Annotated in this window: 57 protein-coding genes, 2 tRNA genes and 1 pseudogene (1 of these 60 only partly in view); 26 read left to right on the top strand and 34 right to left on the bottom strand. The window is 51.9% G+C overall.

Translation table 11 applies throughout. The features are described from left to right. Positions 1-305: 305 nt before the first annotated feature. From DS739_RS12985 to DS739_RS12940, 10 genes are all read right to left on the bottom strand, one after another. Positions 306-875, bottom strand: coding sequence for a recombinase family protein (locus tag DS739_RS12985; RefSeq protein ID WP_006115699.1), 570 nt, complete (start codon positions 873-875; stop codon positions 306-308). A 227-nt stretch (positions 876-1,102) separates the two neighbouring features. Then, positions 1,103-3,013, bottom strand: a complete 1,911-nt coding sequence (locus tag DS739_RS12980; protein WP_006115697.1) for a DUF927 domain-containing protein — start codon at positions 3,011-3,013, stop codon at positions 1,103-1,105. Continuing rightward, positions 2,982-4,049 (bottom strand): toprim domain-containing protein, encoded by a 1,068-nt coding sequence (locus DS739_RS12975; protein ID WP_035352976.1) that lies wholly within the window; start codon positions 4,047-4,049, stop codon positions 2,982-2,984. Before DS739_RS12975 ends, DS739_RS12980 begins: the two co-directional genes overlap by 32 nt. Further along, complete coding sequence (locus tag DS739_RS12970; protein WP_035352979.1) at positions 4,036-4,647, bottom strand: hypothetical protein; 612 nt, start codon at positions 4,645-4,647, stop codon at positions 4,036-4,038. The genes DS739_RS12975 and DS739_RS12970 overlap by 14 nt, the downstream gene beginning before the upstream one ends. Continuing rightward, entirely contained in the window at positions 4,644-5,354 is a 711-nt protein-coding gene (locus tag DS739_RS12965; RefSeq protein WP_006115695.1) for a phage antirepressor Ant, read from the bottom strand. Before DS739_RS12965 ends, DS739_RS12970 begins: the two co-directional genes overlap by 4 nt. Continuing rightward, positions 5,351-5,602 (bottom strand): AlpA family transcriptional regulator, encoded by a 252-nt coding sequence (locus tag DS739_RS12960; RefSeq protein ID WP_050793105.1) that lies wholly within the window; start codon positions 5,600-5,602, stop codon positions 5,351-5,353. Before DS739_RS12960 ends, DS739_RS12965 begins: the two co-directional genes overlap by 4 nt. A 37-nt stretch (positions 5,603-5,639) precedes the next feature. Continuing rightward, positions 5,640-6,272, bottom strand: a complete 633-nt coding sequence (locus DS739_RS12955) for a hypothetical protein (RefSeq protein WP_035352982.1) — start codon at positions 6,270-6,272, stop codon at positions 5,640-5,642. A 96-nt stretch (positions 6,273-6,368) separates the two neighbouring features. Further along, positions 6,369-6,797, bottom strand: a complete 429-nt coding sequence (locus DS739_RS12950) for a twin-arginine translocation signal domain-containing protein (RefSeq protein WP_006115693.1) — start codon at positions 6,795-6,797, stop codon at positions 6,369-6,371. Then, positions 6,794-7,234, bottom strand: coding sequence for a hypothetical protein (locus tag DS739_RS12945; RefSeq protein WP_139018856.1), 441 nt, complete (start codon positions 7,232-7,234; stop codon positions 6,794-6,796). The genes DS739_RS12950 and DS739_RS12945 overlap by 4 nt, the downstream gene beginning before the upstream one ends. Positions 7,235-7,358: 124 nt before the next feature. Further along, a complete protein-coding gene (locus DS739_RS12940) occupies positions 7,359-7,604 on the bottom strand; it encodes a hypothetical protein (protein WP_006115691.1) in 246 nt (81 codons plus the stop codon). Positions 7,605-7,769: 165 nt separating this feature from the next. On the opposite strand from DS739_RS12940, the gene DS739_RS12935 reads away from it, so the two are divergent. The 3 genes from DS739_RS12935 to DS739_RS12930 all read left to right on the top strand — a co-directional run bounded on the left by DS739_RS12935 (position 7,770) and on the right by DS739_RS12930 (position 9,534). After that, a complete protein-coding gene (locus tag DS739_RS12935) occupies positions 7,770-7,970 on the top strand; it encodes a helix-turn-helix transcriptional regulator (RefSeq protein WP_035352988.1) in 201 nt (66 codons plus the stop codon). A 16-nt stretch (positions 7,971-7,986) separates the two neighbouring features. Further along, positions 7,987-8,292, top strand: coding sequence for a hypothetical protein (locus DS739_RS14215; protein WP_139018855.1), 306 nt, complete (start codon positions 7,987-7,989; stop codon positions 8,290-8,292). Positions 8,293-8,589: 297 nt separating this feature from the next. After that, positions 8,590-9,534: a hypothetical protein gene (locus DS739_RS12930; RefSeq protein WP_006115690.1), complete on the top strand. Its 945-nt coding sequence runs from the start codon at positions 8,590-8,592 to the stop codon at positions 9,532-9,534. An 80-nt stretch (positions 9,535-9,614) separates the two neighbouring features. Here DS739_RS12930 and DS739_RS12925 read toward each other — a convergent pair whose 3' ends face one another. Beyond that, positions 9,615-10,940: a site-specific integrase gene (locus tag DS739_RS12925; protein WP_035352991.1), complete on the bottom strand. Its 1,326-nt coding sequence runs from the start codon at positions 10,938-10,940 to the stop codon at positions 9,615-9,617. Positions 10,941-11,693: 753 nt separating this feature from the next. Between DS739_RS12925 and DS739_RS12915 the strand changes: the two genes are divergently transcribed. From DS739_RS12915 to DS739_RS12905, 3 genes are all read left to right on the top strand, one after another. Continuing rightward, on the top strand, positions 11,694-12,389 hold the full coding sequence (locus tag DS739_RS12915) for a glutathione S-transferase (RefSeq protein WP_006115688.1): 696 nt from the start codon (positions 11,694-11,696) through the stop codon (positions 12,387-12,389). 207 nt (positions 12,390-12,596) lie between these two features. Next, on the top strand, positions 12,597-13,151 hold the full coding sequence (locus DS739_RS12910) for a phosphate-starvation-inducible PsiE family protein (RefSeq protein ID WP_006115687.1): 555 nt from the start codon (positions 12,597-12,599) through the stop codon (positions 13,149-13,151). 47 nt (positions 13,152-13,198) lie between these two features. Further along, positions 13,199-13,615 (top strand): DUF4186 domain-containing protein, encoded by a 417-nt coding sequence (locus tag DS739_RS12905; protein ID WP_035352998.1) that lies wholly within the window; start codon positions 13,199-13,201, stop codon positions 13,613-13,615. A gap of 19 nt (positions 13,616-13,634) precedes the next feature. On the opposite strand, the gene ubiM is transcribed toward DS739_RS12905, so the two are convergent. From ubiM to DS739_RS12860, 9 genes are all read right to left on the bottom strand, one after another. Next, positions 13,635-14,819: a 5-demethoxyubiquinol-8 5-hydroxylase UbiM gene (ubiM, locus tag DS739_RS12900; protein ID WP_006115685.1), complete on the bottom strand. Its 1,185-nt coding sequence runs from the start codon at positions 14,817-14,819 to the stop codon at positions 13,635-13,637. Next, complete coding sequence (locus DS739_RS12895) at positions 14,816-15,412, bottom strand: nitroreductase (protein ID WP_006115684.1); 597 nt, start codon at positions 15,410-15,412, stop codon at positions 14,816-14,818. The genes ubiM and DS739_RS12895 overlap by 4 nt, the downstream gene beginning before the upstream one ends. A gap of 33 nt (positions 15,413-15,445) precedes the next feature. Then, the gene (locus DS739_RS12890; RefSeq protein WP_006115683.1) at positions 15,446-15,820 is read right to left on the bottom strand and encodes a histidine triad nucleotide-binding protein; all 375 of its coding nucleotides are present in this window, start codon (positions 15,818-15,820) and stop codon (positions 15,446-15,448) included. Positions 15,821-15,826: 6 nt separating this feature from the next. Further along, a complete protein-coding gene (locus DS739_RS12885) occupies positions 15,827-16,261 on the bottom strand; it encodes a phosphoribosyl-ATP diphosphatase (RefSeq protein WP_006115681.1) in 435 nt (144 codons plus the stop codon). Positions 16,262-16,269: 8 nt separating this feature from the next. Then, the gene (gene hisF / locus DS739_RS12880) at positions 16,270-17,046 is read right to left on the bottom strand and encodes an imidazole glycerol phosphate synthase subunit HisF (protein ID WP_006115680.1); all 777 of its coding nucleotides are present in this window, start codon (positions 17,044-17,046) and stop codon (positions 16,270-16,272) included. Next, positions 17,046-18,371, bottom strand: a complete 1,326-nt coding sequence (hisA, locus tag DS739_RS12875) for a 1-(5-phosphoribosyl)-5-[(5-phosphoribosylamino)methylideneamino]imidazole-4-carboxamide isomerase (protein ID WP_035353000.1) — start codon at positions 18,369-18,371, stop codon at positions 17,046-17,048. Before hisA ends, hisF begins: the two co-directional genes overlap by 1 nt. Next, positions 18,371-19,027, bottom strand: a complete 657-nt coding sequence (gene hisH / locus DS739_RS12870) for an imidazole glycerol phosphate synthase subunit HisH (protein ID WP_006115678.1) — start codon at positions 19,025-19,027, stop codon at positions 18,371-18,373. The genes hisA and hisH overlap by 1 nt, the downstream gene beginning before the upstream one ends. A gap of 154 nt (positions 19,028-19,181) precedes the next feature. Beyond that, positions 19,182-19,778, bottom strand: coding sequence for an imidazoleglycerol-phosphate dehydratase HisB (gene hisB / locus DS739_RS12865; RefSeq protein WP_006115677.1), 597 nt, complete (start codon positions 19,776-19,778; stop codon positions 19,182-19,184). Positions 19,779-19,853: 75 nt separating this feature from the next. Then, positions 19,854-21,881: an NAD(+) synthase gene (locus DS739_RS12860; protein WP_035353003.1), complete on the bottom strand. Its 2,028-nt coding sequence runs from the start codon at positions 21,879-21,881 to the stop codon at positions 19,854-19,856. A gap of 196 nt (positions 21,882-22,077) precedes the next feature. Between DS739_RS12860 and DS739_RS12855 the strand changes: the two genes are divergently transcribed. Then, positions 22,078-22,152, top strand: a tRNA-Gly gene (locus DS739_RS12855). Positions 22,153-22,291: 139 nt separating this feature from the next. On the opposite strand, the gene DS739_RS12850 is transcribed toward DS739_RS12855, so the two are convergent. Beyond that, a complete protein-coding gene (locus tag DS739_RS12850; RefSeq protein ID WP_035353006.1) occupies positions 22,292-25,489 on the bottom strand; it encodes a glycosyltransferase in 3,198 nt (1,065 codons plus the stop codon). Between the two features lie 318 nt (positions 25,490-25,807). Here DS739_RS12850 and DS739_RS12845 point away from each other — a divergent pair, with 318 nt between their 5' ends. Together DS739_RS12845 and DS739_RS12840 are read left to right on the top strand one after the other, a co-directional pair. Continuing rightward, positions 25,808-27,229, top strand: a complete 1,422-nt coding sequence (locus DS739_RS12845) for a hypothetical protein (protein ID WP_006115674.1) — start codon at positions 25,808-25,810, stop codon at positions 27,227-27,229. Positions 27,230-27,359: 130 nt separating this feature from the next. Then, positions 27,360-30,179 (top strand): glycosyltransferase, encoded by a 2,820-nt coding sequence (locus DS739_RS12840; RefSeq protein WP_035353009.1) that lies wholly within the window; start codon positions 27,360-27,362, stop codon positions 30,177-30,179. On the opposite strand, the gene DS739_RS12835 is transcribed toward DS739_RS12840, so the two are convergent. Continuing rightward, the gene (locus DS739_RS12835) at positions 30,176-31,135 is read right to left on the bottom strand and encodes a rhamnan synthesis F family protein (protein ID WP_006115672.1); all 960 of its coding nucleotides are present in this window, start codon (positions 31,133-31,135) and stop codon (positions 30,176-30,178) included. The two genes, DS739_RS12840 and DS739_RS12835, sit on opposite strands and share 4 nt — an antisense overlap. Before the next feature lie 111 nt (positions 31,136-31,246). On the opposite strand from DS739_RS12835, the gene DS739_RS12830 reads away from it, so the two are divergent. Continuing rightward, positions 31,247-31,516: an HU family DNA-binding protein gene (locus DS739_RS12830; protein ID WP_003623313.1), complete on the top strand. Its 270-nt coding sequence runs from the start codon at positions 31,247-31,249 to the stop codon at positions 31,514-31,516. A gap of 72 nt (positions 31,517-31,588) precedes the next feature. Here the strand turns inward: DS739_RS12830 and DS739_RS12825 are convergent, their stop codons facing one another. The 6 genes from DS739_RS12825 to DS739_RS12800 all read right to left on the bottom strand — a co-directional run bounded on the left by DS739_RS12825 (position 31,589) and on the right by DS739_RS12800 (position 35,677). Further along, the gene (locus tag DS739_RS12825) at positions 31,589-32,869 is read right to left on the bottom strand and encodes an MFS transporter (protein ID WP_006115671.1); all 1,281 of its coding nucleotides are present in this window, start codon (positions 32,867-32,869) and stop codon (positions 31,589-31,591) included. Positions 32,870-33,133: 264 nt separating this feature from the next. Continuing rightward, positions 33,134-33,208, bottom strand: a tRNA-Gln gene (locus tag DS739_RS12820). A gap of 88 nt (positions 33,209-33,296) precedes the next feature. Next, positions 33,297-33,938, bottom strand: a complete 642-nt coding sequence (locus DS739_RS12815; RefSeq protein ID WP_006115669.1) for a hypothetical protein — start codon at positions 33,936-33,938, stop codon at positions 33,297-33,299. A 57-nt stretch (positions 33,939-33,995) separates the two neighbouring features. Then, entirely contained in the window at positions 33,996-34,817 is an 822-nt protein-coding gene (proC, locus tag DS739_RS12810; RefSeq protein ID WP_035353012.1) for a pyrroline-5-carboxylate reductase, read from the bottom strand. Further along, the gene (locus DS739_RS12805) at positions 34,817-35,317 is read right to left on the bottom strand and encodes a YbjN domain-containing protein (protein ID WP_035353015.1); all 501 of its coding nucleotides are present in this window, start codon (positions 35,315-35,317) and stop codon (positions 34,817-34,819) included. Before DS739_RS12805 ends, proC begins: the two co-directional genes overlap by 1 nt. 57 nt (positions 35,318-35,374) lie before the next feature. After that, positions 35,375-35,677: an accessory factor UbiK family protein gene (locus DS739_RS12800; RefSeq protein ID WP_035353127.1), complete on the bottom strand. Its 303-nt coding sequence runs from the start codon at positions 35,675-35,677 to the stop codon at positions 35,375-35,377. A gap of 279 nt (positions 35,678-35,956) precedes the next feature. Between DS739_RS12800 and DS739_RS14355 the strand changes: the two genes are divergently transcribed. Continuing rightward, positions 35,957-36,127 (top strand): hypothetical protein, encoded by a 171-nt coding sequence (locus tag DS739_RS14355; RefSeq protein ID WP_162853384.1) that lies wholly within the window; start codon positions 35,957-35,959, stop codon positions 36,125-36,127. Continuing rightward, positions 36,124-36,888, top strand: coding sequence for a DnaJ C-terminal domain-containing protein (locus DS739_RS12795; protein WP_006115659.1), 765 nt, complete (start codon positions 36,124-36,126; stop codon positions 36,886-36,888). The genes DS739_RS14355 and DS739_RS12795 overlap by 4 nt, the downstream gene beginning before the upstream one ends. A gap of 66 nt (positions 36,889-36,954) precedes the next feature. Here DS739_RS12795 and DS739_RS12790 read toward each other — a convergent pair whose 3' ends face one another. After that, entirely contained in the window at positions 36,955-37,368 is a 414-nt protein-coding gene (locus DS739_RS12790; protein ID WP_035353019.1) for a hypothetical protein, read from the bottom strand. Between the two features lie 167 nt (positions 37,369-37,535). Here DS739_RS12790 and DS739_RS14350 point away from each other — a divergent pair, with 167 nt between their 5' ends. Next, on the top strand, positions 37,536-37,700 hold the full coding sequence (locus DS739_RS14350) for a hypothetical protein (RefSeq protein WP_006115656.1): 165 nt from the start codon (positions 37,536-37,538) through the stop codon (positions 37,698-37,700). Positions 37,701-37,730: 30 nt separating this feature from the next. On the opposite strand, the gene DS739_RS12785 is transcribed toward DS739_RS14350, so the two are convergent. The 5 genes from DS739_RS12785 to DS739_RS12765 form a co-directional block, all read right to left on the bottom strand. Then, positions 37,731-38,381 carry a 2OG-Fe dioxygenase family protein gene (locus DS739_RS12785; RefSeq protein WP_114012466.1) on the bottom strand — a complete coding sequence of 217 codons (651 nt, stop codon included), beginning with the start codon at positions 38,379-38,381 and terminating at the stop codon, positions 37,731-37,733. A 93-nt stretch (positions 38,382-38,474) separates the two neighbouring features. After that, positions 38,475-40,997: a mechanosensitive ion channel family protein gene (locus DS739_RS12780; RefSeq protein ID WP_039891599.1), complete on the bottom strand. Its 2,523-nt coding sequence runs from the start codon at positions 40,995-40,997 to the stop codon at positions 38,475-38,477. A gap of 150 nt (positions 40,998-41,147) precedes the next feature. Continuing rightward, the gene (locus DS739_RS12775) at positions 41,148-41,777 is read right to left on the bottom strand and encodes an RDD family protein (protein ID WP_006115654.1); all 630 of its coding nucleotides are present in this window, start codon (positions 41,775-41,777) and stop codon (positions 41,148-41,150) included. A 57-nt stretch (positions 41,778-41,834) separates the two neighbouring features. Further along, a complete protein-coding gene (argJ, locus tag DS739_RS12770; RefSeq protein WP_035353026.1) occupies positions 41,835-43,082 on the bottom strand; it encodes a bifunctional glutamate N-acetyltransferase/amino-acid acetyltransferase ArgJ in 1,248 nt (415 codons plus the stop codon). Positions 43,083-43,160: 78 nt separating this feature from the next. Then, on the bottom strand, positions 43,161-44,081 hold the full coding sequence (locus DS739_RS12765) for a peptidylprolyl isomerase (protein WP_035353130.1): 921 nt from the start codon (positions 44,079-44,081) through the stop codon (positions 43,161-43,163). 226 nt (positions 44,082-44,307) lie between these two features. Between DS739_RS12765 and secA the strand changes: the two genes are divergently transcribed. From secA to tilS, 13 genes and pseudogenes are all read left to right on the top strand, one after another. Continuing rightward, on the top strand, positions 44,308-47,034 hold the full coding sequence (gene secA, locus DS739_RS12760) for a preprotein translocase subunit SecA (RefSeq protein WP_035353030.1): 2,727 nt from the start codon (positions 44,308-44,310) through the stop codon (positions 47,032-47,034). A 39-nt stretch (positions 47,035-47,073) separates the two neighbouring features. Then, positions 47,074-47,823, top strand: a complete 750-nt coding sequence (locus DS739_RS12755) for a YebC/PmpR family DNA-binding transcriptional regulator (RefSeq protein ID WP_006115649.1) — start codon at positions 47,074-47,076, stop codon at positions 47,821-47,823. A 6-nt stretch (positions 47,824-47,829) separates the two neighbouring features. Beyond that, the gene (gene ruvC / locus DS739_RS12750; RefSeq protein ID WP_006115648.1) at positions 47,830-48,336 is read left to right on the top strand and encodes a crossover junction endodeoxyribonuclease RuvC; all 507 of its coding nucleotides are present in this window, start codon (positions 47,830-47,832) and stop codon (positions 48,334-48,336) included. Beyond that, positions 48,333-48,944: a Holliday junction branch migration protein RuvA gene (gene ruvA / locus DS739_RS12745; protein ID WP_006115647.1), complete on the top strand. Its 612-nt coding sequence runs from the start codon at positions 48,333-48,335 to the stop codon at positions 48,942-48,944. Before ruvC ends, ruvA begins: the two co-directional genes overlap by 4 nt. Continuing rightward, positions 48,941-50,017: a Holliday junction branch migration DNA helicase RuvB gene (ruvB, locus tag DS739_RS12740; protein WP_006115646.1), complete on the top strand. Its 1,077-nt coding sequence runs from the start codon at positions 48,941-48,943 to the stop codon at positions 50,015-50,017. Before ruvA ends, ruvB begins: the two co-directional genes overlap by 4 nt. Beyond that, entirely contained in the window at positions 50,014-50,427 is a 414-nt protein-coding gene (gene ybgC, locus DS739_RS12735) for a tol-pal system-associated acyl-CoA thioesterase (protein ID WP_006115645.1), read from the top strand. The genes ruvB and ybgC overlap by 4 nt, the downstream gene beginning before the upstream one ends. A 98-nt stretch (positions 50,428-50,525) precedes the next feature. Then, positions 50,526-51,266 carry a protein TolQ gene (gene tolQ, locus DS739_RS12730; protein ID WP_006115644.1) on the top strand — a complete coding sequence of 247 codons (741 nt, stop codon included), beginning with the start codon at positions 50,526-50,528 and terminating at the stop codon, positions 51,264-51,266. A gap of 3 nt (positions 51,267-51,269) precedes the next feature. Next, positions 51,270-51,701, top strand: coding sequence for a protein TolR (tolR, locus tag DS739_RS12725; RefSeq protein WP_006115643.1), 432 nt, complete (start codon positions 51,270-51,272; stop codon positions 51,699-51,701). A 30-nt stretch (positions 51,702-51,731) separates the two neighbouring features. Next, a pseudogene (locus DS739_RS12720) lies at positions 51,732-52,738 on the top strand (energy transducer TonB). Between the two features lie 23 nt (positions 52,739-52,761). After that, the gene (tolB, locus tag DS739_RS12715; protein WP_006115641.1) at positions 52,762-54,126 is read left to right on the top strand and encodes a Tol-Pal system beta propeller repeat protein TolB; all 1,365 of its coding nucleotides are present in this window, start codon (positions 52,762-52,764) and stop codon (positions 54,124-54,126) included. 323 nt (positions 54,127-54,449) lie between these two features. Beyond that, positions 54,450-54,932: a peptidoglycan-associated lipoprotein Pal gene (gene pal / locus DS739_RS12710; protein ID WP_006115640.1), complete on the top strand. Its 483-nt coding sequence runs from the start codon at positions 54,450-54,452 to the stop codon at positions 54,930-54,932. Positions 54,933-55,050: 118 nt separating this feature from the next. After that, on the top strand, positions 55,051-55,815 hold the full coding sequence (locus tag DS739_RS12705; RefSeq protein WP_039891593.1) for a tol-pal system YbgF family protein: 765 nt from the start codon (positions 55,051-55,053) through the stop codon (positions 55,813-55,815). 8 nt (positions 55,816-55,823) lie between these two features. After that, on the top strand, positions 55,824-56,325 hold the 5' portion of the coding sequence (gene tilS / locus DS739_RS12700; protein ID WP_006115638.1) for a tRNA lysidine(34) synthetase TilS. Its footprint extends 806 nt past the window's final position; 502 of the gene's 1,308 nt are visible here — the first part of the coding sequence; its start codon is at positions 55,824-55,826; its stop codon lies beyond the right edge, outside the window.

Here is a 56,325-nt window from a genome sequence, read left to right as displayed (position 1 = left end):
CCCCGTAACTATCTGTTTTATAATAGAAAATCTGCTACACCTTTTCGGTGTCAGCCGTTACACCCAGCCCAAAAAGGTGTAACAGTCTGAATATAGAAATGGCGGTTTTCTGCCATTTATGAGCAAATCCCCAAGAAAATGCCTTGTCAGTCTCTCTTTTTGAGACAGGAAAAATGACAGTTTCCAGCCTGTTTTGTCATGACCTGAGCGCATAACAAGCGACCTTATTCGTTCCAAAAGCTAAAAAACGCGGGAAAGAAACCCGCGCGCTGCCCGCGCACACCCGGCCACGGCACAATGCCCCATCAGGACGCAGCAGAAGCCGCCAGACAGCGATAAACAGAGGTCCGGCCCATACCTAGCTGCTTGGCTATCTCCGTGGCACTCACACCCTTAGCCGCTAATGCCTGCACCTGCTCAGCCTGACTTCGTGCTGTAGGCTTGCGCCCCTTATAGCGGCCCTCCGCTTTTGCCTTGGCTATGCCCTCACGTTGGCGCTCTTTCATAATATCGCGCTCAAACTCTGCTACAGCGGCCAGCATGGTCAGCATCATCTTGCTGGTGGGGCTGGTGGTATCCAGTGTCATGCCGTTCATGGACAGCACGATCAGGCCACAACCCTTTGCCTTGACTTCTTCCACAAGCCGCAGCAGGTCCGCAGTGGAACGGGCCAGCCTATCTGGCTTGGTCACTACCAGCACATCCCCGGCCCGCATGTGATCAAACGCCGCGCTTAACTGAGGCCGGTCTGTGCTGCTGCCACTAATCTGTTCACGGAAGACACGCTCGCACCCGCTGGCTGACAGGTCACGGGCTTGCGCTTCAAGTCCTGCCACCTGATCGGTGGTGCTGGTCCGTGCGTATCCGATTTTCATCCGAGGGTGTCCCTAAAACTGTTCCAAAAGGTCTAGACCCTAGACCTTTATCGTCCCAAAATTCTAAAAACAACCCTATTGGAACAAAAAACAGGTAGGAAAGTGTTCCACATTGTTTGTCCCAATAGGCCTTGCCCTAATGGAACACGACAAGCCATTCCCAAAACGCATGGCGAGCGTGGAACGGAAAGCACGGAGGGCAGTGATGACCCTCCGGCCTGTCCGGCTCATCTGTCGCCCGTGGCAACTGCCAGAATATCGTGATGCACTTGGTAGAGTCTGACTTGCCCCTGACCCGGAGGGCGTAAGAGCTCTGAGAACTTGCCATCCTTGGCCTTAATTAACAGGCCACGATCAACAAGCATTTGCTTGGCGTCCCGTGCGGACACGCCATTCAGGGCTTCATTCATGCCATCAGAGGTCAGCAGGTAAAGCCACACGTATCGGCCATCCGGAGCTTTGACCCAACGCCGCCAGCCAGCCCGGTTCATTGTGCGGTAGCGTTCTTTTGGTGGCTCGCCATTCTCTCCGCTCTGAGGTTGTTCCTCGGCTGACTTATCTATCCAGTCCTCAAATCGGGCAGACGCATTGCGGGAAATGAAGTCCCGTAGCTTCTGGATGGCCTGTTCGTCCTCCCTCCGGCCTGCTGTGCCGCGTAGCCGTAGCCAGTCGGCAAAGCACAGGCCGACCAGCACTTCCGGCGTGTCACGGTCCCAGCCGGTCAGGTCAAACTCTGTGGCCAGTTCTCCGGCCAGAGCAATCATGGCAAAGCGCCGTGCTACAGAGCGCACCTGCCCGGAAGCCTTTGGCCAGTTTTGCAGATAGGCGGTTGCTATGGTGTCCATCCGTGCCAGCAGGGTTTCACGGAATCCTCTCACGCCCTCTGCTGCCATGCGGTCTGCCAGACGCTCCATAAAGGTCCGGAAGGGCGCGCCATAGAATTGCCCGCAGGCATTTGCCAGATAGTCCGCAAATTCTCCGGGGGTGTCGCAATGGTGTGTCTCTTCAAATAACCCCATACCGGCTCCAGCATCGGCTGGCACATCCACAAACCGCACTTCCTGCCCGGCTTTGGTGCTTTTGCCAGATTCCTTATTCAGATCATCCAGTGTTTTTTCACCAGTTGAGAGAAACAGTATCCGAAAGAGGGAGGTAGACCGTGAACCACCCGTCCGACTGGCCCGCATCTTGCCCTGTCCGTTGGCGAGCATATAGGCCACGTCACCAATTTCTTTCGGGTCTAGCTGGCCGATTTCATCCATTACCAGCAGGGCATCACAGCTTGCCGAGGCCACACTTTCCATACCGTTACCAGTAGAACGCCATGACCGGGCATACCCCTTGGCTCCGCCTTCTGGTGTCCCTCCGCACACACTGCATGCAACCACAAGGGCTGTGGATTTCCCTGCACGGGATGCACCCACAAATGAGACGCCACCGCCATCCAGCCCCAGCACTCCCAGCAACGGGGCGGCAAAAGCGGTGGATACTGCCAGGACAAGGCGTGAGTTTCCTTTGCAGAACTGGCCGATATTGCTTTTCCAGTCTTCCGCAGAGCCAGATACGCCAAAAAGGTTTGTTTCCTGTTCGGAGGTTTGCAGAACAACCCGCTCTTTCAGGTTTCCGTAGGTTGCATCTGGCAGCACGTAAACCTTGCCACCGTTCAGAGTGTGCCAGCCTATCCGGTTGACGGAAAACGCGCGTTCTTCTGTGGCGATGGAAGCCAGCCAGTCTGCAAAAGCGGCTTTCGCGGCTGAACCTGCCTGAAGGGTAAGGCCTCCGTCTGCTAACTGGCTCCGCAGTTCCGCACAGTCACCCGCGAACATGGCGCGAGGAAAGGCCTGTTCATGCTGCTGGCCGTCCCGGTCTGTCCAGCCGAGCAAAATGCCCCAGCCTTTACCGTCTGCCCCGCGTGTTTCAGCTATGATCCAGACAGGCCCGGAAAGCTTCATGTCTGTTTTGCTGTTGTCCGCTGCCTTCCGGAACAGCCCGTGAGCGTCACAGAAAAACCGGCCGCACTGAGACTCTATCCGTTTGCCGGATGCTTTGCTTTTCGCGCCGGGCAGAGAAACAATTTTGGCGGAGGTCAGGCCTGCCCGCACACCGTCACGACCGTTCTGGCCCTGTGTCTTTGTCATGATGTGTCAGGACATTATTCCAGTCCTGCCCCTGTATTTCAGGCATAGCGAGCCGAACAGTGCGGCCCTGCTTTGCGAATTGTGAGAGTGCAGCATCCAGCGCCTTCCGTGCGGAGGCATTGCCGGTATCGTTATCTGCTGCGACGATAATTTCCGTGAGTGTGTCGGGAAGTTTCATGGCGGCCATGTTGCTGAGGCTGACAGCAGAAAGAACCCTATGTTCCGGGCAGGCGATGGCACAGGACAAAGCGGTTTCTATGCCCTCGGCAACAATCGCTACATCCCCTGCCGGTGCTAAATCCAGCGCCTTGCCGGAAGCCCCACGCCAGAGGCGGATGCAACCACCCGAAAAACCACCAAGAACTTTCTTTGCGTTTTGAAGATCAGCCTTGGCCCATGTGCCGGAGGGCGATTGCGCCAGCCATGTGCGATGCACGGCCACCAGCTTTCCTGTAGGTCCGCAGATTGCGGCCAGCATGGCGGGGAGGGGTTTACGCACCTCCGCACACCAGACGGCAGGATGAAACCGCAAGGCACCCGGAGCGCGGCCCAATGCCCGGAGGCCTATGCCACGCCCTGCCAGATAGGCTTCAACAGGTGTGCCAGCTATTCCGGCTGGGGTGTCCATCCATAACCGGCGAGCCTTGGCCCTCCGCTGCTGTGCTTCTTTGTCCAGTTCCTGAGAGTTATTCAGTTTTTCTTGAACGGCACGGCGTTGGATAGGGGCAGCGTTTGTAGTTTCACTCAGCCCCAGCCAGTGAGAGGCCCATGCCATAGCCTGCTTACGGTCACCACCAAACAGGCTGGCCGCCACAAGGTCCAGAGCATCGCCACGCTCACCGCTGGAGAAATCCGCCCATACGCCCCGCCGTGCGCCGGAGAGACGCACGGCAAGGGATTGCCCCGGTTCTCCGGCCAGACTGCCCACGCGCCACTCTACGCCGTCCTTTTTGCCATGTGGCAGCAGTTCCGGCGCAAGGCGGCTGATATGGTCAGCCAGAAGGCGGGCCAATTCGGAGGCGCTAGGCCGCCGCATGGTCTGCGATTCCTGACGAAATGACACGAGGTTCCAGACGCGGCGGAGGGGTTGTCAGAAGCAGGATTGCCCCCAGAGAGCGCACGGCTTTCCATGCTTCAGCAGCATCTTTCCAGATTGGAAGGACCTGAAAATCCTGATTGCCGTTCAGGAAATCTTGCTCAGCCTCATAGAGAGAATGGTCACAAGCCCCCCGAAAGCCTTCCAGCAAATCCCGAGCATCCAGTTCCGTGCCGTTGCGGTCTGGGGGGAGCTTCGGTAAATCTGCATGGTTCAGATTTTGACGTAGCCACAGCGCACCCATGCTGGCAGGTGCGGCGAGGCATATTTCCTGCCTACGTGGAGCGTGCCCCATGACAGGCTTTGCAAACCCGACCTGCCAGAACCAGAATTCCCGCTTGTTTACGATACTGGCGGCATCATGCAGAGCCGGGTGTGTATCAGCATACAGGGCACTTTCTGTGGAAAGCATCAGTTCATCAGCCGCAGCCCGAAAAGCCACACGTTCCACCGTATTGAGGCCTAAGCCTTCCGGAGGGTTCAGCAGGCCAAGAATGGCGAAGGTTTTAACCCCTCCGCAGAACAGAGCCGCAATCATGCCGCGTCTCCTTCAAGCATGGCGTTTTCAAGACGAGTGAGGACAATCCGCAACCTAGCTACGCCCCGGTCAGTCACGACAACCTGAGAGCGTTCCTTCAAGTGTCCATCATGGTCTCTGGTTTCGTGATACTTGTGCGTCAGGAAACCTGCTTTGATCTTGTCAGCTTTGCCTTGCAAGCGACCAGACCCACCGGGGCGGTATATCCATCCGACGGCTTCCAGCGTGCTTATAAAACGGTCACGAGGCATCCCACATAGCTTTGCAGCGTCTGTCAGAGTGTGCAGGCCATCCATGCAGGCCAACTGGTGATACGCTTGCGCTTTAGGCGTAAGAACCTTTACCGCGTTCTGACTGGCAAGAATGGCTGCCTCAACACTAAACGAGCCTGTCCTCCGGAGGGAAGGCAGCACCACCGCCGTAACCCATTTCTTGAACCGTTTGGCAGCGGGTTTACGACTAGTGAGAATAAGGGAAAAAAGGCCGGACTCGTTAATGACGGTCATTTCTTGTGGACCGCCAAGGGTCGGAATAATAGTCCGCCCCTTTTCATCATCGTCCAGACGATCTGCTGCTTTGTGAGGAGAACCAAGTTCCAGCACGGCACACAGATCCACCAAAACCCACCAAGGCTCACCATCACGATTAATGGTGCGGACTGCATGACCTTCAAAATCAAAAGCCAGAGGCATTAGAGCGGTATTCATGCTGCTCCTCCAAAGCGGACGGTTGCATCAGCAGTCGAGCGCACAGAGCGGGAAGAAACCCATGTTCGGAGGGCTGACAGGGTATAGCCGACACGCCGTTCAGAGATTTTAACAAAAGCAGGACCGCCGCCATCCCGGCGCATGTTTTGCAAAGTCCTTCGCGACATACAAAGAAATTCCGCAGCCTGCTTTTCAGAGTAGATACGGATTTCATCGGTTGAATTGATAAGAGGATGAGGCTGTTTCATATTGACCATCAAATTTGTTGATGTTTATGGGAAATGATCACTTAGGGCGACCACGTTTCGGGATTGGGGCAGACTTCAAGTTATGAAGTAAAAGGGAAGACATTTTTGCAATCTCTATTATTTCTGCGTGGCACTGCCTTCCACGTTGTATGTAAAATTTAAGAGATTCTCTTATTCCTTCCATGCCGGTGGCATAGCGAGGATTGAGGACTATGGGAGGATAGGATGATCCTCGCCACCCTTCGACTTTTCTCTTTGTGATATTAGGATAGAACTCTTTTAAGTCCCGATATTGGAACATGAGATAAACCATTTTCTCATCAGGATCTTTTTCAGCAATATGAGATGGTGGATTTCGTCTAATTTCAGCATATTTGTTCAGCAGGCTATCATGAGTATGATGAATAAAGAAAGCAGCAGCCCATAGACCTTGGCCCATATCCATAAGGATTAAAGCCAATGTGATTAGGAAAACTTGTTCTTCTGTAAAACCATTATCTTTACCCGGTCCACCACCTCTTTCTGCATCAGGTAACAGCCCTGCTGACAGAAGTTTATCAATCCGGTTGCCAAGCTTTTTATCTGGTTTTTGCAGATCGATACCACACGTGGCATTGCCGAACGTGTTCCAGATTGCATAGACGACTTGACCTTTTTTATAGGTATTCACGACCGTTCCCTTCTGCTGTTTTCAGCTTAAAAACCAGACTGGCCGAAAACACCAACAATTTTTCATCAATTAATTATCCTTTTCTATGACGGTATTTTATACATTCACATCCCGCGCCAGAGACAAGGCCAGCCGGATTTCAGGAGTATCCAAACCGCCATCACCCCAGCGCACACTGGACGGCAGGCAGCGTTCAACTATCTGAGCTTTGCTGCGTCTGTCCTCCGGCGTCATGGCGCGTATATCCGCCATCTGGCCTATTGCCTGCGCACGGCTGGCTATCAGGGCGTCAAACTTAGATTCCCATGCGGGATACTCCGGAGCCGTTAAAGAGGGTTCAGGCACGGCCTCCATAGCGAGGATGGCGCGTTCTGCCTGCCAGTATCGGGCCAGCACATCCATAAGCAGGGCGTCCGGCCCCGGCCCCGGAGCAGGGCAGGAAGAAGCCACAGCAGGAACAGCAGCAGCCGTGGCAGCGAGAGACGCCCCCAGAACGCCACGGCGGGAAACGGAGGGCCTGTTCATATCTGAGCCCCTCCGGTCAGATCATCCAGAAGGCTCATGACAAGCAGGAACTCTCCGGAGTCATCGGACAAGTAGCAATCGCGCATTATGTCTGGCAGCAGGCTTTGCAGGATAGCAGCCTTGGCTTTCAGGCCGGGCTGAGTGCGGGCAGGGACTTGGGCAAGCTGCTTCACAAGCAGACCTTCCTGCTGGCAAAGCTGCTCTAGCTTGGCCTCTAACCTCTTCTGTTCGGGAGAGCCATATTCGTGTTCTGCCAGATAATCAGCAGACCATATTTCATTGTGGACCCGCCAGAATGCGTCAGAAAGCGCAAATAGAGCAGAATCCTTGTCGGTTGTGGCTGACAATTTGAGGGCGGCAAAGCCAACAGTAGCCTCAGCCGCCAAGGCACAGACAGAAGTTAAGGCGACCCGGCGCGTGAAGGTGGCTCGGTTCATTAAGATAGCCCCCAAATAGCGGAATAAGTGAACCGACACGATGGCTTAGGCGTAAGCGGCCATGGGAAAGGCGGTAAAGGTCTTTCTTTGTCACCGAGCCTTACCGGGATTTTATGCGAAGTTATCATCGTGCTGGTTCCGCCCCATAAGTCGCAGAAGCCACCAGAACAGTGTGAGGGCTGCTGAGGTGGTGTGTGTGGCTTGCGCCCCCTCCGGAGGGACGGCGCAGGTGTTCAGGGTGCAGGAAGCCAGCCAGAGCCAGCAGAGAAAGGCCAGCCGCTGCAAAGGCGGCCAGAGCATCGCCATGCAGGCGAGCAGGTGTAAGCACTGCCCAGCGTGTGCCGGGCATGGTATAGGCGCGTTCAGCCATTACCGTCTCCTAGTGCGAGCGGTTGCGGTTAGGCCAAGTGTGGGAGGGTCCAAGCTCCCCATTTGGCCGCAAATTGCATTGCCCTATTATCCGAACATAGTTACGATAAATCTGCAATTAAAAAATCGTATCAGGGTTCGGATTTTGTTAGCTGTTCAATGTAAAATGGCCCGTGCTGCTATTGGCTGGGGAGTCCGTGATCTAGCAAAAGAGGCTGGCGTTTCACCTGATACTATCGCCCGACTTGAAAGAGGCGAGGAACTGAAACCGAGCACGATAGAAGCTATCTGTTCTGCCTTAGAAGCCGCAGGGGTTGAGTTTATCCCTGAGAATGGTGGAGGGGCTGGGGTTAGATTGAAACCATAATTGTTGAGGTAATATTATGACTGGATGTCCTGGAAAAAAACGAGCGACTAATGCTAATCGCGTCGTTAATGGTCGCAAATATTGTATGTGGTTGGATAAAAAACCTAATAATGCAATTCCGGTTGAAATTATAACTTGGGAAGATAACGGAAAACCATGTACCCCTCCGATTAAAATGAAGCATATGAATAGAATGGGAAATAATTATACTATTTCAGTCCGTATAATTTCAAGCAATTCTATTGCTACCATTACAAATGATCCTGCCGATTTAGGTGCAGTATTTTATGGTTCTTTGAGAGCCACATTTCATGAAAGTTAATCAGTCAGTCGATTAAGGAAAAATCCCGGAAATTCGCACATCGCCCAATGCAGGAATTTCTGCATCCCTAAAGACTCACCAAACTGGTAAAGATACCCCGTTCCTCACATCTGAGGAACGCCGGTTATGGGGCCTCCTTAGATGTGAGGAGGGGGCAAGCTTACCGGAGGGCATCCCTCAAAAAGTTATTCAGTTTTTCTTGGTTAGACAGCGCGCGTAGGCCATGCTTAAAGGCCGTCAAATTTTTAATTGGTAAAATCCAGTCTGTTGTGCGCTGATCATATGTAAGGGAAAGCCGTGAGCGAAGAAATGAGCGGAAAGACCATCTGCATCAATTATGATGGACCGGCTCTAGAAGCTGGCGAGATGGCTGTAGCTGATCTGGCACCGGCTCTCCTTGCTTTTGGTAAGCTGTTTGAAGAAGCAAACCGCGTCATCAATGGTGAAAAATCTCAGGTGTCCGTGAGGGTTAAAGCCTTTAACGAAGGTTCCTTTGAGGTTTACTTGCATCTTGTGCAAGGGTTTTTCGCCCATGCTTGCGACCTGCTTTCTGGCAATGGGGCTTCTGCTCTCTCCAACCTCTGGACCTTTTTAGGCGCAACTGGGAGCATCGGTGGTGGCCTGTTTGGTTTGCTTCAGTTTGCACGAGGGCGGAAGGTTAAAAAGGCTGTTGTTCTGCGTGATGGCAATGTTTCATTGGAGTTTCCGCCTGACTCTCTTTCTACGGAAGGAGATACCATTGTGGTTCCTGTGCAGCTTGCCGAACTATACAGGGATGTGAGGGTCCGAAAGGCCATAGCTGATACAGTGAAACCGTTGGGAAGAAATGGGATCACAAACCTATCTCTCCGCCCAGCTGGTACAGCCAAAGACACGGCCCCGGTTCATATCACCAAACCTGATTTGCCTTCTTTTTCTGTCCCTGAAACGGACGATAACAAGATTATCGACATGGAAAGCACGGCTGCTTTTTCCATTGTAAGTCTTTCTTTTAACGAAGATGGAAAATGGAAGCTTAATGACGGACAGAATGTAGTCTGGGCTTCAATAGAAGATCAGGAGTTTCTGGACGAGGTTGACCGCAACGAAATCTCCTTTGCTAAGGGAGATATTCTGGTTTGTAAGGTGCTGGTGCAGCAATGGCAGACAGATGGCGGACTGAGAAGCGAAACCAAGATTTTGAAGGTAATGCAGCACCGTAGCGCGGCACGACAAATAAACCTGCCTTTTGAAGAAAATTAAGGGAGGTGTGCTGTTTTCTAGCCTGATAGGCTGATCAGTATTTGTAAGGGCCTCTGTAAAATTGCAGAGGCCCTTTTTCTTTACCTCCGCAGAAGCACGACATTCCCTGCCGTGGGTTCGATTCCCGTCGCGGAAGCCACACTCAGCACATGCCCGGCCCAAGCATCCAAAGCCGCCGCCCGTTCCTTCAGGAACTCATGCCGCTGATATACGGCGGCTACGCCGCTTATGGCTCCCTCCGTATGGTTCAGCACCTTATCAGCCACATGGGGGCCAATGGCTAAACGGGCCATTGTGGTCACACCCGTGCGCCGCAGGTCATGAAGCCGCCAGCCGCTTGCGGGCAGGGCGGAGTGTTTCTTTCCCGCGTTTTTTCGCCCTCCGGTGGCATTAGTAGCCTGTTCCATCAGGGCTTCCAGCCGTTCTTTGCCATCAGAAAAGCCAGATATGGGCGTCCGGCCCGTATTGGTGAACACAAACGGAGAGACGGCCCCGGTTTTGCTGTCAGTCTGCCGGTGCAGGGAGGCCAGAACCTGCCGGGCAGGCTCGGACAGGTGGACGATATGCTCTTTGCCATTCTTGGTGCGGCTGGCCGGAATGGTCCATGTGGTCAGATCTGGCGTTATCTCTTCCCATCGCATCCCGGCAACCTCACTCCGGCGCTGGAGCGTGAGAACCAGCAGCCGGAAGAACGGGCCAAAGGCATAGGGCATCTGGCAGGCGGCCTGCCATGCTGCGCCTAGTTCGGCGTTAGTCAGCACCCGGTCACGGGATACCTCACGGCCTTCTACCACCACATGCGCAAAGGGGTTTTCCTCTACCAGTTGGCGCTTTGTCGCCCAGCTATACAGAGCGCGGCCATAGGACAGCAGGCGGCGGGCAGTGGTCGGGTGCTTTTCCGCCACGTCATCCAACCGGGTCTGCACTTCTGCCACGGTCAGGGCATGGGCTGGCCGGTTCAGCATGTCCGCAAAATTAAGCCGCAGGCGGCGCGGCGCTTCCGTGCGGTGGCTCGCGCTACTGTCCCGCAGAGCGTTGCTGGTCCAGCGGTCTATGAGGGCTTCAAACGTGAGGGCATTGGCCGCAGCCTGTCTGGCATCCTCTATGGCCTGCTGCTGGAAGGCCTGAGCAACGGCTTTCTTCTCTTCGGCAGGGTGACCACCCGCCAGAACCTTACCCCGTGCGGCTTCTGCCAGTTTGCGGGCATGTGCGAGGGTCAATTCCCCATACTGGCCAAGCACCAGCCTCCGGGCCTTACCACCAAAGCGGTAGTTGAACAGAAAGGTCTTGCTGCCGGTTGCGTTCACCCGGATGGCAAAGCCCTTCACCTCGTCATCCGTAAACATCACGTCCCGCTTTCCCGGCGGGCAGGTGAGGGCGTCTATTCCCGATTTTGTAAACTTCATGCCGAACCTTCTGCTACACCTTATACACCTCACCAAACCGTGAGGTGTAGCAGTCTGAGAAGGGAAAAACTGAGGGAAAACAGTATATTATCTATGAGTGTTACACCTATACACCTTGTACACCTGCTTTTGGTGTAGCGCCGCCCTCCGTTTTTCCCCTCTCACCCGCTGATAGACTTTTCCGGAGTCGCTCCGGAGTCATTTGAAAAGGTAACCCGTGCAGCTTGCTGCGTCACGTTGCGTCATAGCCGTTCGGTAATGTGAGGGAAAACAAGGGTTTTTGTGGCTCTTTGCATCTGCCTGCGTCTTAACGGTATCTCACCGCCACTGACTCTTAATCAGCGGGTCCAAGGTTCGAGCCCTTGTGCGCCCACCAATCTTTTCTAAAATTTTTGGTGGTTTTTAAGTGTAAGGCTGGTAAGCAACCCAGCCTTCCGAGTTCAATCCGCAGTTATTTGAAACAGATAGTGCCATTGCTGGCAGGGCTGGAGGTTTTTTGCCTGTAGCGGCTTGCGCGGTTTGTTCCTCTATTACCAAAAGCTTCCACGTGTTTTTATAGCAAAGGGGAAAGCAAGGAATGGATGTTGCCATTATTCTTGCTGTACTCGGTTGGCACATGGGAACTAAAGTTCAAAAATTCTTCTTTTAGCTGATAATCAGTTCTGCCCCGGGGCTTATACGCCATAACCAGTCTATCAGGACGGATAAGGCCGGGCGGGAGATTTATCTCAGTTAAAAGAAGGGCCGCATGTAATGATAACCGTGCATCATCTGGATAATTCCCGTTCACAACGGGTACTGTGGCTGCTGGAAGAACTGGACCTTCCCTACGATATCCAGTTTTACAAACGCGATCCTAAAACCATGATGGCCCCCAAATCCCTGCAAGCCATTCATCCATTGGGCAAGGCTCCGGTCATAACAGATACGGATGGAAACGTAACGTTGGCAGAAAGCGGAGCGATTATCGAATACGTTATCAATAAATACGGTCATGGCCGACTGGCACCGGCGTGTGACACACCCGAATATATCCGCTTCATATACTGGCTTCATTATGCGGAAGGGTCTGCCATGCCACCGCTTTTACTCAAATTGATATTTGGTATGCTGCCCAAACAGGCACCTTTACCTTTCCGCCCGTTTGCTTTTCTGATTTCAAAAGGAGCGCAGGCACAGTTTATAAATCCGCAGCTCAAATTGCATATGGATTATTGGGAACACAGCCTGTCTGAAAATGAATGGTTTGCTGGGAATAACTTTACCGCAGCGGATATCCAGATGAGTTTTCCTCTGGAGGCAGCAACCGCACGTGCTGGAGCAACAGACAATCGGCCTCATGTAGGAGGCTTCTTGCATCGTATTCATAACCGTCCTGCTTATCAGCGCGCCCTATATCGTGGCGGCATATACACTTACGCTCATAATGCCAGCGAGTCTGTGCCCTGATATCGATCATTTATTTGACCACAACAGAAAGCGTATCTGGCTTATCATAGGATGAATGTGTTTTACCGAAGGGAGGATTTCACGCTCCTCGCCTTATGGAAGCCTCTGGGATTAAGTTAAAAAAGGGAATAATCATCATAACTGAAACTTCTTCAGAATATTCTGATAGGAAGTGCAAATCCTTTTTTACCAAACGTATAGAGAAACATGAGCAGTCCAGATCATAATCAGATATCCCAAGATCCTTTTTCTCGTGAAGCATCGCGGTTGCGGAAAAGCTTTTTCGAGATGAATCTTTATGAAGGATTTGAACTTCTGATCATGCTGGTTCTTACTGGCCTGATCATGGTTATTACAACCATTGCAACATGGCACCTTACCAAGGAAGTTTGGTATCTGGTGATGTCATCGCAAATAGATGCTTCAAACATGCCGGCTTTTCAGGAAGTGTTTGGCAATATTTTTACGGTGATTATTGCTCTGGAGTTTAAAAGTTCGCTGCGTATCAGTTTGTCGCATAGTCGGGATGTGGTGCGTGTACGTACAATTGTGCTCATCGCGCTTCTGGCTGTTTCTCGTAAGTTTATTATTCTGGATCTGCACGAAGTAAGGCCTGCTGAGATGCTGGCGTTTTCTGCGGCTGTTTTGGCCTTGGGTGTTGTTTACTGGTTGATCCGTGAACAAGATATTCGTGTTGCAACTGGTAAGGGGGAGCTCATTGCGCAGGCACCTGTTCCCCCTGTAAAAACAGATGAGCAATAGCCACATTGTTGTAATGTTGTATTTTGCTTTTCAGGAACACCATAATAGTGCAGCAGGGTGAGCTTTTTCCGCAGGAGCAAAGGCTTCCTGCGGTATCAGACGCTTTGTGGGAGCGGCTTGCAAGGTCATCTTTTCGGAGTAGGTTTCACTTAAACTGTCAGGATATGACATATCTGACAGACAAAGGCTTGCCTGTGGTGGCTGAACATGGACGAGACTTTATTGCTCGGCGCCTTGCTCCGGCAAATCCGAAAAAAGATGGCAAACAAACCCCATGGAAGGGTCATCCTGTTTTTGTAGCGCAACATGCTACGGGCACGTGTTGTAGATCATGCTTGGAAAAATGGCACGGTTTCGTAAAACATCAGCCTCTTTCTCCAATACAGCAGACCTATGTGCTTGCTGTTATTATGGGGTGGCTGGAACGTGAATTAGAACGTGAAAATAAAAAAGGCAGCCTCTAATTAGGCTGCCTTTTTACAATCAAGCCGTTGTTTTTTTATCCATCAGAAGCGTAGTGACTGCCTGTTTAAAGGGCGTAAACCTGTCTGCCAGCCGGATACACGCTTGCCTAATGGGTTTAAATGGCAACGCATCATGCGTGTAAAGGGAGGCTATGCCATTCGTGCCGGCAAATAGCAAAGCAGTTGCACGCCTATGTTGCCGTTCATACTGCTGCAAGGCGCGTGCATTCCCGGCATCTGCCTGAGCGTTAAAGGCTGCGCCAATGCATTGTGCCAGCGTTTCTTGCCCCTTCAACCCCAGGTTGAAACCGTGTGCTGTGATGGGATGCATCCCCACGGCGGCATCTCCAACCAAAGCTAAACGCCGACCTACAAAGCGATGCGCATATACACCCTTAAGTGGATAAGCATGGCGTGTGCTGACAAGGCGCATTTGTCCTAATCTAGCTCCAACACGTTGGGTAATTTCCGCATTGAATTCATCGCGCGGTGTTGCGAGCAGGCGCTGTATTTCGTTTGCAGGAAGCGTAAGAACCAAAGAGGACGCCATGCCATTCACTGGCAGCAAAGCTATCGTCTGTCCTTCATCAAACCATTGCAGGGCGATGTTGTGATGGGGAGATTCATGCGCCATGCGGCAAACCAGCATGGATTTGTGGAAATCATGCACAATAGCGCCAATACCTGCGCGCCTGCGCGTAGGAGAAAAGCGACCATCAGCCCCAACGACAAGGCGTGCCTTGATTTGTCCGCCTGAGTGATGGACGGCGGCATAATCTTGGCCTTGCCTTACTGTTTCTACGCTGGTGTGTGGCTGTAGGTGAATACGTTCTTTCTCGCTTGCTGCGGCAAAGAGGGCACGCCGAATGTGGTTGTTGGAAACGAGCCAGCCGAGAGCTTCTTCTCCACGCCCATTTGTATCAAATGTAAGCGGATGGCGAAAACGTCCTGTTTCCACATGCGCTTCTCGTAAGGGGCAGATAACGCTTTGCGGGATATGATCCCATGCTTCGCATTCTTTAAGAATACGCATAGAATAATGTGTAAGGGCTATTTCCCGACCATCAAAGGAAGGTTCTTCCCATACAGGAAGTGGAGAACGTTCTAGTAAGGTTACAGAAAGGCCGATTTTTTCCAATGAAAGGGCTGTTGCCAACCCAACCGGACCACCACCAATAACAACGGCGTCTGTTATATGTGTCATGGTGTTTTTCCATCAGCTGCAAAATTTACCGGCTGACCTTGCCATGTAGCGGTAAACTCAGCCGGGTCTGGGCGCTTGGGTGTGGGAAGCGGTGTATCTGGCGTGCCGATAAACAAAAAACCTGCTAATTTATGGGGTGCAGGAAAGCCGAGTTCTTCAGCAAGAACAGGGTCATTCACAACATCACCAGAAACCCAAACTGCACCAAATCCTAATGCATGCAGTGCGTTCAGGATGTTCATGGCGCCTGCGGCTACAGTCATTTCCTGTTCCCATAAAGGAATTTTATGTTCTGGGCGTAGATGCATGCCTAAAACGAGTGTCATGGGAATTGTGGAAAATCTTTTAAGGCGCTTTTCTTTTTTAAATTCGGGTACGTCCGGGTCAAGTCGAACCATACTGGTAACAATACGCTCAGCCAGTAGCGAACGTGCATCATCTTTTACAATAACATAGCGCCATGGACGTAGCTTTCCGTGATCTGGAGCCCGCATAGCGGTAGCTAAAACCTCGGCCATTTGCGCTTCAGATGGTGCCGGAGCCTGAAGATGATCCGTTGATGCACGGGATAAAAGCATGTCCATGGGTGTCATAGGGATATGTCCGTCTGGATAAGAAACAAAAGATCAGGCCGGAAAGGCTGGCAATGCTTTTCCACCAAGAAGATGTATGTGGAAGTGAGGCACTTCCTGCCCACTATGGAGGCCCGCATTCGTAATCAACCGATAGCCGTTTTCTTCCAATCCAAGATCAAGCGCAATCTGGCCTGTAGCACGCATAACACCTGCAATTTCTTCTGCGGGTGCTGTTTGGCTGAAATCCATAAAGGAAACATAAGGGTTTTTGGGAATAATCAAAACATGAACAGGTGCCTTGGGCGCGATATCATAAAATGCCAGAACCCATTCGTTCTCAAAAATAGCCTTGCAGGGGATTTCACCGCGAAGGATTTTTGCAAAAACATTTTGCGGGTCATATGGCCCTCTACCTGTTACAGCCATTTCTGATTATTCCTTTACAGATTTTGTTGTTTTGGAACGTGCGGCTTTTTCTGCAATACCGCTTGTGCCTTCACGGCGCTGAAGTTCTGTCCAAACCTGATCTGGGGTAATGCCAGCATCTACCCATAAAACAATAAGATGGTAGAGTACATCAGCACTTTCACCAATCAGCAGATCCTTACGCCTGGCTACGGCTTCAATCAGGCATTCTACAGCCTCTTCCCCAAACTTTTGGGCAATTTTGTAAGTGCCGCGGGAAAGCAGGCGGGCTGAGTGGCTTACGGAAGGATCTGTGCCTTTGCGGTTTTGCACAACATCGTAAAGGCGGTTTAGAACGGAAATATCTGCTTCTGAAATTACTGGAAGAGAAAGAACCTCTTTATTCTTTTTGGATTTTGTGTCTGTTTTTGCTTCTGTTTTAGAAGGTGCTTTTTTTGTCATGATACGGGTTAACCTGCAAAAGGGGCGGGGGAAGGACGAACCGGCAAGCCTGCTTCTGACAATGCGGCTTTAACCTGGGGAATAGTGAACTGGCCAAAATGGAAAACACTTGCTGCCAGAAGGCCTGTTGCTCCGGCTTTGGCGCCTTCTACAAAGTGTTCCAGCTTACCCACACCGCCAGATGCAACAATGGGAAGCCTTACGGCCTGTGTTGCAGCTTTAAGAAGTTCCAGATCGAAGCCTGTTCCTGTACCATCCCGATCCATGGAGGTGAGTAGGATTTCCCCAGCGCCACGTTCTGCAACCTCACGGCACCAGTCTATGGCATCTCGCCCGGTAGAAGTGCGGCCACCGTGGGTAAATACTTCCCATTTCCCCGGTGCTGTCTGGCGGGCATCTATGGCAACAACAACGCATTGGCTACCAAATTTGTTGGCTGCTTCATTGACCAGTTCAGGACGGTTGACCGCGGCGGAGTTCATGGCGCATTTGTCTGCGCCTGCCAGCAGAAGGCGGCGCATATCATCCGTTGTGCGCACCCCCCCTCCGACTGTAAGGGGCAGAAAGATTTTTTCGGCTGTTTTGCTAACAACTTCTAGAATCGTATCACGGTTTTCATGGCTGGCAGTGATATCCAGAAAGGTCAGTTCATCAGCCCCAGCGGCATCGTAAACAGCGGCTTGTTCAACAGGGTCTCCCGCATCGCGCAGGGAAACGAAGTTAACGCCTTTGACCACTCTGCCGTTTTTAACATCCAGGCATGGAATAACGCGTAGTTTCAGCATCAGCTTAATACCTTCAGGGCTTCTGCTGGGGTTACGCGGCCATCATACAACGCGCGGCCCACAATCACGCCTTCAATGCCCGGAGCGTCCTGCGTGGCTTCCCGCAGAGCAATCAGATGCTCAATGCTGCCAACGCCACCGCTGGCAATAATGGGAATGGAAACCGTATTGGCCAATGTAACGGTCTGTTCCACATCCAGTCCCTCCAGCATGCCATCACGGCTGATTTCCGTGAAGATGATGGATGCAACGCCAGCTTCCTGCATACGGAGGGCCAATTCAGTTGCCTGCATGTCAGAAACTTCGGCCCAACCTTCGGTTGCAACGCGGCCAGATCGGGCATCAATGCCCGCAACAATGCGGCCTGGGAAAGCACGGCAGGCTTCACGCACAAGGGCGGGGTTTTTTACGGCAACAGAGCCCAAAATAACGCGGCTGATACCGGTTTCCAACCATGCTTCAATAGCCTTCATGTCCCGCAGGCCACCACCAAGCTGGACGGGAATATCTGTTGATTCCACAATGGAACGTACGGCATCTGCGTTTTCAGATTGTCCAGCAAAGGCACCGTTCAGATCTACAACATGCAGCCATTTAAAGCCTGCGGCCTCCCATGCAAGAGCCTGCGCACCGGGGTTGTCTGAATACACAGTGGCATCATCCATTTCTCCACGGCGTAAGCGCACGCAGGCTCCATCCTTGAGATCAATGGCTGGGTAAAGGGTAAGGGGATGCATGGAGGGTGCTGTTGTCATGGTTTCAGGCCGCGTTTGCTGAAAGGAAGAGGAAAGGGGGAGATGGTCTGTATCTAATGATTTGGTGAAGTACAGACCGCGCTGGTAGGTGTCGCCCAAACGGGTATAGAGGGGGTGTGTGCCCCAATGCAGAAAACCTGCCTTACGGAAGAGGGCAATGGCGCCATCCTGTGTTTCAGGCACTTCGGTATTCATAATCCGAAAGCCCATGCTGCGGGCTGCATTTTCCACTTCGTGCAACAAGGCTGTGCCGAGGCCCTGACGCTGCGCGTATGGCGCAATAAACAAATGTGCCAGAGTAACGCACATGGCTTGCAGCTCATTATTACGGGCGCTGCGTACAAGCTGTGCACATCCTACAATCACGCCGTTATGCCGAATAACAAACAGCATACGTTCTGGCACAAGCAGCAGGCCTTTGAAGTAGCGCTCCAGCACTTGCCGCCCTTGTGGCTGAAGCCAGCCAAAGCCGCCACCATCCAGAATGGAAGCATCTACGGCTTCACATAAGGCCTGAAGGTCATCTTCTTCTAGGTTCAGAATGCGTTGAACGCGTTTGTTCCGGGTCATTATACGGGAGCTTTCGGATCCCATCTCAGAAAATTGGCGAGAATCTTGAGGCCAACTGTCTGGCTTTTTTCAACATGGAACTGTGTACCCGCAACATTCCCCTTACACACTATGGCAGGCACGTTGCCACCATAATCTGTGGTGGCAAGCAGAACATCTGCCGCAGTATTTTGGAGTGCGTAGGAATGCACAAAGTATCCATGCGGCGCCTTACCCAAGCCGTGGGTAAGAGGGTGTTGTGTATGAAGCTCCAGCTCGTTCCAGCCCATTTGGGGAAGGCGCAGGCCAGTGGCTTCCATGAGGGTAATTTCCCCCGGAATCCACCCAAACCCTTCTGTTACACCATGTTCCCGCCCGCGTTCAGCCATAAGCTGCATACCAACGCAAATACCTAAAAAGGGTGTACCATTGGCCGTGGCGTTCAGAATAGAATCTTTCAAGCCGGGGATAGCTTCCAGCCCACGGGCGCAATCTGCAAACGCGCCTTGCCCGGGTAGGATGATACGGTCTGCTTGCAGGACAGCCGCAGGTTCGTTGGTGATAACAACATCGGCTGCAATTCCCGAAAGCTCAGCAGCCCGCAGGGCTGCACGGGCAGCGGACGCCAGATTGCCGCCTTCATAATCAACAACGGCGATGGAAAGAGGCTGGGTCATGGAACCCTCTTGTTGCTGGTGACCCTGTCTGATTTCTGCTGACCAATATAATAAGGTGCATGCAGCCCAGACAGGTTTGCGTTTTTCTCGGTTGTGCCCAGCGCTGCAAAACAGGTGTATCGGGCAGGGCTGGGTTATTAACCCGTATAAAAAATTATAGCACGCCTTTGGTGGAAGGAATGCTGCCTTGCGCCCGTGGGTCTGGTTCCACAGCCATACGCAATGCACGTGCAAGTGCCTTGAACGCGGCCTCGGCAATATGGTGGCAATTTTTACCAGCTTTTTCTGTCAGGTGCAGTGTGAGCATGGCGGACATGGCAAAGGCTCGGAAAAATTCTTCCACCAGTTCGGTGTCCAGATCCCCAATGCGGTCACGCGTAAACGTGGCATCAAATGCCAGAAAGGGCCGACCGGAAAGGTCAACCACAGCTTCGCACAAAGCTTCATCCAACGGTACAAGGGCATGGCCAAAACGGCGCACGCCACGCTTGTCCCCCAAAGCTTGTTTTAGGGCCATGCCAATGGCAATGCCTGTATCTTCAACGCTATGATGACCATCAATATAGAGGTCACCTTTTACGGTTACTTTCAGATCGAACAGGGCATGTTTGGCTAATGCCGTGAGCATATGATCGAAAAAACCGAGTCCGGTCTGAATATCGGCCTGCCCGGATCCATCCAGATCAAGGGTGATGGCGATATCGGTTTCGCTTGTAACGCGATGGATGGTGGCTTGGCGCGATGCTTTCATAATAGAAAACAGTATAGCCCAAGATGGGGCATAATACCATGAGGGCAGCAGTGGGCTAAACCCCTCTTTTGTGGTTCAGGCTTCGGGCACATTGTGTTTTAGATCATCCAGCCAGAGGCGGGCGTTGCCATCGGAGGGTGCGCGCCAGTCTCCTCGGGGGGAAAGGCTGCCGCCGGGCATAACTTTGGGGCCATTTGGCATGGCAGAACGTTTGAACTGGCTGGTTGCAAAAAAGCGGCGCACAAATATTTCTAACCAGTGGCGAATGGTAGGAAGATCATAAGCTTTTTGCTCGGATGCGGGAAAACCCGGAGGCCATTGGCCTGTTGAGGCATCCTGCCAAGCCTGTTCCGCTAGAAAGGCCACGCGGGACGGCCTGAAACCGTAGCGCAGAATATAAAACAGTGCGAAATCATGCAGAGCATAAGGGCCTATGATGCTTTCCGTGCTTTGAGGGCCATCTTTACCGACAGGAATAAGCTCGGGAGAAATTTCTGTAGCCAGAACGTCTGTCAGCACCTTGCCAACAGCAGGAGCAAAATGGCCCGAAGCAATGCACCAGCGGATAAGGTGCTGGATAAGGGTTTTAGGAAGACCCGCATTCACATTGTAATGCGCCATTTGGTCGCCCACACCATAGGTGCACCACCCTAATGCTAGCTCGGAAAGGTCTCCTGTGCCGATGACAATGCCATGATGTTGGTTGGCCAGCCTGAACAGGAAATCTGTGCGTAGGCCAGCCTGAACGTTCTCAAAAGTAATGTCATGCACGGGTTGCCCATCTGCATAAGGGTGCCGAATGGTGCGTAGCAGCAGCTCCGCAGCCGGGCGGATATCCAGCGTTTCGTGCGTGATATTCAACTGGCTCATCAGTGCGTTGGCGCTGGCAAGGGTTTTGTCCGTTGTGCCAAAGCCGGGCATTGTATAACCCCGCACAGCACTGCGTGGCCAACCCAGCTCATCCGCTGCACGCACGGCCACCAGTAGGGCGTGCGTAGAATCCAAGCCACCGGAAATACCGATAACCATTGTTTTAACGCCACTTGTTTTAAGGCGCTGCTTGAGTGCGGATACCTGAATGGTAAAGGCCTCAAAACAATCTTGTGCCAAGCGTTCTGGAGCGGCAGGTACAAAAGGAAAGCGGGCAAGGGGGCGTTTGAGCCCAAGGTTTGCAGAAGGAGGCGTGAGGGTGAAGCTAATGTGCCGCCATGTATCTGCTTGGCGCGCTGCATCAGCAAAGCTTCCCATACGCAGGCGTTCTTGCCGCAAAAGCGTAAGATCCACATCGGCAATTACAGCGGTTGCGCCGGAGGGAAAGCGCTCGCTGTCTGCCAGCAGGATGCCATTTTCAAAAATAGCGGTTTGGCCATCCCACGCCAGATCTGTGGTGGATTCACCTTCTCCGGCTGCCGCATAAAGGTAAGCGACAATATTGCGGGCAGAGAGGGATTGGCAGAGCATGTTCCGGGTTTCTGCTTTGCCAACCGTAATGTCACTTGCTGAAAGGTTGGCGATAATTGTAGCGCCAGCCAGTGCAGCGTGTGCTGAGGGTGGGATAGGTACCCACATATCCTCACAAATTTCTACGCTGAGGCTGAATGAGGGCACATCCTGCGCTTCAAACAGTAGATCCACGCCAAATGGTACGGTGTGCCCATTGATCTTGATTGTCTGCCCGCGAATATCTGCGCCGGAGCGGAAATGGCGTGCCTCATAGAACTCTCGATAATTTGGGATGTAGCTTTTAGGAACCACACCCAGAATTTTGCCGGAATGAATAATGACTGCGCAGTTATAAAGAGCGTTCTTCCATAACAACGGCGCGCCTACCACCAGCACAGGGCACAACGTGGCAGATGCCTGAGCCAAGGAGAGAAGGGTTGTTCTGGTTTCTGCCAGAAGCGTTTCCTGCTGTAGCAAGTCTTCCAGTGTATATCCGCACAGCCCAAGTTCAGGGAACACACATAAAACTGTACCATCTGCGGCACATGCTTTGGCAGATTCTAGGATACGCTGCGCGTTTATGGCTGGATTTGCCAGTGCTACGGGCAAGGTGCAGGCAGCTACGCGGACGAACCCTTGATGATAAAGGGATCGGAACATGGAAGCAGACACGGTTTTCCTTCCTTGCTGCGTAAAGGCATTTGAGCATCAGTATCAGCACAGGCTGAAAAGCGCCAACAGCCCTTTCCAACACAAGTAGGAAAGGGCTGGAGAAAGAAAATGCAATTTCAGGCATTTTTTTTCATTTTCCCTCTTGCCTATCTGAATGATCATCCGTAAAAGGAGGCCATCCAATGCGGGCGTAGCTCAGGGGTAGAGCACAACCTTGCCAAGGTTGGGGTCGTGGGTTCGAATCCCATCGCCCGCTCCAGATTTTCCTAAAAAATCAGAGCGGTTTACAGAATTCCAGAAATGGGGTTCTGTTTTTTTTGCGCGTTTCACGGTGTCGAAATACCAAGCCGCACAAACAGTATGCCTGTTTGCGGGCTTAGCGTTTTTATCGGTCATTTTTAGCTTGTTGTGACTTCACGCTGTTTGGCGCTTTTTTGCACCAATCTGATCCACGGGTGGCGTTCTTCTATCAGTGAGACCACGCGCTGTTTATGTGCCATTTTTTCCGTCACGTTGTTGGTCATGGATGTTTGGTGCACACGATATTCAGCCAGCACTTCCGGTACATGGGTGCCGCGCAAACCGTATTCGGCCATGGTGCACCAAAGGTCGTAATCCTCCCACCCCATTGCGTCACGGCTTACATAGTACCCACCGGCGGCGGCCCATGCCCATTTGGCTACCAGAGCCATGGCATCAATATAATTGCCTGCCACCAGTTGCATGGGGCGGAAAGGTTCCTGGCCTAACGTTGGATGTTGGGCGGGGTCTCCAAACTGTTGGATAATTGGGTAAGCGTAAGCTGTTAATTCATCTGTTGCACTTAAAAGTGTTTCACATGCATGTGGTAAAAGCCGGTTATCTGCATCCAATGGCAGGAAGAATGGGGTTTCAGCATAGGCAACACCACAGTTACGCGCGCCGCCCAACCCTGCATTGGAATTGGTTTGAAGCAAAATAAGGCGATTAAAGCGCGCCGTCTGTTTTTCCATCCAGCTTTTGATCTGGTTGAGTGATCCATCTGTAGAACCATCATCAACAACAACAAGATCAAGGGTTGGAATGGTTTGCAGCCGAACGGATTCTAATGCCTCAAGAATGAAGTTTTCGTAGTTATAAGATGTAATAATAACGGTAACATTTGCTTCTTGCAGGGCATCATGCAGGAACATTACGCTGCAATCAGGAATATCCGGTAGATTGCGTGCCAGATAATGGCCGCGTGCAATTTGTATTTCAGCGGTTTGGGCTGCCTGTTTTTCTCCTTTCAGGCTTTCCATAATCGTACCTAAAAGAATGGCTTGGCGTTGTGGGCCAAAGTGCCACAAGGCAGCATGATACGCATTTCGTGCCATGCGGTGGCGCAAATCCGGATTTTCAATAAGTGTGCGTAACGCGGTTTCCCACTCTTCAGGTGTGGTGGCAAACAACCCGGTGCGGCCGTTTTGCACGCATTGGCGAAAGGGTGCCGTTGGGGAAACAATGGAAGGCACGCCAGCTAAAGCGGCCTCAAAAAATTTCAATTCACTTTTGGCGTTACAGAATGGATTCTGTGTTTCCAGTGGTGCAATTGAAATATCAAAACGGGCCAGTTCAGAAGGAAGGGCAGGCAAGGTGCACATGTCTCGCCATTCTATCTGATCACGCACGGGTTCAAATTCAGGAAACTCGTTCATGAGCAGAACTGGGCGATGATTCCCTGTTTCGCGGAATAGTACAAGCCGAAGATTGGGTTTTTCGTGCAGCAAGCGGGCGAGAACACTACTAACCTGAGCAAAGTCTTTTTGGTGTGTGCGGGAGCCTGTTGCATAGCCAATACGAATAATCTGTTCATCCGGGTTAAGCTGGCGCATACGATACGCTTTGCGGCTTAAGGCCAGACATTCTGTATTATATATATTAGGTACAGTATAAGTAACGGGCTGATAAACCCGCATAGCATCCGCTAAAGCATCGGTTGGGGCAAACCCGATATCTGTGCGTAAAAGGGTGCGCTGCATATCAGTAAAGACTGTTTCAATACGTTCTTCTGTGGCGCCAATGCTGCGTATGCCATCAATAATATCCATACGTGCAAGGGCAGGAATGAACGTGAGATCATCTGTATCAAAAATAACCGGCATGTTTTGTTCCCGCGCCAGCCGTAGCATAATGTCTACATGGCCACTGAATTCAACACGCCATAAAATCATGACATCCGCCCAGTTGATATCATCGGGGCCAACGTCTGCGCAGCGCTTCCACTGAGCGGGAAAACCAGCAAGAGAACAGGCAGCCGCATTGCGGATGCAACGGTAATTTACACCCGGGGAATCTGGCTCACCCGCAACAAAAAGAACGTTGAATCCGGAAGGTTGTGAAGGTTGTTCAATAATGGAAATTGAAGTGGCTTCTGGAACTTCAGGAAAAGTAAGTGGCGCGGCAGAGCTGTGTTCCAGCAAAAGTGGAGGCGGAGCCGGAGGGAGTTGCGGAGGGGATTCTACGTGGGGTGGTTGAGGTAGGTCTGGCACGTAGGGAACAACAACACCTTTTACCAAAGCGCGAGCAATAGAACGGATAACGCCGGAAGGTGTTGAAAGATACGTTTTGAGAGCATCTTGCGCTTCGGTTCGGTCAAGAACTTCCTGCGCGAATCTGCCCCATAGATCATGAATGTGCTGGGAGTAAGCAGAATACGTTTGTTTCAAGGAGTCTATATATGCAGACAGGGTGAGTATGTGGTTGTTAAGGGTTTTTGTTTGTTGCTGATAACAAAGCTCTCTCTGTTTTACTGTGCTGATAAAGCTAGTTAAGCGGTCTGTAATTTCCTGTTTTTCTTGAATAAGAGCTTGTTCGTTTTTCTGGGTTTGTTGAAGGGTTTTTTGTAGCGAGTCGATTTTCTGTGCGCTCTGGTCGCTCTCGTGGTGCGTCAGCATTTGCTGGGAAAAAACATGACTGCGCGTTTGTACCAGATCCTGTTTGAGCGTATCTATCTGAGCATGAGCAGCAGTGAGGAGCGCCTTGTTGAACCAGAATTCTCCGGCAAAAGCGAAGCGTTCACGCAGCAGGTTCTTGGTGGTTTTTTCTGTGTCCGAAAGGCGGGAATCCGGTGTGAGTAGGGGAAACAGGCAGGCAACCTCTGTTGCTGCTAGAATGCCTAATCCTGTTCCTTGAGGGAACATAAAGGCAGGAAAAAGAGCAGAAAGATGTTCCCATGCTTCTGCACGCCGCGAGTCTTTTATCCCTTCTAATAGAAGGAGCGTGCCTTCTGGGGCAGTATTTAGAAGATGCTGAATGGATTCTGCCGACTGCCACATTCTGGCAGCTATATAAATAACCTGATTGTTATGAGTGATTGAAGATGGAAGTTCTGCCTGAAATGTAAGTTGGAAAGATGAGGGATGAATATTAAAGCGAAAGCTCAGTGTTTCCTTAATGGAAAGGCTGCTTCCAACCAGTAATAACCCGCTAAAAAATGCTTCCTTAAGAATCCATGATAGGAAAGGTATGTTTTCACATCCAAATGTACTATTTTGTATGAGTATAGTTGGGGTGAAAAGCGGAGAGTCTTCCAATGATGAAAGAGATTCTGCGAGGGAGGAAGGCACTACAGGCATGTGTCCGGCACGAGTCCAGTTGTGGTGATGAAAAATAGCAAACAACACTAGAGGGTTATTCTATACAACTATCAGAAAAATTATAAATATTTACCATTATAGATTGGGTATTTTTTATTTCATCAAAGAGAGAAATTTCTTACAGTGCTAACGGCTGGCAACGCTGTGCAATGTTGGCCGTTAGCGAAGTAATAACGCTATAATCTGCTTGCGTTTCGTGCAGTATTTTGCGAAGCAGGAAAGGATAGCGTTAGATTGCCGTAGGCGGGTTGGAATTTCTGGCTGGCGCGGCAAAATGTAAAGAAAAAGGACGGATACATGCCGATTATCACGGTTGTCGGTGCGTCCGGTAATGTTCAGGTTACCGTAGACGGCGCACAGAATTCGGCCCTGTACAACCAGGCCACTGACCTGTCGAACCAGTTGAGCTCAGTCATCAGCACTCTTGATGCACAGAATCTTTCTGCTGGGGATACAACCTTTAGCGATAGCAATAAGGCAGGCTACGGGGTTATTACCTCAGCTGGTTCTTACCGCGTTGCTGGTAATGTTGATTACCTGAGCATCGGTTCCGATGCCAACAGCCAGCCGGGTACGGCTCTTGATGGCTGGGTGAACGTTAATGCATATGGTGGCACTGCCTCCAGCATGACCGTTCTTGGCGGCACCAACACAGGTATTGCTTTCCGTGCAGGTGATCAGAGCGGCCAGTTCCTGGCTGGATCTGGTGATAACCTGTTCGAAGGCAACAGCCTGTCCACCGCAGGTAACTGGAACATCATGACCGGTAACGGTGATGACACAGTGAACAGTGGTGCAGGTAACAACACCATCTCTGCAGGTCAGGGCCACAACACCATCGATCTGGGCTCGGGCATGAACTATGTTCATTCCGATGGTCAGGACACCATTACAGCAACCGCTGGTCGTCAGAGCGTTACCCTGTCTGGCAGCAGCTCTACGGTTCAGCTGTCTGATAACTCTCTGGTTGTGGATGCCAATGGTAGCCAGCAGATCACGGTTGGTGGTGCTTCCACCGTTACCGGTGGTTCTCTGGATTACATCAACTTCTCCGGTGCTACAGGCACTGTTGAAGGTGGCCAGAACAGCACGATTTCCGCTGCTCATGGCAACCTGCAGACCGAAAACACCGATTCTGCACTGATCAACGTTTCCGACAATCTTACCTTCATTGGCGGCACGGGCGAAACCACCATTACGGCTGGTCACGCTACGATCTTCGGTTCCAACGGTCTGGATATCCATGTTGCTGCAAGCCAGCAGGGCTTTATCGATGGTTCTGGCGCGAATAACCTGTTCGTTGCAAACGATGGTAACGAAACGCTGGATGGTGCATCTTCTGCATTCGGGTTCCAGGCATTCGGTAACAACGCAGGCACAACAGGCACCCAGACTTTCATCGGCGGCACTGCTTCCGATACGCTGGTTGCCGGTGTAGGCGATGCCACCCTGGAAGGTGGTAGTGGTGCAGCTAACGTGTTCGGTTTCCGTAACAGTGTTGCTGGCGCAGATTACACCATTCAGGACTTTGGTAGCGCTGCTAACAACTCTGTTCTGCTGGTTGACTACGACTACACCAAGGCTTCTTTCCAGACAGACGTTCTGGATAAAGCAACACACAACGGTAACAACACCACAATTACTCTGTCTGACCACAGCCAGATTACATTTGTGAACGTTGATACCCTGAACCAAAACCAGTTTTCTGGTCTGAAGTAAGTCTTTAGAACAGGTTTACGTTCTTGCTTAAGAGGAAAGCCGGGCCTTAGGGTCCGGCTTTTCTTTTTGAAATAGGTTGTATAAAAAGATTGTGTGATATTTCTAAAGTATTGTGAAAGAATTAAAGCTTATGGCGTATTCTAAATTGCCGTGTGACACGCCAGAAAAGCAGCAATCTACCGAAGAAGCCCTTACCGCTAGTTATCGGGCCAGTATGCGTATCCAGGCTATGCGCATGGATGGCATAGTCCATGAAGCCTCTTACCTTCGGCATGAACTTTCACAGTCACAACGTCAGCTTAGTATCTGGCAGCATACATTATCCTGGCGTCTTACGGCTCCGTTAAGGGTGGTTCGGCATTTAAGTAAAGGGCAGCTACCAACAGGTCGAAAAATTTCGGACGTTTACCATAGGTTGCAAGAAATTTATCAGGATGAAGGTGTGGCAGGGGTGCGGTTTCGTATCTCTCATCGTTTGGCACGTTCATCCATTGGCCGTGCAGCTGAACGTCTATTTGAACGTAAGCCTGCCACAGTGGGTACTACTGTTGAGGGTGGGGACAAGAAAAATACAAGTATTTTAACGCATGAAGAAAAAATAAATCAGGTTTATTCTGCAAATGTTGGCAAGGAACGCTTAAAAGATTTTACGCCTCGGGTTCTGATTATTGCAGAGTTATCTCTGCGCCAATGTGCCAAATATCGCGTTTGGCAGAAAGAAGAGCAACTACGGTCTTTAGGGTGGCTTGTAGAGGTTGTTGATTGGCGAGAAACAGAAGAAGCTCTTTCAGCTCTTCAGGTATGCACAGAGGTTATTTTTTACCGTGTTCCCGCTTTTCCTGCGGTTGAAACACTCCTTAAGGAAACAAGGCGGTTAGAGCTTTCCCCTTGGTGGGAAGTGGATGATCTTATCTTTTCTGCGGAAGATTATAAGCAGAACGGCAATTTGGCCACTTTGGACAAACAGGAGCAAGAAGAGCTTCTGTTTGGCGTTCGGCTTTTTCGTAAATGTTTGTTGTCTTGCGATAAGGCCATTGCCTCTACACGTGTGTTGGCACAGGCTATGCAAAAAGCCGGTATTCAGCATACCGTTGTTATAGAAAACGCGCTGGATCAGCAGACATTGGATGTGGTGGCGGACATCCGGCAAAATGGTGTGCCCCAGCATGATACGCAGCGCGAGATACGCATTGTGTATGGTTCTGGCACACGTACGCATGATGCAGATTTTAAGCTGGCGGCAGCAGGTATTCTTGCAGCCATGCAAGCAGACCCACGCCTTACACTGCATATTATTGGAGATCTTACTCTGCCATCAGAGTTTGATGCGTTGGGTGGGCGAGTGCAAACCCAGATAGGGTTAGATTACGCAGCTTATATGCAATTGTTGGCGCAGGCAGATATTACGATTGCCCCATTAGAACCTACGATTTTCAATGATGCCAAAAGCAATATCAAATTTCTGGAAGCCGCTATTCTAAGTTTGCCTGTGGTCTGCTCACCGCGCGATGCGTTTATGCAGATTGTACAGGATGGTAAAAATGGGCTTGTCGCACAGACCGATACAGAATGGTGTGATGCCATTTTAAAGCTGGCTGCTGACAGCACATTACGAAAAACACTTGGTGATCAAGCCCGTAAGGATGTTCTGGACCATTATAGCCCAGAAGCCATTGTGAAAAACCAGGTTTTGCCAGCGTTCGGCAAGCCGGAAGTTCAGAAGTCATCAGAATTACGCATTTTATGTGCGAATATTTATTACGAGCCACGCTCTTTTGGCGGCGCAACATTTGTTGCAGAGGAAATGGCTCGCAGGCTTCAGCAGCAGGAAAACACAAAGGTTGCCGTGTTTACATCGCGCCCTCCTTTGGCGCAGCGCGGCAAGGCGAGTATCCGCTATTGTATGGAAGGCACAGATATTTTGGGTGTTATCACGCCCCCAGATCATGATGCCGTAGCAGGGTTGGATAATGCCGATGCCACGCAAGCCTTTAAAAAGTGGGTGGAGGCATTCCGTCCTTCAATTGTGCATTTTCATGCAACACAAGGGTTGGGGCTAGGTTGTGTAAGGGTATGTATGGAAAAAAACATTCCTTACGTCATTACACTGCATGATGCATGGTGGTTATGTGAGCGGCAGTTCATGGTGAAAGCCGATGGACATTATTGCTTTCAGGAAAAAATCAATCTGCATACGTGCCAGCTTTGTGTGCCGCATGCACGGCATCTGGCAGAACGTCAGATATTGATGATAACGGCCATGCAGCACGCAGCGCTATTGCTGACTCCTAGTGCCGAGCATCGTGCACTTTTTGTTGCAAATGGAATTTCGACAGACAAAATTCGGGTAAACCGGAATGGTTTTTTGTGGCCCAAATCTTCTCATCCACAACGTATTCCCGGCCAAAAACTACGCTTTGGCTACGTAGGCGGCACAGAAGAAATAAAAGGATACTCTCTTGTAAAACGCGCATTTGAAGCGCTGGAACGAGATGATTGGGAACTGGTTATCGTTGATAATAAGCTAAATCTGGGTATCAAATCTGTTTACACAGGAGCATGGAAAACACAGGGGCGTGTTTCCACAATTCCAGCCTATACGCGTGAGACAATAGACGACTTTTTCAATAGCATTGATGTGCTGCTGTTTCCTTCGCAATGGAAGGAAAGCTATGGCCTGACCGTGCGTGAAGCGTTATCGCGCGATGTATGGGTAATCTCTACCGCTCCGGGTGGCCAGGCGGAGGATATTGAGGATGGAGTGAATGGCACCCTTATTCCGATAGATGGCAGGCCAGAAACCCTGCATATGGCGGTGGAAAACCTTTTGGATACACCCGGATTTATGCAGGACTATGTAAATCCTCATAAAGCGACCCTTGCCACATTTGAACAGCAAAGTGCAGAGCTGGAAAAATGGCTGTACGAAGTGGCGCAAGTCTCAGGTTAACGCGTTGAACGTTTCAGATGGCCTATCTTCCAGCGTAGGCTATCTGCTGTGCTGATAACATTATAAAGCGCTCGCCCTTTTGCTGTTGTGGCAGCAGGGGCTGATCTGGATTCGTTTTTGCAAAAGCTATCCATGATCCATTGGCGATCAAAGTCGGACGCTGGGGGAATAACCTCTGGCCACCGGTGTAAGTTCGAGATAGCGAAGCTGTTGTTCCGTAAGAGTTCCCGCTTGATAAAAGGCACCTGCCCAGAAGCAGCAACAGAATACCAGTGCGTGTGCATAGGGTTGGTGGGGAGAAAGCGAGCTAGAGGTGACTGTAGATCGCTCCAGGCTGCCTGAAGAGGAACTCCGGCTTCTTGCAGCGCAACGGATAACCCTAATTCCCCATGCCAGATAATTTCATTCCGACTCATTTGTTCAAATGGGAGGGAAAAAACACGCTGCACTGGTGCTGCTTGCAGTGTGTGCCGCGAAAGCCCAACAAACCATGATTGCAAATGTGGTGTGATAAGGCGGGAGGCAACAAGCCCCCAAGCAGGTAACGTATATGCGTGTGCTTGTTTTACTACATCGGCAAGAGGTCGAAATGGCCCGAAGACACTGTCATTCGCTAAAAGTACGTAAGGAGCTTGAGCTGCAACGTTTTTTTGGAACAAGAAACGCCATGCTCCAAAGTCCATCCCTCCGTTAGGGCGTTGCCAAACGTGAATATTATTTTTTTTACAGAAAACAATGGTTTCTTTATCTATTGGGGTTTCACCAGAAAGAACCAGATGCAGAATAAAACCGCAATCCAAAATGTTTTTTAGGTAAAACCGTGTAAAAATCGGTAAAATACCGTCTGGTGCGAATGCAGCAAAAAGACATACAGACCCCGCCGGTAAACCTGTGTCTGAAAAGCCACATGATCCGTTTTTGCTGACAGGATCGGAAGGATTTAAAAGATGCTGCATTTTTTAAGTTGGTTTTTTCATCAAAATGTGACTACAAGCCCTTAAAGCATAGGCATGATAGCCAAATAATTCTTGTGCATACAGTTCTGTCTGAAAGGGAGTTAGTACTTCATGAGCAAGGCCTTTATTGCAGCAGTGATCCAGGACTCGATCAACTGCACCGGCGTTGCCGCCAATCAGGCAGCGAATGACCTTATTGATGCGATTGTAGAAGAACTGAAGCGTGAAGGTGGTTTTACACTTCCTTCTTTCGGAACGTTTACAGTGCGTAAGACCAAAGCTCGTAAGGCCTTGAACCCTCGCACGGGTGAGCAGGTAAAGGTCAAAGCTGGCAAAACGGTACGTTTTAAAGCAAGTCCGAATCTGAAAAAGGCTGTTTAAGCCTGAACAATCGGGTAGCTGCATAAGCTTTGGAAAAAGCCTTACGGATATTGTTCCGTAAGGCTTTTTTTATCAGGAATGCTCGGGGGTAATGTCTTCCAGCCTATCCAGTTTGCGCAGGCCGGGAAACAGCATCATCCAGATTCCACTAATGCATAATGTGCCAATACCGCCTAATACAACGGCAGGAATGGGGCCAATAGCAGCGGCCAGCATGCCGCTTTCAAATTCCCCCAACTGGTTGGATGAACCAATAAAAAGCATATTCACCGCAGAAACGCGGCCACGCATTTCATCTGGCGTGCCTAATTGAACCAGTGCTCCGCGTACCATAACGCTGATCACATCTGCTCCGCCCAATATTGCCAACATGATAACTGAAACGGCGATGGAGCGAGAAAAACCAAAGGCAATGGTGGCAAAACCAAAAATAGCAACGGCTGCAAACATCCACAATCCAGCATGTCGCCCTAAAGGATGACGGGCTAAAATAGCAGCCACCAATAATGCACCAATACCAGGAGCAGCCCGCAGCAAGCCTAATCCCCAAGGGCCTGCATGCAAAATATCATTTGCAAAAATGGGAAGCATGGCTGTCGCCCCGCCCAACAGCACAGCAAATAGATCTAGAGAAATAGCGCCTAGCATAGTGGGTTTGCGGCGTAGAAAAGCAATGCCGCCAAAAACAGCGGCTAGGGTTGCAGGCTGTTTGGCGCGGGTTGGAAACTGCAATTTCATGGAAAAAGTACAAAATGCGGCAATAGCAAAGCTAAGCGCGCACAATGCATAACATACCCCTGCGCCCAAACCGTATAGCAATCCCCCCAAAGATGGCCCTGCGATACAGGCAACCTGAAACAGAGAGGAAGAAAGAGCCGCTGCACGTGGAAAGAGTGCAGGAGGAACCAGAGAAGGCAGAAACGTTTGCTGCGCGGGTGCTTCAAAGGCGCGGCAGATGCCAAATACCACCACAAGCCCGTAAATCATGAGGGAGGTGAGGTGATGCGAGAATGAGGCATACGCCATGAACGCCGTAGCAAGCGCCTCGATCACCTGGCACGAGATAACAATACGTTGCCTGTTATGCTGGTCTGCTGCGTGCCCGGCAGGGAATATAAACAGCACCATAGGTAGAAATTGTGCCAGCCCCACAAAACCCAATGCGGCTGCACTATGGGTAAGAGCATAAACCTGCCACCCTACAGCTACTGCCTGTACTTGAGATGCAAAGGCAGAAAGTGTTCTTCCTCCCAAAACAGCAGGAATACCCTGTTGCTTCAAAAGCGAGGGAGGCGGCGCAGAAGGATGTGTCATGAGAACGGGGGCAGTCTGATAGAGCAAAAGAAAAAGCACTAATGGTGTTTTCTATCAGAGAAAGGAATATTCCGTAACGTCAAGAGTAAGTGTGAGTATCAGAAAACTTATTCAGAATAGTTTTACATTTCATGATAAAGTATTCTGAAGGTGTGTTAAATGTTAAGATCGCATAAATAAATATAGAATTTATTTATGCTCATTTCCATAAAATACAAATTTTCAATAATACATTAAGGGTGAATATATTCGCTCAATTTTTATAAAAATAAAAACATGAATATTTTTAAAGAGATTAGGTTCTGGCTGGGGCGGGAGGATTCGAACCTCCGCATGGCGGAATCAAAATCCGCTGCCTTACCGCTTGGCTACGCCCCATCAGCATTAAGCTGCCAGTGCCGCTCTTTTAAGGCAAACTGACAGCTTTCGTAAAGTCTGTTTTTCATATCTTTGTCAGAAGAAAAAATTAATGGCCTTCTGCAAAGCTAGAATCTGCATCCGGAAGAGCCTCCAGATCTGGCAATCCGTCATCCAGAGAGGCCGCTTCATCACCTGCGGGAAAGAGGCCAAAACGGCCAGCTTTGTCTAACGCCAGATCCAGAGCCGCCATGGTGCTGCCCATATCGGGGCTGTCATCTTTTTCCCATGCACGCAAAGTGTGGGTCCATATGCCCACAATTATGTTCACGCGTACAAATCCGCCTAGCCCGTTGGCGCTAATGCCTGCGGCATCTGCCATCCAGCGCATGCTTTCAAGCGTGGCACCACCTAGAATGATAGCTAGGGGAGGGTCCATCGGCAGGCTACGCAGCACAGAACTGAGGCCTTCACGGTATTGCTGGAATACATCTAGCCGGCGCATCAACAGGTCAAACAGGCGTTCACGGGTGTTGCCACTTACTGTGTCATCAGCCAACGCGACATCATCCGCCATGCGCCCAAGACGAAGCAAGATGGAAGCCTTAAGCGGAAAGCGCTGCCGTGCCTCACGCAGGGAAAGGCCTGCATCACGCGCGGCATCCAATACAGAAATGTGCGACCAACCACGTTCTGCAGAAAGTGTTAGAGCTGATGAAACCAGCGCTGCATCAAAATCATCATTGTCCATTTAAAAACCTGCGCGAGAAGAAAGAGAAAATATAATCAATGGGCATAAAGGCAAAAATCAGGATGCAAGTTCCTTGGCGCGCTTAACAGCAGCAGCAATGGCGGTTGAAACAGCCTGTGGCCATGCATCGGAGGCCATCAGAACTTTCAATGCGGCTTCTGTGGTGCCACCGGGGCTTGTAACGTTCCGGCGTAATTCTGCGGCATCTGTGGGAAGCTGATGCAACATCTGCCCCGCACCATAAATGGTGCCGCGCGCCAGCGCACGGGCGGTTGGTGCGTCCAACCCTTGTTCTATGCCAGCCTGTTCTAGCAGTTCAGCTAGAAGAAAAACATAAGCAGGTCCGCTGCCAGAAATAGCGGCTACGGAATCAATTAACCCTTCCTGATCCACCCATACGGTTTTACCCACAGCGCTGAGGAGTTGATCACACTGCTTTTTCTGCTCTGCGGAGGCTTCGGGCGGTGCATAAAGCCCGCTCATGCCTGCACCTAGAGCCGAGGGAGTGTTGGGCATACTTCTGATAATAATAGGAGAGGCCGCAGCGTTCCCTTCCCGATAAGCTGCCAGCAGGCTGGCAATGGTGCGGCCAGCCATAACGGAAAGCAGTGTGGCGTTAGGGAAGTGTTGGGCTAGTTCTGCCAGAACGCCATTGGCTTTTTGGGGTTTGACGGCAACCAGAATAATATCTGGCGCAAAATCTGCCGGAATGGCCTCTAGAGAGCGCACAACACGGTGGGGAGCAGGAAGCTCTGCCAGATGCCGGTCTATAACTACAGAAGGGGCTAACCCATGCGCTAGCCAGCCTTCCAACATGGCACCACCCATTTTACCGCAACCGACGAGAAGGATGGAGGGCAGGAGGGGGGTGTTTGTCATTATGCTTCTCCCTGACAATCAATCATGGCTGTTGCGAGTGCCGTTTTGGCATCCAACCCTGCGTGCAGAAAAAAACGAAAAGCAGGGTAAAAACGTTCGCATTCAGCCAATGCAATGTCGATCATATCTTCGAATACATCGGTAACGGATGGTGTACCGCGCAACAGCAGAGCATGGCGAAAGAGCAGAACGCCGTCTTCTGTATCCAGGCTGAAATGGCCAACCCATATCTGCTCATTCGCTAGCCCGATCAGTTCGTACAGATCGGGGTGCTGTGTGGGGGCTGCCTTAAGATCAAACGCACAGGTAAACAGAATAGCGCCCAGTTCGGCTGACCATGAAAAAAACAGCCCGTAATCACACCAGCGGGAAGGGGCTTCTGCTGCCATTTCCGTTGGGGTGCAGCGTTCAAATGTCCAGCCATGCCCACCAATTACCTGTTCCATGAGATCAAGCGGGTTGGTGAGCATGGAGGATGCTTCAGAGGTCAATGCTGGCATGGGGGTGCTCCGTGCCTGCGGGAAGGCAGAAAAGAATATTTAAGGGGAAGTGCGGCTTCAGCCGTGGTGCTGGTGCCCATGATCGTTGTTGTTATGGGCCAGCTTGTGTTCCAGAGCCGTTACGCGTTCTTCCAACGCAGCCAAGCGGCGTTCGGCCTCTTCCTGCCCAATCCGCGCCTGGGCGGCTAGGTCACGCATCACTTCAAATTCTTCACGGCGCACAACCTGTAGGCCAGTCAACACTTCATCTACACGGCTGCGAACAATAGCGTTAATTTCTTCGCGCACACCTGTAAGGGCGGAAAAAGCTCCACCGGCCACGCCGGCAAGATCATCAAAAAAGCGCGGTTTGTCAGCCATAGCCGGTTTCTCCATCATTCTGGTTTGCGGCATAAACGTTAGCAAAGTGTGTTTATGCCGTTATCTTACATTCTGGGCTTTATAAAGAGTATGAGCGCCAGATGCCACGCCTTACTTTTAGCGGCTGCGGGATATATGGGTATCAGCTATTCATATGGTGCCGGGCATCCATTGACCGTGCCTTTGAGCGTTCCCATTATTATAAGTAATGTCATGAAAAAACTGTGGGCACGCGCATGCTCTTTTATGCGGCCTTCAGGGATATGGAGAAAGTGATTTATGAACAATTTAACGGCGGAGGCATATCTTAAACCCCGTCTGGAAGCTTTTGTGAAAGAGGCAGAACAGGCCGGGTATTCCCGTGATGTTGTGATTGCTCTGCTTATGAGTTTGCTGGATACGGATAATTTTTCCGATTCCCGCCCTGCTCAGCAGGGAGGTGCCGCATGAGCGTGCGTGATCCGTATGACGTGCTAGGTATTTCTAAAAGTGCCAGCCAAGATGATGTGCGCAAGGCCTATCGTAAATTAGCCAAAAAATACCATCCCGACCTGAACCCTGATGATAAAAAGGCCGAAGAACAATTCAAGGCCGTTAATCAGGCCAATGATCTGCTGTCTGATCCAGAAAAGCGCGCACGTTTTGATCGCGGTGAAATTGATGCTGCCGGGCAGGAACGGCACCCCGGTTTTGGCGGCGGAGGCGGGTTTAACGATTTTGGCGGGGGTGCGGGTGGCTTCCGCTATAGTGGCGGCCCCGGTGGTGCAAGCGGCTTTACAGAAGAAGATCTGAGCGATCTGTTTGGAGGCATGTTTGGTGGGGGTGGCCGGGCGCGGCGTTCTGGCCCACGTAAAGGTGCCCCCGGTGTGCAAGGTGGCCCAGACGGAGATGCGCTTATTACCGTTACCGTGATGTCTGATCCCACATATACGCGGGAAGGGAATGATCTGCGGGAAAATCTGGATGTAGATCTTAAAACCGCTGTGCTGGGTGGGGCTATCATGGTGCCAACCCCAACAGGCACGGTGAAGATGAATGTGCCTGCAGGTTCAGATACGGGCACCGTATTGCGGCTTCGTGGCAAAGGCGTGCAGGCGCACGGGGCCCGCCCAGCAGGTAATCTGTATGTGACGTTGCAAGTGAAAATTGGCAAGCCAGATGCCGATTTGCAGGAGTTCCTGAAAAATTGGAATCCTGCAGAAGAAAAGTAATTCAGGCCGATAAATCTTTCCCTGCCCATTATATTTTGGGCGGGGAAAGTGGCGGAAATTCAGATATCAGCCGTCATCGCGGTAAAGTGGGATCTCCATTTTATGCCCATCTTTTTGAACCAGAACCAATTGAGCTGTATTTTCTGAAAGACGTGTCAGCGTAGCGGTTACGTCTTCTTGCTGTCCTTCCCATACTTCGTTGGATTTACGCGCCAGGGCAAAGTGGTTTTGCTTTACAACTTTGCTAATGTTGTCCGGTACAACAACCACTAAGCGTGCTGCGGGGCCAACAGCGCGGTTACCCATAATGGTAATGGGTTCCATAACCATTGTGACGGCCCACTTACCCATAAAACTTGCAATGGAATAAGGCTGGGCTGGTGCAGCTTTTTCTGTTGTAGCCGGTTTCTCTGGGGTTTGGGCAAACACGGGGGAGGCAAGGAGGCTGGTGGCAAGAAGGGCCGAAGCAATCTGTTTCAAGTCTGAAACTCCAAATGAATTTCTTCTTATGTGAACCCCGGGCAGGGGTGGCGTCCACCCCATTTTAGGGAATGGGGCAACCCTATGGCCCTTGACGAAAGAGACAATCGTAGCCAGATGAGTGCTATGAACAAATCAGCATTGCATAAAACGAAAAGGGCACAGGTATGAGCGAAGCAGAACAGCAAAATAGTGTGGTTTCTTCTGCTTCTGCAGTTTCTGCTTACAATACCATTTCTTTTAAAGAATGCTGCCAGATGGCTGGTGCCATGTTTTTTGTATTTTCTTGTCTGGCTTTGGGGCTGCACGCTATTTATTACGCAGGGTATTAACAAAAAGGCCGGTTCCCCGGCCTTTTTATTTTACTCGTGGCGAAGCGTCACAACAAGCACATCACGATAAGCCGGTAAGGCAGGGTTTACGGCCTGTACGGGGGTAACCCCATGATACACACGGCTATCATTTACAAAAGCTGTATCCAGCGGGTTGGTGAGCGTAAAGCCCCCCACGCGTTGGCGGTTGAGATCGTGAATGGATGTTTCTCCGCGAGCAATATTTTCTCTGCGGATCATCACAACACATACCCAGTCCACGCCATCTCGGTGCAAACCTTCCGGCGTGGGTTGCCCGGCAGCATCTTTACTGGCTTCAATTCGGAACTGATGAATTTCTGCATGCCATGCCGGAGGGCGCTGTTTGGCTGGCGTCATATCCACGGCCAGCCGGTGCATAAGTTTTAGAATGGACAGTAAAGCCGGGTTCTTACCAATTTCTGGCAATACCGGCTGAAACCAACGTTCAATCCCCCCATTCAGCGTATTGTAATCACGGCTCTGGTAATGGGGTTGATGTGGTTTACGCAGGATTTCCTGATCAGAAAGTGAGAACGTGGCATAGCGGCGGCGGCGATAGCGCCCACCATCTGCCATATACCGGTCACACCCCAGATCATTCCAGCTTGCGGCAAACTGGTCCCAATCAGCTAACCCAAAACCTTGCAGGATGGGGTGCATACTTGCTGCTTGCAGGAAGGCGAAGCCCTCCTGCGCCAGCGGTTTTTCAATACAATCAAGAGGGGCTGCCCCCCTGAAAGGTTCAACCCTGTTTCAGGCATGTGGTGGTTCTTTTGCTGCAGGCGGTGCTTCTGGAGCAGAAGATTTGGCTTCTTCCTGCACCTGAGCTGCCCGTTGGTTAATTTTTTCAAGCAGTTCTGGCGGCATTGTATCCATTGCCAAATGGACCGGGGTGCCAGGCGGCGTGGTGGAGTAGGATGTTGGGGTATAGAATTTTACGCCCTGAGCAGCCATGCGGTTTGCAATGCGGCGGTAAAATTCGCGCTGTACTTTCCACTTCATCATAGGTGCGGTTTTGATGGAGCCAACCAGCACAGCGCCGTTTCCGTCCGAACTATCAACACCCAGATCAACGTAGTCAGACAAGATGATGTTCTTGTAAGCGTCTTCCTTGCGCATTTCCTGAACAGTGTCCTGCATGATCTTGGCAACTCGTTCGCTGCTTTCGGTCAGATCCACCGTCTGATGCACAATAACCTGGTTAAACCCACGGGCAGTATTGGCAATGGAGGTTACGGACGAGAAGGGGATGATATGCAAGTCACCATCCACAGAGCGTACGCGCAATGTACGGATGGAAAGATGCTCAACAATACCAGCAATCCCGCCGGTAGTTACCCAATCGCCTACCTGAATGGCATCTTCTGCCAGCATGAAGAAGCCGGTGATAACGTCTTTAACCAGGCTCTGTGAACCAAAGGAAAGACCAACCCCCAAAATACCAGCGCCTGTGAGCAAGGGGGTAACGTTAATACCAATCTGAGACAGCGTGGTGACTGTTACAAAAATGATAATAACGGCCAGCAAAACGGTACGGATAATAGGCAGCACAGTGCGCAAGCGTGCCGCGCGCGCAGCCTGTGCGCTGGATGTGTAACGGGTAATCTGTTTTTCCAGCAGGCCGTTTACGACCTCCCATGCAACAGCAGCAACTGTCATGCCGATAAGCAGGCAGATGGCGGCACCAATCAGACGTTCACCCAGCGCAGAACTAAAGAAGAAGCGGAAGCTGGGAATGCTCCAGCTTTGTGCCAGACAGATGGCGGTAATAAAAATAATGGCAATGGTAATAATCCGGCGCACGAACGGGTAATAGAAATCCGCGCGCTTTTGCATGCCCGGATAACTGGCTTCCAACGTGGGGCTGATACGGAATAGCTTATCCTGCAAACCATAAGCCAACAGGGCAATAACGCGGGAAAGCACCAGGCAGAGGAAGGTCAACAGTGTTCCGCGCAGGATCCACTGATAGCCTCCTTTAAGATGTGCGGCCCAGACAAACCACAGCGCCATGTCCAGGAACATCACGGGCACCCACCACACATGCGCCAGCGTGCCGGCAAAAGCCCAGAGGGCATTTTTGCGCATGTTGGGGGAGGGTTGCAGGGCCCGTGCCACAATATGGCGGAGCCGCCAGATAAAGGCTGCAATAATTAGATGCTGGATCAGCACCACAGCACGTTGCATGGCATCTACACCGCGAGGGCTGAGATCAAACTCACTCCCCAAGGTAGATAGGCAGATCACAATGGAAGGGGCAGCCACCAGCACGTTCCACCAGCGTGTGAGCAGGCGTGCCGTTTCATCCGATGCAGGAATAAGACGGATAGCGTAGGAGCGGGGTGCCAATGTTGTTTCCACAACCAGATATAGCCCACGCGCAATGGCGTAAGCGTTAATAAGGGTGAGAGAAACAGTATGAGCTTGCGCTGTGGTGGTTAAAAATTCTGCGCCCAAATAACCAACAAGCAGGCATACCCCAACAGGCAGAAGTTTGATAAGGAAGTGCAGTGCATTATACGGTACGCGAACTAAATAGCGTAAAACTTCGGTGCCGCGCCGCTGGTCATTTTCACGCGTTTGGGTGGTATTCGCATCATTTGCTGCTGCGGCATCGCTACTATCAGCTGCGGCAGCAGATTCAGCAGAGGCTTCTAACCGCTTTTCTCGGTTTTCTGCATGTTGCGTTACAGAGTTCAGCGGTTTGCGCATTGCAATGCTGGTGGCGCGTTCCAGAACCAGAGCAAGGCCAATAATCAGCAGGGCACGGCTAAATGCATCAATCAGGGTCTGCCGAGAGGCCGGGTTGCGGATTTCGTTTTTGAACCACGGGCCAACAATACTCAAATCTTTAAAAAGACTGGTAAAATTGTTCAGGTAGCCATGGATCGAACTTTGCAGAGTATCCAATTCTGAATGGACATCGCTGTCTATAACAGCGTTATCTGCCTGTGGTTTGGCAGCCGCTGGGGCAGGTGCCGCTTTAGGTGTGGCGGCAGGTAAGCCCTTGGCCATAAGGGAAAGGGTTTTGGAAAAATCTTCCCGCTTTTGCGGATCGTTCAGAACGTTCAGTAACTGCTGCGCGTCCTGTTGTGTCAAACCGGTGGTTTGAGGAACAGTTGCTGCCGTATCCGCACGCGCATGCGTAACAGGGAAAAGAAACCCCAATCCCAACGCAAACAGGCAAAAAAGCCGACAAAGCCATGCAGCCAAGGAAGGCGACTGAGGCGGAGAGGGTGAAAAGGATAGACTCTGATCCGGACTATTGGCCGCCATGGGGGCGCTGCATCCTTTGCTGAACGGGTAAAAATATCCAAGGGCACGCAAGCAACAGCCATGCCCAGTCTGCCTCTAGGGTAGGAGGCAAATTGGGCGGTATCAAGATGATGCGTGCTGATAGTAGTTGTTCAGAAGGGAGTGGATAAACTACCGGTGTGGTTGGAAGGGTGCAACTTGCTGTGTTTCTGCCCGGATAACCAATGTGCCAGCTATAAGATCATGCAGCCCCTGCTTGCGCCGCGTAAACGCAACCATAATGACGCCGATATACAGCAGTGGGAAAGAAATAAACGCCTTAATGACAAAGCGCAGAATAGCCTGCGCCAAGCTGATCTGCCCGCCTGAAAGTGTGACGACTTCCAACCGGCATACCCGTTTGCCGGGTGTGCCACGGAGGGAAGATGCCTCAAATAACACGTAATAGATTGCCGGAATAAGGGCGAGCAGCAGACTGGCGAGTGGCCAAGGCCCTGTGTGAATGTGCGGAATAAGAACGGAGATATTTTCAGGTTGCACGAAGGAGGCAACATCCACCACATTCATGCTTTGCCCAGAGCCATCAAGGGGCAGTTCCTGCCAATTGACAGTAACGTTGGGTGCAACAAAAAACCCCAGAACGGTTTCTATGGCCCCAAGAATAATGCCATCAATCAGAAAGGCCCATACCCGCCACCAGAAGCCAGCGTAAATCCATACAGGAGCGGGCGTGCCGGGCTGCATTCCATAAAAATCGCCAGAAGGAGCCCCCCAGCCGGGGGGCGGTGCCGAATTGGACATAAGGGCCTGCTCCGCAGGAAAGATAAGTAAATAAACAGTTGGGGCAGATAGTGGCGCTTAGCTGCGGTAAGATCCGTTGATATCAATATAGCCGTGGGTCAGATCGCAGCTCCAAGCCTGAGCGGTGCCTGTGCCAAGGCCAAGATCAACTGCAATATCGATTTCCTGCCCTTTCATATGCGCCACCACGGGGGTTTCGTCATATCCCTCTACAACGGTGCCATTACGGGCAATGCAGACACCACCAATAGAGACAGAAAGCGTATCGCGGTCTGCGGGTTCCCCACATTTGCCAACAGCCATCACAACGCGGCCCCAGTTGGCATCTTCCCCTGCTACGGCGGTTTTTACCAGTGGGGAATTGCCAATAGCCATGGCAACACGCCATGCAGATTGATCGGATACAGCGCCGCTGACCTGAATGCTCATCAGCTTGGTAATGCCCTCACCATCCCGAATAACCAGCAGGGCGAGATCATGCAGAACGGCGTTCAACGCGGTGCGGAAATCAGCTAGTTCTGGGTTTGTTAGAGCATCTGTGGTGGCGGCAATATCAGGATTCTGCGCGGCCCCGGTTGCAAACAGCAGCACCATGTCAGACGTTGAGGTGTCCGAGTCCACCGTAATGCAATTGAAGGTTTTTTGGATACCTGTACTCAGTAGGGTTTGCAGCACAGATGCAGGCAGCTTTGCATCGGTTGCAACAAAGGCAAGCATGGTGGCCATGTCTGGCGCGATCATGCCACTGCCTTTGGCGATACCCTGAATAATAACTTCCGTGCCTTTGAGTGTGGCCTTGCGCACGGCCACTTTGGGGAAGGTATCCGTGGTCATGATCCCGCGTGCGGCATCTTCCCACCCGTTTTCTGAAAGGGCGGTATGCAGTGCTGGAAGCGCAGAGGTGATGCGCTCAGCAGGCAGAATTTCCCCAATAACACCGGTAGAAGCTAAATAAACATTTTTGGCAGAACAGCCTACCAGTTTGGCTGCGGCTTCTGCTGTGGCTTCACATGTTTTGCGTCCGGCTTGGCCAGTAAATACGTTGGCGTTCCCGGCATTTACAACCAATGCGCGGGCCTCCCCTTTGGGCAGAATAGCACGGCACCAATCTACAGGTGCGCCGGGGCATTTGGATTTGGTAAATACGCCCGCAACTGTGGTGCCGGGGGCCATTTCAGCCAGAACCAGATCTGTGCGGCCTTTATAACGAATACCAGCTGCAATAGCGCCAAGGCGAATCCCACGCACAACACCAAGTTCCGGCATTGGCAGGGCCAGGGGGGAAACGGGGATTGTCTGCGCCATCTGGCGGTATCCTTAAAGGGTATCTGTGCAAAAACCTCGCCCTGCATATCTAAGGGCGAGGTTTGCGGTTTAATGGTTTTATTTCTTGGGTGCGGTAGCCGGTGCTGGTGCATCAGCCAGCGGCTTGCCGGTATTGGGGTCAAAACGCACGATTTTAACCTGATTGGTGGCTTTATCCACAGCTTCACGTACATATTTCTGGATAAGAGCCTGACGGATTTTGTCCCGTACAGAATCCAGTGTGGGAACCGGATCTGTGCGTGTGTCCAGCACCTGAATGACATGGTAGCCATACTGGCTTTTTACCGGAGTGCTGCTGATTTCACCTTTTTTCATGGCGAATGCAGCATCAGAGAAGGCCGGGATCATGTCTGTTTTCTTGAACCAGCCCAGATCACCACCGTTTTGCTGGGCGCTGCCCTTGTCGGTAGAAACTTCTGCGGCCAATTTACCAAAATCTGCACCAGCCTTCAGCTTCTTGATAACATCATTAGCTTCTGCTTCGGTTTTCACCAGAATATGGCGGGCATGCACTTCTTTTTCGGCTGGCTTGCCTGCATAATTCTGATCATAATACTGCTTAATGGCATCATCATTCAGGTGTGGCATAACCTGCTCAGACAACCACGCATTCTGCAATGCGGTGTTGGAAGCATTCACCATCATCTGCTGGGTTTCAGGCTTTTTGTCCAACCCTTCTTTCTGCGCCGTAATCAGAATGGCTTTCTGATCTGCTAACTGGTTGACCAGCATGGGGAAAATAAGGTTCGGGGGAAGCTGGCGCATCTGCGGTGGCAAAGAGATCATGGCCGTCTGCACATCAGACAGCGTGATTTTTTCACCATTCACGGTGGCTACCACAGCGTTGGGGTCTGCTGGCTTTGCAGGTGTGGCCGAAGCTGCGGGAGCGGGGTCTGCTGCAAAGGAGGGCGTGCAAAGGGTGGTGGTAGCAAAAAGAGCTGCTGCTGCCAGGCCAAACGCGTGGGGAATAAGCCGCATGTGTATTAAAACCTTTAAAGCCATTAAAACCTATTTATCCTGTATGAAGGAGGGCTTTCCACCCGGCAACCCCTGTTTCAATCCTGCTTCCACCGGTACGGTTGGTTGACCGCAACCCGCCCCGGTCCTATTTTGCACGGCAAGCCAGCCATGCCAGTGTCCCTTGCTGCATTACCATTTGGGGTAGTGCAGGGGTAAGGGGCCGCATTGTTCCGGAAAGGTGTTCATGCTTTCACGCTTTGTCCGCGCCCTGTTCGGCACCGCCAACGACCGGACGCTTAAGATATTTCAACGCCGGGTGCCGGAGATCAACGCGCTTGAACCACAGGTACAGGCGCTGGATGATACCGCCCTTTCCGGCAAAACGCAGGAATTCCGAGATCGGATCGCCAAAGGCGAAAGTCTGGATGATCTGCTGCCCGAAGCCTTTGCTGTGTGCCGTGAGGCCTCGCGCAGGGTGTTGGGGATGCGGCATTTTGACGTGCAGTTGATTGGCGGCATGGTGCTTCATTCTGGCCGAATTGCAGAAATGCGCACCGGGGAAGGTAAAACCCTGGTGGCCACGCTGGCTGTGTATCTCAGCGCGCTAGCGGGCAAGGGCGTGCATGTTGTGACTGTGAACGACTATCTTGCCGCGCGTGACGCGGCAGAGATGGGGCGGCTTTACAGTTTTCTGGGCCTGACAACGGGCGTGATTGTGCCCAATATGCCCGATGATGCGCGCCGCCAAGCTTATGCGTCTGATATTACCTACGGCACAAACAACGAATTCGGCTTCGATTATCTACGTGATAATATGAAGTACCAGTTGGGCGAAATGGTGCAGCGCCCCTTCTACCACGCCATTGTGGACGAAGTGGATTCGATTCTGATTGATGAAGCCCGTACCCCCCTGATTATTTCCGGGCCGGCGGAAGACAGTTCAGATCTATATCGCGCAGTAGATGCCGTGGTCGCCCAGCTTGTGCAGGACCCCACTACCTTTGAAAAAGATGAAAAGTTCCGCACTGTTATTCTGACGGATGCAGGTTCTGACCATGTGGAAAATCTGCTGCGTCAGGCAGGTGTGCTGGATGAAGGCGGCCTTTACGATCTGCAGCACGTAGCTGTGGTGCATCATGTTCAGCAGTCTTTGCGTGCGCATACGTTATTCTCGCGGGATGTGGATTACATCGTGCGTGATGGCAAAGTGGTGATTATTGACGAATTCACTGGCCGTATGATGGAAGGCCGCCGGTATTCCGATGGCTTGCATCAGGCGTTGGAAGCCAAGGAACACGTGGAGGTTCAGCAGGAAAATCAGACGCTGGCTTCCATTACCTTCCAGAATTATTTCCGCCTTTATCCTAAGCTTTCCGGCATGACCGGCACCGCCATGACAGAGGCGGATGAGTTTGCAGAAATCTACAATCTGGATGTGGTGGCTATTCCCACCAACCGTCCGGTTGCGCGTAAGGATGAAGACGACGAGATTTATCTGACAGAGCAGGAAAAGTTTGCTGCTGTTGTTAAACTCATTCGGGATGTGCACGAACGTGGCCAGCCGATTTTGGTCGGCACCACGTCCATTGAAAAAAGTGAAGCGCTCTCAGATCTGCTGAAGAGCGAAGCTATCCCACATCACGTGTTGAACGCCCGTTTCCATGAGATGGAAGCCAAGATTGTGGCGCAGGCAGGTGCGCCGGGTGCCATTACCATTGCCACCAATATGGCTGGCCGTGGCACGGATATTAAGCTCGGCGGCAATGTGGAAATGCTGATCTCCCAAACCTTGGGAGAAATGGAAGATTCCCCAGAGCGTGATGCGGCTGAAAAAGAAATCCGTGATCGCGTTGCGCGAGATCATGATATCGTGCAGCAGGCTGGTGGCCTGTATGTTGTTGGCACGGAACGGCATGAAAGTCGGCGCATTGATAACCAGCTACGCGGTCGTGCTGGCCGTCAGGGTGATCCCGGTAATTCCAAATTCTTTATCTCACTTCAGGATGACCTGATGCGTATTTTCGGTTCAGACCGCATGAGCGGAATGTTCCAGAAAATGGGCATGAAGGAAGGCGAGGCCATTGTTCATCCATGGTTGAGCAAGGCGCTGGAACGGGCACAAAGAAAAGTCGAAGCCCGCAACTTCGATATGCGCAAGAACACGCTCAAATATGATGACGTGATGAATGACCAGCGCAAGGAAGTGTATGCTCAGCGCCGTGAGTTTATGGCGACTGAGGATGTCTCTTCCATTGTGACGGAAGCGCAGGAAGATGTTATTGATGCGATGGTAGCGCGCCGTATCCCAGAAAAATCCTTTGCGGAACAATGGGATGTGGCTGGCCTGACGGAAGATGTGCAAAAAACCTTCGGTCTGGATCTGCCGATAGCAGCTTGGGCCAAGGAAGACGGCATGGACGCCGAGGCTGTGGCGGATCGGATCAGCCAAGCTGCCACACAGGCGCAAGCTGCCCGAGCCGCCAATATCGGCCCAGACTTAATGCGCTTTATTGAAAAGCAGATCTTGCTGACAACATATGATGCGGTGTGGAAAGAGCATCTGCATGCGCTGGATCAGTTGCGGCAGGGCATTGGCTTGCGTGCTTATGGCCAGAAAGACCCGCTGAACGAATATAAGCACGAAGCTTTCCAGCTATTTACATTCATGTTGGAAGAAATGCGCCAGCGTGTGGTTGGGCTGATGGCGCGGGTGGAAGTAACGCCTCCGCCAGCGGCTGTTGATCCGTTTGCCGATACGGCAGAAATCCATGCTGATCCGGAAGTGCAGGGATACGCCTCGGAACCGGGGCCTGGTCTTTCACCCGGTGCATCGCCGGAAATGGCTACGCCTATCGGTGGTAGCGCCATTATGCCGGATGATCCTTCAAGCTGGGGTGAGACACCTCGTAACGCGCCCTGCCCATGTGGCTCGGGCCAGAAATACAAGCATTGTCACGGGCGGCTTGTCTAAAGCCCGCCCGGCACTGTTGCAGACGACAAGGTAAGGAAGATGGCTGGTCATTCCCAGTTTAAGAACATTATGCACCGTAAAGGTGCGCAGGATGCAAAACGCTCTAAGCAGTTTGGTAAGGTTATTCGGGAACTTACGGTGGCAACGCGTTCAGGCTTGCCTGATCCAGCAGCAAACCCGCGCCTGCGTGCAGCTATTTCGGCTGCGCGTGAAGTCAATATGCCTAAAGATACGATCGAACGCGCCATTAAAAAGGCATCTGGTGCCGCAGGTAGTGATGACTATGTGGAAGTGCGCTACGAAGGGTACGGCCCTGCCGGTGTGGCGATTATTGTTGAAGGCCTAACCGACAATCGCAATCGTACGGCATCTGATGTGCGCGCTGCTTTCTCCAAACACGGCGGGTCTATGGGGGAAAGCAATTCCGTTTCCTTCATGTTCCGCCGGTTGGGCGTGATTGCGTATCCGGCGTCTGTAGCTTCTGAAGATGAAATGCTGGAAGCAGCTATTGAGGCTGGCGCAGAAAATGTTGTTTCTACAGAAACATCGCATGAAGTGACGTGTGAAGTAGAATCCTTCTTTGCGGTGAAGGATGCGCTGGAAGCGCGCTTTGGTGAGCCAGAAAGCGCCAAGCTAGATTGGCGCCCGGAAAACACTGTAACGCTGGATGAAGATAAAGCGCGTAGCCTGTTCAAACTACTGGATACGCTTGAAGATCATGATGACGTACAGAATGTGTACGCCAATTTTGACCTGCCGGATGATCTGGCCGAAAAACTTTCGGCCTAGAGTATAATGGTACGTCTGCTCGGCATTGATCCCGGCCTGCGATTTACGGGGTGGGGCGTGATTGATGTCGAGGGCAATCGGCTCCGGCATGTTGAAAATGGCATTATTGCAACCAATAGTGCCGATAGCGTGCCAGACCGTTTAAAGGTGCTGCATGACAACCTGCTGATGCTGATAAACAGGTTGGAACCGGCAGAAGCAGCGGTTGAAGAAACTTATGTAAACCGTAATGGTTCGGCCACCCTTAAGCTGGGTTATGCGCGTGGCGTGGCGTTGTTGGTGCCCGCATTGGTAGGGGTAAGTGTGGCGGAATACGGCGCACTTTCTGTTAAAAAATCGGTTGTTGGTACCGGATCAGCAGATAAAAAACAGGTAGAAATGATGGTGCGGCGGCTTTTGCCCGGAGCAGAAATTGTCCGTGCAGATGCTTCGGATGCACTGGCGGTTGCTATCTGCCATGCGCATCATCGTGCCAGTGCACGTCATATTGCAGCCGGGGTAAGAATGGCATGATTGCGTTTTTATGCGGGTTGGTCATTCAAGTTGATCTGGGAAGCTGCGTTATAGACGTAAACGGTGTTGGCTATCTTGTTGCTGCATCTACACGCACTTTGGCTGCCTTACCCAATCCTCCAGAAAAAGCACGGCTTCTGATAGAAACCGTTGTGCGCGAAGATGCTATTCTTCTGTACGGTTTTATGGAAAGTGCAGAGCGTGAATGGTTCCGGTTGCTTACAAGTGTACAAGGGGTGGGGGCAAAGGTTGCTCTTGGTATCTTGTCCACCCTTTCACCGGGAGAGTTGGTGGCCGCGTTGATGACATCCGATAAAGCCAGCCTTACGCGTGCACCCGGTGTGGGTGGTAGGTTGGCAGAGCGGATTCTGACAGAACTGCGTGATAAAGCTGGTAAAATGCCTGGTGGTGGGAGCGGTGGTATTACTATTCCGGCCATGGCAACCCCTGCGGGCAGCATAGAAGCAGATGCCCTTATGGCGCTGGCAGGCTTGGGTTTCCGTCGGGCAGAAGCGGCGCCTGTGGTGCGGAAAGTGATGGATACGCACGGGGCTGTTGCCACACTGGATATGGTGATTCGTGACAGCCTGAAAGATCTTGCCCGATGAGTGCGGAGTTTACGCCTGATCGGGAAATTGATGCAGCACGGCGGGAGGAAGATGTTGGCGAATCCACACTTCGCCCGCAAACTCTGCATGATTTTACAGGCCAGAAGGCCAGTCGGGAAAATCTTTCCATCTTTATCAAGGCCGCCAAACAGCGTGGTGATGCCTTAGATCATGTTCTGCTGCATGGGCCGCCGGGGTTGGGTAAAACAACCTTGGCCCAGATTGTTGCGCGCGAACTGGGGGTGGGTTTTCGGGCCACATCTGGCCCCGTTATCCAGCGTGCGGGTGATCTGGCAGCAATTCTTACCAACTTACAGCCTCGCGATGTGCTGTTTATTGATGAAATCCATCGCCTTCAGCCCGCTATTGAGGAAATTCTCTATCCTGCGATGGAAGATTTCCAGCTTGATCTGATTATTGGTGAGGGCCCGGCTGCGCGGTCTGTCCGTATTGATCTGCCGCCCTTTACGCTTGTGGCAGCTACCACGCGCGCAGGCCTTTTGGCCACGCCATTGCGGGACAGGTTTGGTATTCCCCTTCGGCTGGTTTTTTATACGCCGGAAGAACTGTGTAAAATTGTGGCACGAGGGGCAGAAAAGCTGGATTTTGCCCTTACGCAAGGTGGCGCAATGGAAATTGCCCGTCGTTCACGCGGTACGCCACGTATTGCCGGGCGGTTGCTGCGCCGAGTGCGGGATTTTGCATCTGTAACCGTGCCTGTCGGGGTGCCTGTAGAAACGGAAGTAGCGGATGCGGCTCTCAAGCGGCTAGAGGTTGATGCACTTGGGCTGGATGCCATGGATAGGCGCTATCTGCGCCGGATTGCCGAATATCATCATGGTGGCCCTGTCGGGGTGGAAACGCTGGCGGCAGCTCTGGCCGAATCGCGCGATACATTGGAAGATGTCATTGAACCTTACCTGATCCAGGAAGGTCTTGTTCTGCGTACCACCCGCGGTCGTGTTCTTGGTGAACGCGGCTGGCGGCATCTGGGGCTTACTCCTCCGGCTTCGGCTACGGGGGGCAACCAGCAAATGGATTTTCTTGCAGGCGAGGATGAGGGGGAAGAATGACCACCCACTCCATAGATTTCAGAATCTATTACGAAGATACAGATGCGGGCGGCATTGTTTACCATGCACGGTATCTTGCGTTTGCAGAACGTGCGCGCACCGAAGCGATTCGGAGCTTGGGTATGCCAGCATCCAGTTTGCAGGAAGAATATGGGCTCGTTTTTGTGGTGCGTGATGCCCGCCTTGCCTACAAAATGCCCTTGAAACTGGATGATATTGTAACAGTTACCACCCGTTTGATTGACTTGAGAGCGGCCAGTTGCCGGCTGGATCAGCTTTGCACGCGTGGTGACGATATATGCGCTCAGGTTGAAGTTGGTCTGGCCTGCGTGAAAGTATCAGATGGCCGTCCTGCCCGATTTCCGCCGTTATGGCGTGATTTGTTGCAGAAATTGGCATCAAAGGGATGAAAGCGCCTCTTCTGCTTTTTTGAGGAACCAAGTAAGAAGCAGGAGCGTCGGGCAAAGCATGTGTCTCGACCGAGTCGGAGACAGATCGCCCGTAAGGGGTGCAGAGGCAGGAGGCTTTATTGGATCGTGCGGTTGATGCGGCAAATCTCGGCGTAAATGCGGCGGGAGATTTGTCAGTATGGGCGTTGTTCATGCACGCCTCGCTTGTTGTCAAAATTGTCATGCTTGGGCTGCTGATTTGCAGCGTGATGGTATGGGCAATTATTTTGGACAAGTTTGTCACGTTGCGTCGCATCAATCGTGAAGCCACAGGGTTTGAAGATCGCTTCTGGTCTGGTGGTAGCCTTGATGATCTGTATGAAAGTGATGGCGCCAAGCCCACCAACCCAATGTCTGCCGTATTTGGCGCAGCTATGGGGGAATGGCGGCGCTCAGCCCGCATTCCCGGTGTGGATCTGGTGCGTGGTGGCGTTAAGGAGCGTGTTGACCGCGCTATTGGTATTACCATCACGCGTGAAATGGACCGCCTGCGCCGCTGGGTAATCTTTCTGGCAACGGTTGCACCTGTTGCGCCGTTTGTTGGCCTGTTTGGCACGGTATGGGGGATTATGCATTCCTTCAGCTCCATTGCGGCTGAACACAATACAAACCTCAGCGTTGTGGCCCCCGGCATTTCCGAAGCCCTGTTTGCAACGGCTATTGGCCTGTTAACGGCTATTCCAGCTTATGTGGCGTATAACGTCATCAGCAACAGCATGGATCTTTTCCAGGATCGTCTGGAAGGTTTTGGTACCGAGTTTGCTGCCATTCTTTCTCGCCAGTCCGAAGAGAGGACCTGAGATATGGCAATGCCGTCGGGAGGAAGCGGACGCCGCCGCAGGCGTCCGATGGCCGAAATTAACGTCACTCCCATGGTGGACGTGATGTTGGTGCTGCTGATCATCTTTATGGTGACATCTCCAATGATGACCAGCGGTGTGAATGTTGATCTGCCCAAAACAGATGCGCGCCCGGTTAATTCAGACAGCAAGCCCATTACCGTTTCCATCAAGTCTGATGGCACGCTGTATCTGGGGGACAACCCCGTTACAGCAGATCAGCTTGTGGCCCAGTTGAAGGCTGCCTCCAACAATGATCCATCCCACCGTATTTTTGTACGTGGGGATGCCCATATTGATTACGGGCAGGTCATGCAGGTTATGGGGCAGATTACGGAAGGCGGCTTTACGCATGTGGCTCTGCTGGCGCAGCAACCTGCCAGCAGTGGGCATTAAGCCATCCGATAGGGTGGAGAGGTACGAACAATGCCCATGGCAAGGCCACGCCGGTCTGATCAGATTATACTCCGGCGATCGCTTTATCTGTCAGGGGGCGCGCATGTCGCGCTTCTGCTGGCGCTGCTGATCACTCTTCCGCTGCCCAAGCCGCCGGAAGAGCCCCCACAGCCTACGATTGAAATGCAGTTCGAGCAGTCGGATGCACAGGAAGGCGGCCCTGCCGCCAAGGCAGAAACGGCTGCGGCTGAACCCAAACCGCCTGCGCCGGAAGAAAAGGAAGCTCCGCCAACGCCAGAGCCTCCGAAGGATGTGCCGAATGAGGAGGCCCCGCCGCCACCTCCGCCGCCACAGCCTGTTCCGCCGCCGCCCGTGCCGGAATCTGAAAAGCTGCCAGATGTGCCTCTGCCCCCCAAGGCGGAAGAGCCATCTCCTGAGGTCGTGAAAACACCGCCGTCTCCACCTTCTCCGGTGCAGCCGACGAATAGTGTGGCGCCACCTTCGCCCATTACGCAGCCCACGGATACCCTGCCGGATGCGGCGGTTCCGTCTCATATCACGCAGCCGAACAAGGCGAAGAAGAGCCAGGCAGAGTCTCATTCCCTGCTGGAAACGTTGGATACGTTCCGGTCGGATCAGAAGCAGACGCATGCACCCAAGGCACGCGCTAATCCGGTTGCTGGCGGTTCGCCCAAAGGTGGTGGTTCCCCGTGGGTAGTAACATTACGGGCAGCCTGAGTGCTGGCCAGCAAAAAGCTATCGGGGCTGCGGTAAGGCGCTGCTACACAGAAGATACTGCCGCCAAAGATTATGCCAGTTTTGTGGCGCATTTGGTGGTTACGGTAGATGGAACGGGTGAAGCCCGCATTGTGCAGTTTGCGCCAGAAACACAGGCTCGTATGAATGCGGATTCTTCGTATCGTGCGCTGGCTGAAAGAGCTCGGGCCGCTGTTCTAAGCCCAACATGTGCCAAGCTGCCAATTCCCAAGGAACTGCTGGGGCAGCCACGGCAACTGAAGTTTGTATTCAGGCCTTGAGCAGGCCTTAGGGAGAAAAACACATGGTGATGAGTACCCGCCCCTTTATTTCCGATCAGGAAGCCGATGTGCTGGTTGGCGCGCTGCGCCGGCGCAGCCTGCTGGGGGCCAGTGTGGCTGCTGGCGGTATTATGGCCATGCCTGTTGGCGCATTTGCGGCTGCCAGCGCCCCAGAAGCTGAAATTACCGTTGATCAGGCCCGCACAGCGCCTATTCCCATCATCATCCCCAATTTTGGCGGTGGCTTGGGCGAGAAAATTGCCGAAGTGCTGACGAATGATCTGAACAATACAGGTTTGTTCAAGGTTATGCCGGGCAGCACAACATCTGGCACGCCAGATTTTGCGACTTCCAAAAGCATGGGCGCACACGCGCAGGTAACGGGTTCCGTTTCTGGTGGTGGTTCCTCTGTGCGGGTGGAAATGCGCTTGTGGGATGTGTTGAGCCATCAGCAGATTCAAGGCACGGCTTATACCACCTCTGCTGCCAACTGGCGGCGAATTGCCCATATTGTTGGCGATGTTATTTACCAGCGGATGTTAGGTGAAAAAGGGTATTTTGATACCCGGATCGCCTTTATTTCCCGTTCTGGCCCACGTGGGCACCAGCGTACGCGTCTGGCCGTTATGGATCAGGACGGTGCAAACGCTCGGATGCTGACAACTGGCAAGTGGCTGACCCTGACACCGCGCTTTAGCCCAGTGAAGGATCAGATTGCCTTCATGTCCTATGCTAACAACCGCCCTCGGGTTTATCTGTTTGATTTGACCAGTGGCCGTCAGCAGATTCTGGGTGAATTTGAAGGTATTTCCTTCGCGCCACGTTTCTCACCAGATGGGCGTTCTGTTGTGCTGTCAGTCACCCGTAATGGCGGGTCTGATCTGTATGTTGTGGATCTGGCCTCTGGCTCGCGCCGTCAGATCACGTCTTCTGGGGCTATTGATACCAGCCCGTGCTTTAGCCCGGATGGATCACAGATCGTATTCAACTCGGATCGTGGTGGCAGCCCGCAGATTTATATCATGCCGGCTTCCGGTGGTGGTGCACGCCGCATTTCTTACGGTCAGGGCACGTATGGGTCTCCAGTGTGGTCTCCGCGTGGGGATCTGATTGCGTTTACCCGTATTGCCGGGGGTATGTTCTCGCTTGGTGTTATGGCGCCGGATGGCACTGGTGAGCGAATCATGACGCAGGGCTTTACGGTGGAAAGCCCAAGCTTCTGCCCCAATGGGCGCGTGCTGGCATATTGCCGCCAGAGCCGCGCAGGTGCAGGTGGTGCGGGCTTTAGTTCTACCATTGGAATGGTGGATATTACGGGCTTTAATGACCGCGTTCTGCCCACGCCAGAAGCGGCGTCAGATCCAGCATGGTCTCCACTAAACGGCTAAAAAACGGCTGTTTGTGAAGAAAACCCCACATCACAAAAATGTGATGTGGGGTTTTTGCTGTCCATAATTTGGCCGCAATAAAGGCGTATAAGACCAATAAGCAGAAGTGTGTCTTTTTCGTCTCACTCAGTGTATGGCAGGTATGAGATACAGAGATGCAACTTGACCCACAGAATAAGCTATGGCTTAGGGCAAGTTGGTCTCCAAAATTCGTCGGCTCTTCGAAGGGTTCGGAGAGGAGCAGAAGAAGACGCGGAGATACAAGGTTAAAACTCTTTTCTCCCGAATAGTTCCGCAAGGAACCAATTCTCAGGATCCGACACATGAGACTAAAAGTAGTTGCCGCGCTTGGTATGGTTGCCCTGCTGTCAGCCTGCGCCCACGATAACGCAAACACCGGTGCCTCCAATGGTGCTGCTACCACGCAGCCTACCATCAGCGGCCCCGTTCCCGGCAGTGAAGCTGATCTGGTTGCAAACGTGGGTGACCGCGTTTTCTACGACCTGAACAAAAGCGGCCTGCGCGATGATGCCAAGGACACCCTGCAGAAGCAGGCTGACTGGCTGGCAAAATACCCGCAGGTTAATGTTGAAGTTGCCGGTAACTGCGATGACCGCGGCACCGAAGAATACAACATTGCTCTGGGCCAGCGCCGCGCCAATGCAGCGCGTGATTACCTGGTTGCCAAGGGCGTAGCTTCTTCCCGTATTTCCACCATTTCCTACGGTAAAGATCGTCCGACCGCTCTGGGTGATGATGAAGATGCATGGGCTCAGAACCGTAACGCCATTACCTCTGTTAAATAAGATTTCAGAATTTTCTGAAAGCTGACAGAGCAGAAACAGGCCGGGTGTTAAAGCCCGGCCTGTTTTGTATTGTAAGCACTTGTCTTGCAGAACAAAGTGGTATGATGTTTCTGCCTATATGTTGTGGAAGGGTAAGAACCTGATGAAAATCTGCTTCAAAGCATCGCGGCATGTCCGCACAGGGCTTGTGGCGTTGGCAATGGCAACCGCAATAAGCAGTGTGTGCGTGCCAGTTGCATGGGCGCGGGATACTGCAAACGCAGGCACGAATGATCTGATTGCCCAGTTGCTGGACCGGGTGAGCACGTTAGAGCAGCAGCAGCGCGATATGCGTGGTGAAATTGACCAGCTGACCAATGAACTGCAACAGAAAACAGCGGCCCTTTCCAAGCAGATAGCAGATAATCAGTTTGCAGCTCAGGCAAGTGCTGGCGGCGCAGGTGCTTCTACGGCTGCTGCAGCCTCAACAGATGCAACAGCCAAGGAAACTGCAAAGCCCACCACGCCAGATGGATTGCTTGCCAGCGGGAAGGCCGCTTTGCAGAAAAAAGATTATGCAGAAGCGCAGTCTGATGCTGAATCAGCGCTTAAGAATGCCAAAGGTGCTTTTAAGGTAGATGCACAATTTCTGCTGGCGCAGTCCTTGGCTGGCCAAAAGCAGTATCGTCAGTCTGCCGTGGCGTATTATGATGCTTACCGGCAGGCCCCCAAAAGTGGGCGTGCCCCAGATGCGTTGTTAGGCGTTTCGGCTTCCCTTCTGGCATTGGGGGATAAAAAGGCATCGTGTGAAGCGCTTTCCAAGCTGAAAACAGAATTCCCCACACCTTCCACACGTGTTGCACACGCAGCAGAAGTCTATGCCAAACGAGGCGGCTGCGAATAACGGTTAGCGTGGTATCGGGAAAAATGTCTGCTCCTGTATTTTTTGGGCGTGATGTTTTTTCCGATCAACCCGTTTCTCCGGTTTGTTTTGCGCAATGTATGGCCCAGTTAGGGCCGTTTTTTCCTGATCAATCCGATTGTCCTCCTGTTGCTATGGCTGTTTCTGGCGGCGGCGATAGCTTATGTCTTGCGTGGTTGGCCTCTTTTTGGCGGAAAAACCTGCTGGCTTTGGTTGTGGATCACGGTTTGCGGCCTGAATCTGGGTTGGAAGCGCATCAGACTCTTGCCCGGCTACAGGCAATGAATATTCCAGCGCAGTTGTTAGTGCTTACAGATCTCAAAAAGGGCTCGGCCATGGCGCACAGAGCCAGAGAGGCCCGTTATGCGCGCCTGATAGCTGCTTGCCAGGAACATGGATGCACAGATCTTTTGCTGGGACATCAGGCGGATGATCTGGCTGAAACAGTCTGGATGCGTCAAAACTCCAGCAGTGGGCCAGAAGGACTGGCCG

Source organism: Acetobacter sp. JWB (assembly GCF_003323795.1).
GTDB classification, from domain to species: domain Bacteria; phylum Pseudomonadota; class Alphaproteobacteria; order Acetobacterales; family Acetobacteraceae; genus Acetobacter; species Acetobacter oryzifermentans.
Note: the sequence above shows the minus strand (reverse complement) of the source record. Positions and strands in the feature narration are given on the sequence as shown.

Excerpts from the sequence above, each read along its gene's own strand:
- DS739_RS12925 (WP_035352991.1), bottom strand. The coding sequence starts at position 10,940 with ATGAAGTTTACAAAATCGGGAATAGACGCCCTCACCTGCCCGCCGGGA.
- DS739_RS12860 (WP_035353003.1), bottom strand. The coding sequence starts at position 21,881 with ATGTTCCGATCCCTTTATCATCAAGGGTTCGTCCGCGTAGCTGCCTGC.
- DS739_RS12845 (WP_006115674.1), top strand. The coding sequence starts at position 25,808 with ATGCCGATTATCACGGTTGTCGGTGCGTCCGGTAATGTTCAGGTTACC.
- DS739_RS12785 (WP_114012466.1), bottom strand. The coding sequence starts at position 38,381 with ATGCACCCCATCCTGCAAGGTTTTGGGTTAGCTGATTGGGACCAGTTT.
- ubiM (WP_006115685.1), bottom strand. The coding sequence starts at position 14,819 with ATGACACATATAACAGACGCCGTTGTTATTGGTGGTGGTCCGGTTGGG.
- proC (WP_035353012.1), bottom strand. The coding sequence starts at position 34,817 with ATGACAAACACCCCCCTCCTGCCCTCCATCCTTCTCGTCGGTTGCGGT.
- DS739_RS12910 (WP_006115687.1), top strand. The coding sequence starts at position 12,597 with ATGAGCAGTCCAGATCATAATCAGATATCCCAAGATCCTTTTTCTCGT.
- DS739_RS12765 (WP_035353130.1), bottom strand. The coding sequence starts at position 44,081 with ATGCGGCTTATTCCCCACGCGTTTGGCCTGGCAGCAGCAGCTCTTTTT.
- DS739_RS12965 (WP_006115695.1), bottom strand. The coding sequence starts at position 5,354 with ATGAATACCGCTCTAATGCCTCTGGCTTTTGATTTTGAAGGTCATGCA.
- tolR (WP_006115643.1), top strand. The coding sequence starts at position 51,270 with ATGGCAATGCCGTCGGGAGGAAGCGGACGCCGCCGCAGGCGTCCGATG.
- DS739_RS14215 (WP_139018855.1), top strand. The coding sequence starts at position 7,987 with ATGACTGGATGTCCTGGAAAAAAACGAGCGACTAATGCTAATCGCGTC.
- DS739_RS12830 (WP_003623313.1), top strand. The coding sequence starts at position 31,247 with ATGAGCAAGGCCTTTATTGCAGCAGTGATCCAGGACTCGATCAACTGC.
- ruvA (WP_006115647.1), top strand. The coding sequence starts at position 48,333 with ATGATTGCGTTTTTATGCGGGTTGGTCATTCAAGTTGATCTGGGAAGC.
- DS739_RS12835 (WP_006115672.1), bottom strand. The coding sequence starts at position 31,135 with ATGCAGCATCTTTTAAATCCTTCCGATCCTGTCAGCAAAAACGGATCA.
- DS739_RS12800 (WP_035353127.1), bottom strand. The coding sequence starts at position 35,677 with ATGGCTGACAAACCGCGCTTTTTTGATGATCTTGCCGGCGTGGCCGGT.
- ruvC (WP_006115648.1), top strand. The coding sequence starts at position 47,830 with ATGGTACGTCTGCTCGGCATTGATCCCGGCCTGCGATTTACGGGGTGG.
- DS739_RS14350 (WP_006115656.1), top strand. The coding sequence starts at position 37,536 with ATGAGCGAAGCAGAACAGCAAAATAGTGTGGTTTCTTCTGCTTCTGCA.
- DS739_RS12780 (WP_039891599.1), bottom strand. The coding sequence starts at position 40,997 with ATGGCGGCCAATAGTCCGGATCAGAGTCTATCCTTTTCACCCTCTCCG.
- hisF (WP_006115680.1), bottom strand. The coding sequence starts at position 17,046 with ATGCTGAAACTACGCGTTATTCCATGCCTGGATGTTAAAAACGGCAGA.
- argJ (WP_035353026.1), bottom strand. The coding sequence starts at position 43,082 with ATGGCGCAGACAATCCCCGTTTCCCCCCTGGCCCTGCCAATGCCGGAA.
- DS739_RS12775 (WP_006115654.1), bottom strand. The coding sequence starts at position 41,777 with ATGTCCAATTCGGCACCGCCCCCCGGCTGGGGGGCTCCTTCTGGCGAT.
- hisA (WP_035353000.1), bottom strand. The coding sequence starts at position 18,371 with ATGACCCGGAACAAACGCGTTCAACGCATTCTGAACCTAGAAGAAGAT.
- hisH (WP_006115678.1), bottom strand. The coding sequence starts at position 19,027 with ATGACCCAGCCTCTTTCCATCGCCGTTGTTGATTATGAAGGCGGCAAT.
- pal (WP_006115640.1), top strand. The coding sequence starts at position 54,450 with ATGAGACTAAAAGTAGTTGCCGCGCTTGGTATGGTTGCCCTGCTGTCA.
- DS739_RS12980 (WP_006115697.1), bottom strand. The coding sequence starts at position 3,013 with ATGACAAAGACACAGGGCCAGAACGGTCGTGACGGTGTGCGGGCAGGC.
- DS739_RS12885 (WP_006115681.1), bottom strand. The coding sequence starts at position 16,261 with ATGACAAAAAAAGCACCTTCTAAAACAGAAGCAAAAACAGACACAAAA.
- DS739_RS12975 (WP_035352976.1), bottom strand. The coding sequence starts at position 4,049 with ATGCGGCGGCCTAGCGCCTCCGAATTGGCCCGCCTTCTGGCTGACCAT.
- ybgC (WP_006115645.1), top strand. The coding sequence starts at position 50,014 with ATGACCACCCACTCCATAGATTTCAGAATCTATTACGAAGATACAGAT.
- DS739_RS12840 (WP_035353009.1), top strand. The coding sequence starts at position 27,360 with ATGGCGTATTCTAAATTGCCGTGTGACACGCCAGAAAAGCAGCAATCT.
- DS739_RS12705 (WP_039891593.1), top strand. The coding sequence starts at position 55,051 with ATGTTGTGGAAGGGTAAGAACCTGATGAAAATCTGCTTCAAAGCATCG.
- secA (WP_035353030.1), top strand. The coding sequence starts at position 44,308 with ATGCTTTCACGCTTTGTCCGCGCCCTGTTCGGCACCGCCAACGACCGG.
- DS739_RS12985 (WP_006115699.1), bottom strand. The coding sequence starts at position 875 with ATGAAAATCGGATACGCACGGACCAGCACCACCGATCAGGTGGCAGGA.
- DS739_RS12890 (WP_006115683.1), bottom strand. The coding sequence starts at position 15,820 with ATGGCTGTAACAGGTAGAGGGCCATATGACCCGCAAAATGTTTTTGCA.
- tolB (WP_006115641.1), top strand. The coding sequence starts at position 52,762 with ATGGTGATGAGTACCCGCCCCTTTATTTCCGATCAGGAAGCCGATGTG.
- DS739_RS12940 (WP_006115691.1), bottom strand. The coding sequence starts at position 7,604 with ATGGCTGAACGCGCCTATACCATGCCCGGCACACGCTGGGCAGTGCTT.
- DS739_RS12815 (WP_006115669.1), bottom strand. The coding sequence starts at position 33,938 with ATGGACAATGATGATTTTGATGCAGCGCTGGTTTCATCAGCTCTAACA.
- DS739_RS12795 (WP_006115659.1), top strand. The coding sequence starts at position 36,124 with ATGAGCGTGCGTGATCCGTATGACGTGCTAGGTATTTCTAAAAGTGCC.
- DS739_RS12945 (WP_139018856.1), bottom strand. The coding sequence starts at position 7,234 with ATGAACCGAGCCACCTTCACGCGCCGGGTCGCCTTAACTTCTGTCTGT.
- DS739_RS12895 (WP_006115684.1), bottom strand. The coding sequence starts at position 15,412 with ATGACACCCATGGACATGCTTTTATCCCGTGCATCAACGGATCATCTT.
- DS739_RS12960 (WP_050793105.1), bottom strand. The coding sequence starts at position 5,602 with ATGAAACAGCCTCATCCTCTTATCAATTCAACCGATGAAATCCGTATC.
- hisB (WP_006115677.1), bottom strand. The coding sequence starts at position 19,778 with ATGAAAGCATCGCGCCAAGCCACCATCCATCGCGTTACAAGCGAAACC.
- DS739_RS12915 (WP_006115688.1), top strand. The coding sequence starts at position 11,694 with ATGATAACCGTGCATCATCTGGATAATTCCCGTTCACAACGGGTACTG.
- DS739_RS12970 (WP_035352979.1), bottom strand. The coding sequence starts at position 4,647 with ATGATTGCGGCTCTGTTCTGCGGAGGGGTTAAAACCTTCGCCATTCTT.
- DS739_RS12755 (WP_006115649.1), top strand. The coding sequence starts at position 47,074 with ATGGCTGGTCATTCCCAGTTTAAGAACATTATGCACCGTAAAGGTGCG.
- DS739_RS12805 (WP_035353015.1), bottom strand. The coding sequence starts at position 35,317 with ATGCCAGCATTGACCTCTGAAGCATCCTCCATGCTCACCAACCCGCTT.
- DS739_RS12950 (WP_006115693.1), bottom strand. The coding sequence starts at position 6,797 with ATGAACAGGCCCTCCGTTTCCCGCCGTGGCGTTCTGGGGGCGTCTCTC.
- DS739_RS14355 (WP_162853384.1), top strand. The coding sequence starts at position 35,957 with ATGAACAATTTAACGGCGGAGGCATATCTTAAACCCCGTCTGGAAGCT.
- ruvB (WP_006115646.1), top strand. The coding sequence starts at position 48,941 with ATGAGTGCGGAGTTTACGCCTGATCGGGAAATTGATGCAGCACGGCGG.
- DS739_RS12850 (WP_035353006.1), bottom strand. The coding sequence starts at position 25,489 with ATGCCTGTAGTGCCTTCCTCCCTCGCAGAATCTCTTTCATCATTGGAA.
- DS739_RS12935 (WP_035352988.1), top strand. The coding sequence starts at position 7,770 with ATGGCCCGTGCTGCTATTGGCTGGGGAGTCCGTGATCTAGCAAAAGAG.